The organism is Staphylococcus coagulans (assembly GCF_022557135.1).
Lineage (GTDB): Bacteria > Bacillota > Bacilli > Staphylococcales > Staphylococcaceae > Staphylococcus > Staphylococcus coagulans.
The window spans coordinates 1,464,400-1,507,717 of record NZ_CP092966.1 but is presented as its reverse complement, the minus strand read 5'-3'; the positions used below and the strand labels follow the sequence as shown (position 1 = coordinate 1,507,717).

At 36.1% G+C, this 43,318-nt stretch carries 50 protein-coding genes; 11 read left to right on the top strand and 39 right to left on the bottom strand.

Annotated elements, in window-relative coordinates:
• Nucleotides 1–33: 33 nt before the first annotated feature.
• Nucleotides 34–219, bottom strand: coding sequence for a 2-hydroxymuconate tautomerase (locus KM149_RS07280; protein WP_016425025.1), 186 nt, complete (start codon nt 217–219; stop codon nt 34–36).
• 110 nt (nt 220–329) lie between these two features.
• On the opposite strand from KM149_RS07280, the gene KM149_RS07275 reads away from it, so the two are divergent.
• From KM149_RS07275 to KM149_RS07265, 3 genes are all read left to right on the top strand, one after another.
• Complete coding sequence (locus KM149_RS07275) at nt 330–737, top strand: sporulation protein (protein ID WP_060829949.1); 408 nt, start codon at nt 330–332, stop codon at nt 735–737.
• A gap of 167 nt (nt 738–904) precedes the next feature.
• Nucleotides 905–2,167 (top strand): Y-family DNA polymerase, encoded by a 1,263-nt coding sequence (locus KM149_RS07270; RefSeq protein ID WP_241415263.1) that lies wholly within the window; start codon nt 905–907, stop codon nt 2,165–2,167.
• Nucleotides 2,168–2,346: 179 nt separating this feature from the next.
• Nucleotides 2,347–2,448 carry a type I toxin-antitoxin system Fst family toxin gene (locus KM149_RS07265; protein WP_142380855.1) on the top strand — a complete coding sequence of 34 codons (102 nt, stop codon included), beginning with the start codon at nt 2,347–2,349 and terminating at the stop codon, nt 2,446–2,448.
• A 146-nt stretch (nt 2,449–2,594) separates the two neighbouring features.
• Here KM149_RS07265 and KM149_RS07260 read toward each other — a convergent pair whose 3' ends face one another.
• The gene (locus KM149_RS07260; RefSeq protein ID WP_165544978.1) at nt 2,595–3,686 is read right to left on the bottom strand and encodes a prephenate dehydrogenase; all 1,092 of its coding nucleotides are present in this window, start codon (nt 3,684–3,686) and stop codon (nt 2,595–2,597) included.
• A gap of 140 nt (nt 3,687–3,826) precedes the next feature.
• Here KM149_RS07260 and KM149_RS07255 point away from each other — a divergent pair, with 140 nt between their 5' ends.
• The 3 genes from KM149_RS07255 (at nt 3,827) to KM149_RS07245 (ending at nt 7,632) form a co-directional block, all read left to right on the top strand.
• Entirely contained in the window at nt 3,827–4,861 is a 1,035-nt protein-coding gene (locus tag KM149_RS07255) for a M42 family metallopeptidase (RefSeq protein ID WP_215021550.1), read from the top strand.
• A gap of 212 nt (nt 4,862–5,073) precedes the next feature.
• Nucleotides 5,074–6,339 carry an aminoacyltransferase gene (locus KM149_RS07250; protein ID WP_241415262.1) on the top strand — a complete coding sequence of 422 codons (1,266 nt, stop codon included), beginning with the start codon at nt 5,074–5,076 and terminating at the stop codon, nt 6,337–6,339.
• Between the two features lie 30 nt (nt 6,340–6,369).
• Nucleotides 6,370–7,632 (top strand): aminoacyltransferase, encoded by a 1,263-nt coding sequence (locus KM149_RS07245; protein ID WP_214969777.1) that lies wholly within the window; start codon nt 6,370–6,372, stop codon nt 7,630–7,632.
• A 691-nt stretch (nt 7,633–8,323) separates the two neighbouring features.
• Here KM149_RS07245 and KM149_RS07240 read toward each other — a convergent pair.
• Entirely contained in the window at nt 8,324–8,650 is a 327-nt protein-coding gene (locus KM149_RS07240; RefSeq protein ID WP_060829945.1) for a hypothetical protein, read from the bottom strand.
• Nucleotides 8,651–8,821: 171 nt separating this feature from the next.
• On the opposite strand from KM149_RS07240, the gene pepF reads away from it, so the two are divergent.
• The 5 genes from pepF (at nt 8,822) to lacD (ending at nt 13,906) form a co-directional block, all read left to right on the top strand.
• Nucleotides 8,822–10,645 carry an oligoendopeptidase F gene (gene pepF, locus KM149_RS07235; RefSeq protein ID WP_241415261.1) on the top strand — a complete coding sequence of 608 codons (1,824 nt, stop codon included), beginning with the start codon at nt 8,822–8,824 and terminating at the stop codon, nt 10,643–10,645.
• Between the two features lie 57 nt (nt 10,646–10,702).
• Entirely contained in the window at nt 10,703–11,464 is a 762-nt protein-coding gene (locus KM149_RS07230; protein WP_060829943.1) for a DeoR/GlpR family DNA-binding transcription regulator, read from the top strand.
• A 312-nt stretch (nt 11,465–11,776) separates the two neighbouring features.
• Nucleotides 11,777–12,208, top strand: a complete 432-nt coding sequence (locus KM149_RS07225; RefSeq protein ID WP_165544981.1) for an RpiB/LacA/LacB family sugar-phosphate isomerase — start codon at nt 11,777–11,779, stop codon at nt 12,206–12,208.
• 18 nt (nt 12,209–12,226) lie between these two features.
• Nucleotides 12,227–12,742 (top strand): galactose-6-phosphate isomerase subunit LacB, encoded by a 516-nt coding sequence (gene lacB, locus KM149_RS07220; protein ID WP_165544982.1) that lies wholly within the window; start codon nt 12,227–12,229, stop codon nt 12,740–12,742.
• Nucleotides 12,743–12,934: 192 nt separating this feature from the next.
• Complete coding sequence (gene lacD / locus KM149_RS07215; RefSeq protein ID WP_241415260.1) at nt 12,935–13,906, top strand: tagatose-bisphosphate aldolase; 972 nt, start codon at nt 12,935–12,937, stop codon at nt 13,904–13,906.
• A 48-nt stretch (nt 13,907–13,954) separates the two neighbouring features.
• Here lacD and lacG read toward each other — a convergent pair whose 3' ends face one another.
• From lacG to KM149_RS07040, 36 genes are all read right to left on the bottom strand, one after another.
• Nucleotides 13,955–15,367 carry a 6-phospho-beta-galactosidase gene (lacG, locus tag KM149_RS07210; protein WP_165544983.1) on the bottom strand — a complete coding sequence of 471 codons (1,413 nt, stop codon included), beginning with the start codon at nt 15,365–15,367 and terminating at the stop codon, nt 13,955–13,957.
• 19 nt (nt 15,368–15,386) lie between these two features.
• The gene (locus KM149_RS07205) at nt 15,387–16,205 is read right to left on the bottom strand and encodes a PTS lactose transporter subunit IIBC (RefSeq protein ID WP_241415259.1); all 819 of its coding nucleotides are present in this window, start codon (nt 16,203–16,205) and stop codon (nt 15,387–15,389) included.
• A gap of 63 nt (nt 16,206–16,268) precedes the next feature.
• A complete protein-coding gene (locus tag KM149_RS07200) occupies nt 16,269–16,655 on the bottom strand; it encodes a hypothetical protein (RefSeq protein ID WP_241415258.1) in 387 nt (128 codons plus the stop codon).
• A gap of 338 nt (nt 16,656–16,993) precedes the next feature.
• A complete protein-coding gene (locus KM149_RS11960) occupies nt 16,994–17,119 on the bottom strand; it encodes a hypothetical protein (protein WP_262576306.1) in 126 nt (41 codons plus the stop codon).
• Nucleotides 17,120–17,256: 137 nt separating this feature from the next.
• Nucleotides 17,257–17,883, bottom strand: a complete 627-nt coding sequence (locus tag KM149_RS07195) for a hypothetical protein (protein ID WP_214972561.1) — start codon at nt 17,881–17,883, stop codon at nt 17,257–17,259.
• Nucleotides 17,880–18,056 (bottom strand): hypothetical protein, encoded by a 177-nt coding sequence (locus KM149_RS07190; RefSeq protein ID WP_214972558.1) that lies wholly within the window; start codon nt 18,054–18,056, stop codon nt 17,880–17,882. The genes KM149_RS07195 and KM149_RS07190 overlap by 4 nt, the downstream gene beginning before the upstream one ends.
• Before the next feature lie 254 nt (nt 18,057–18,310).
• Nucleotides 18,311–19,738 (bottom strand): N-acetylmuramoyl-L-alanine amidase, encoded by a 1,428-nt coding sequence (locus KM149_RS07185; protein ID WP_241415257.1) that lies wholly within the window; start codon nt 19,736–19,738, stop codon nt 18,311–18,313.
• A 14-nt stretch (nt 19,739–19,752) separates the two neighbouring features.
• Nucleotides 19,753–20,046 carry a phage holin gene (locus KM149_RS07180; RefSeq protein ID WP_050331002.1) on the bottom strand — a complete coding sequence of 98 codons (294 nt, stop codon included), beginning with the start codon at nt 20,044–20,046 and terminating at the stop codon, nt 19,753–19,755.
• Between the two features lie 136 nt (nt 20,047–20,182).
• Nucleotides 20,183–20,482 (bottom strand): DUF2951 family protein, encoded by a 300-nt coding sequence (locus KM149_RS07175; protein WP_126496185.1) that lies wholly within the window; start codon nt 20,480–20,482, stop codon nt 20,183–20,185.
• 8 nt (nt 20,483–20,490) lie between these two features.
• Nucleotides 20,491–20,766: a hypothetical protein gene (locus tag KM149_RS07170; protein WP_241415256.1), complete on the bottom strand. Its 276-nt coding sequence runs from the start codon at nt 20,764–20,766 to the stop codon at nt 20,491–20,493.
• Between the two features lie 46 nt (nt 20,767–20,812).
• On the bottom strand, nt 20,813–20,962 hold the full coding sequence (locus KM149_RS07165) for a hypothetical protein (RefSeq protein ID WP_241415255.1): 150 nt from the start codon (nt 20,960–20,962) through the stop codon (nt 20,813–20,815).
• Entirely contained in the window at nt 20,949–25,454 is a 4,506-nt protein-coding gene (locus KM149_RS07160) for a phage tail spike protein (protein WP_241415254.1), read from the bottom strand. The genes KM149_RS07165 and KM149_RS07160 overlap by 14 nt, the downstream gene beginning before the upstream one ends.
• 15 nt (nt 25,455–25,469) lie before the next feature.
• Nucleotides 25,470–26,960 (bottom strand): phage distal tail protein, encoded by a 1,491-nt coding sequence (locus KM149_RS07155; RefSeq protein WP_241415253.1) that lies wholly within the window; start codon nt 26,958–26,960, stop codon nt 25,470–25,472.
• Nucleotides 26,960–31,951 (bottom strand): phage tail tape measure protein, encoded by a 4,992-nt coding sequence (locus KM149_RS07150; RefSeq protein ID WP_241415252.1) that lies wholly within the window; start codon nt 31,949–31,951, stop codon nt 26,960–26,962. The genes KM149_RS07155 and KM149_RS07150 overlap by 1 nt, the downstream gene beginning before the upstream one ends.
• Nucleotides 31,952–31,966: 15 nt before the next feature.
• A complete protein-coding gene (gene gpGT, locus KM149_RS07145; RefSeq protein WP_164905402.1) occupies nt 31,967–32,110 on the bottom strand; it encodes a phage tail assembly chaperone GT in 144 nt (47 codons plus the stop codon).
• A gap of 41 nt (nt 32,111–32,151) precedes the next feature.
• Complete coding sequence (gene gpG / locus KM149_RS07140) at nt 32,152–32,598, bottom strand: phage tail assembly chaperone G (protein WP_241415251.1); 447 nt, start codon at nt 32,596–32,598, stop codon at nt 32,152–32,154.
• 67 nt (nt 32,599–32,665) lie between these two features.
• Nucleotides 32,666–33,607 carry a major tail protein gene (locus tag KM149_RS07135; protein WP_241415250.1) on the bottom strand — a complete coding sequence of 314 codons (942 nt, stop codon included), beginning with the start codon at nt 33,605–33,607 and terminating at the stop codon, nt 32,666–32,668.
• An 11-nt stretch (nt 33,608–33,618) separates the two neighbouring features.
• On the bottom strand, nt 33,619–33,981 hold the full coding sequence (locus KM149_RS07130; protein WP_241415249.1) for a hypothetical protein: 363 nt from the start codon (nt 33,979–33,981) through the stop codon (nt 33,619–33,621).
• Nucleotides 33,978–34,355, bottom strand: a complete 378-nt coding sequence (locus tag KM149_RS07125) for an HK97-gp10 family putative phage morphogenesis protein (RefSeq protein ID WP_241415248.1) — start codon at nt 34,353–34,355, stop codon at nt 33,978–33,980. The genes KM149_RS07130 and KM149_RS07125 overlap by 4 nt, the downstream gene beginning before the upstream one ends.
• The gene (locus KM149_RS07120; protein WP_241415247.1) at nt 34,355–34,687 is read right to left on the bottom strand and encodes a head-tail adaptor protein; all 333 of its coding nucleotides are present in this window, start codon (nt 34,685–34,687) and stop codon (nt 34,355–34,357) included. Before KM149_RS07120 ends, KM149_RS07125 begins: the two co-directional genes overlap by 1 nt.
• The gene (locus KM149_RS07115; protein WP_241415246.1) at nt 34,659–34,958 is read right to left on the bottom strand and encodes a head-tail connector protein; all 300 of its coding nucleotides are present in this window, start codon (nt 34,956–34,958) and stop codon (nt 34,659–34,661) included. The genes KM149_RS07120 and KM149_RS07115 overlap by 29 nt, the downstream gene beginning before the upstream one ends.
• Nucleotides 34,959–34,967: 9 nt before the next feature.
• Nucleotides 34,968–35,126 carry a hypothetical protein gene (locus KM149_RS07110; RefSeq protein ID WP_164905413.1) on the bottom strand — a complete coding sequence of 53 codons (159 nt, stop codon included), beginning with the start codon at nt 35,124–35,126 and terminating at the stop codon, nt 34,968–34,970.
• A 14-nt stretch (nt 35,127–35,140) separates the two neighbouring features.
• Nucleotides 35,141–36,367, bottom strand: a complete 1,227-nt coding sequence (locus tag KM149_RS07105; RefSeq protein WP_241415245.1) for a phage major capsid protein — start codon at nt 36,365–36,367, stop codon at nt 35,141–35,143.
• 85 nt (nt 36,368–36,452) lie between these two features.
• Nucleotides 36,453–37,025 carry an HK97 family phage prohead protease gene (locus tag KM149_RS07100; RefSeq protein ID WP_241415244.1) on the bottom strand — a complete coding sequence of 191 codons (573 nt, stop codon included), beginning with the start codon at nt 37,023–37,025 and terminating at the stop codon, nt 36,453–36,455.
• Nucleotides 37,000–38,271: a phage portal protein gene (locus KM149_RS07095; RefSeq protein WP_241415243.1), complete on the bottom strand. Its 1,272-nt coding sequence runs from the start codon at nt 38,269–38,271 to the stop codon at nt 37,000–37,002. The genes KM149_RS07100 and KM149_RS07095 overlap by 26 nt, the downstream gene beginning before the upstream one ends.
• 5 nt (nt 38,272–38,276) lie before the next feature.
• Nucleotides 38,277–38,474, bottom strand: coding sequence for a hypothetical protein (locus KM149_RS07090; RefSeq protein WP_241415242.1), 198 nt, complete (start codon nt 38,472–38,474; stop codon nt 38,277–38,279).
• Between the two features lie 10 nt (nt 38,475–38,484).
• Nucleotides 38,485–40,188: a terminase large subunit gene (locus KM149_RS07085; RefSeq protein ID WP_241415241.1), complete on the bottom strand. Its 1,704-nt coding sequence runs from the start codon at nt 40,186–40,188 to the stop codon at nt 38,485–38,487.
• Nucleotides 40,188–40,658, bottom strand: a complete 471-nt coding sequence (locus KM149_RS07080; protein WP_241415240.1) for a phage terminase small subunit P27 family — start codon at nt 40,656–40,658, stop codon at nt 40,188–40,190. Before KM149_RS07080 ends, KM149_RS07085 begins: the two co-directional genes overlap by 1 nt.
• Nucleotides 40,659–40,740: 82 nt before the next feature.
• Nucleotides 40,741–41,109, bottom strand: a complete 369-nt coding sequence (locus tag KM149_RS11980; RefSeq protein WP_342592897.1) for an HNH endonuclease — start codon at nt 41,107–41,109, stop codon at nt 40,741–40,743.
• Complete coding sequence (locus KM149_RS07070) at nt 41,100–41,468, bottom strand: hypothetical protein (protein WP_241415239.1); 369 nt, start codon at nt 41,466–41,468, stop codon at nt 41,100–41,102. The genes KM149_RS11980 and KM149_RS07070 overlap by 10 nt, the downstream gene beginning before the upstream one ends.
• A 227-nt stretch (nt 41,469–41,695) precedes the next feature.
• Nucleotides 41,696–42,118, bottom strand: coding sequence for a DUF722 domain-containing protein (locus tag KM149_RS07065; RefSeq protein WP_241415238.1), 423 nt, complete (start codon nt 42,116–42,118; stop codon nt 41,696–41,698).
• Between the two features lie 11 nt (nt 42,119–42,129).
• Nucleotides 42,130–42,306, bottom strand: a complete 177-nt coding sequence (locus tag KM149_RS07060) for a DUF1514 family protein (RefSeq protein ID WP_241415237.1) — start codon at nt 42,304–42,306, stop codon at nt 42,130–42,132.
• Nucleotides 42,307–42,523: 217 nt separating this feature from the next.
• Nucleotides 42,524–42,751: a hypothetical protein gene (locus KM149_RS07055; protein WP_241415236.1), complete on the bottom strand. Its 228-nt coding sequence runs from the start codon at nt 42,749–42,751 to the stop codon at nt 42,524–42,526.
• Nucleotides 42,751–42,894: a hypothetical protein gene (locus tag KM149_RS07050; protein ID WP_203157279.1), complete on the bottom strand. Its 144-nt coding sequence runs from the start codon at nt 42,892–42,894 to the stop codon at nt 42,751–42,753. The genes KM149_RS07055 and KM149_RS07050 overlap by 1 nt, the downstream gene beginning before the upstream one ends.
• A complete protein-coding gene (locus tag KM149_RS07045; protein ID WP_015978014.1) occupies nt 42,891–43,172 on the bottom strand; it encodes a hypothetical protein in 282 nt (93 codons plus the stop codon). The genes KM149_RS07050 and KM149_RS07045 overlap by 4 nt, the downstream gene beginning before the upstream one ends.
• 15 nt (nt 43,173–43,187) lie before the next feature.
• The coding region (locus KM149_RS07040) for a DUF1381 domain-containing protein (protein ID WP_281070344.1) at nt 43,188–43,318 on the bottom strand (131 nt) is incomplete at its 5' end.

Sequence of the window (43,318 nt, the reverse complement as noted above, 5' to 3'; positions counted from 1 at the left end):
TTTATTTTGGGGTTTATATCCCAGACTTTAGTATTATTGGTCTGATTTACGTACACCAGCAACGCCAAAGTGTTCTTTTTTCATTTCTTCAATGATAACAGAAATTGCTTCTCTCTTCGCATTTGTTGTTCTCTCTACGGCATCTGTCACTTCAGTTACTAAATTTTTAAGCTGTTCATCCGTGCGACCTTCTAATAATTTAACTGTAACAATAGGCATGATAAGACCTCCTCAATTTTTATTTCATTATAGCATTTTTGATATCGGTTGCGCGATAGAATCATTTTTGGCTATGATAAGGTTAACAACAAGAGACATGGAGGGTTTTTATGGGTTTTGATAATGTATTAACTTCTTTAGGTATCAATGGTATGAAAGTATTTATTCGTTTAAATCAGCGAGAATATGATCTTTCGGATACAATTTCGGGGTGTGTGCATCTCAAAGCGGGTCAAAGCGATCAAAAAGTCACACATATTGTATTGACGATGATTGAAAAATATCCGAATGATGATGAAACGAGTGACTTTTCATACTTAACGCATGAACTAGACCGCTTTGTGATTGATGAAGCATTTACTATCGATGTAGGTGAAGATAAAAAAATAGACTTTAGTTTTAAACCGGAGTCATTAACGTTTAAATCACTTAAAAGCCATATTTATTTGCATACTCATGTTTATATTGAGTACGGTTTGGATGAAGAGATGGAAGCTGTTATACCTTACCGACGTTAATCATTCATAAGCAGTAAGGATTCAATTGAGCGATGTTGCCTCTGATTAAAGGCGCAACATCGCTTTTTAACGCTTTATTTAGAACATATGTACTATTTGTATTGATTTAAGAACATATGTTCGTGTATGATAGAAATATAACTTCAGATAGGTAAGGGTGAATGGAGATGTATGATTATCATTTATTAGAAAACAAGGATATTTTGTGTATAGACCAAAAAAGTTTTTTTGCGAGCGTGTCGTGTATTGAAAAAGGATTAGATCCTTTAACGACAAAGTTAGCAGTGGTTGCAGATACGAAAAGACAAGGATCGGTTGTGCTTGCAGCAACGCAGCCCCTTAAAAAGTTAGGCATTCAAACAGGTTCACGTCTATTTGAAATTCCGCATCGCAACGATATTTATATTATTAATCCATGTATGCGTAAGTATTTAGATATATCACTAAAGATTTCTAAAATCGCGTTACGTTATGTGCCACCAGAAGATTTTCATCAGTACAGTATTGATGAGTTTTTTATGGATGTGACGAAGAGTTATTATCGTTTTAATACGACTTTACATTCATTTTGTGAGCGTTTAATTAAAGAAATATATGAAGAAACTAAAGTACAGTGTGCGATTGGTGTCGGTTCTAATATGTTACTCAGTAAGCTCGCATTGGATAATGAAGCTAAAAATAATCCGCGCTATATTGCTGAATGGCGTTATGAAGATGTGCCAAATAAAGTATGGGAGATTTCTCCTTTGACCTCTTTTTGGGGGATTAGTAAACAAACGGAGAAAAAATTGAATGCGCGAGGAATTTTTAAAATTGGACAATTAGCACAGTATCCATACGTTTACTTAAAAAGAGACTTTGGGATTATAGGTGTAGACCTTCATTTACATGCGAATGGGATTGATCAAAGTCGTATGAATGAAACGTATCAAATTATGAACCCTTCTATTTGTAAAAGCCAAATTTTGATGCGTGATTATACATTTCAAGAAGCAAAGGTTGTTATGCAAGAGCTCATTGAAGATGTGGCACGGCGCTTGCGAGAACGTCAACAACTCGCAAAGGCAATTCATTTTTCATTTGGTTACAAAGATGGAGGTGGTATCTCTAAACAATATACGTTACAAGTCGGTACCAACTTAGAGCAAGATATTTATAACGTTGTTGCGCGTTTGGCTGAAACGTATTGTGACCAAAATGAATTATATCGGACCTTGAGTGTGGCGTTGACGAAAATGTCGCCTGAAAGTGAAAGACAGTTAGATTTGTTTGCGGATGAATTCCAAAGGCTACGTCAAGAAAAATTGGCGAAAACGATTGATCATTTACAAGAGAAATATGGTAAAGGCATCGTTTCAAAAGCGATATCCTATACTGAAGCGGGGACTAAGTATGGAAGATTAGGCTTAATGGCAGGGCATAAAATGTAACTGTGTGATTAAAGTATCAATGATGTATGGATGTGGCTGTATGATTGCGATATCAGTGTTTATTGTTATTTTATGGATGGATAAGAAGCAAGCTAGGATTGTAAAAATGAAGATGGTATAATTAAAAAGTCGCCTATCTCTCAGGCGTCAATGACGACGCAGAGAGGAGGTGCATATGAATGACCGAAGTTCTTGTTCACATCACAACCACGGTTGTCAGTGGTTGTATTGTTGCGTTATTTGCACATTGGCTACGTGTACGCAACAATAAGAAAAAATAGGCGATATGATAAGCTAGCGCCGAAAAAATCCCCTCGCTATCGGAAGTAGCGAGGGGATTGGTGCATATCATGCACGAAGTTCTTGTTGAATTTATTATAACATGAGTCAGGAAAGAAATGCAAAATGCGTTAATATTTCCTGTTTTTTAGCTTAGGTAAGTATCAAAGTCTTTTAATGCAATGCGCGCTGCATCTCGATCTTCCGGACGTTTAAAACTAATACGTAAAGCACCGTAAATGTCTTCACGAACCTCCAAAATCCTCAAGTTTCTTATAGAAATTTGATGCGTACTTAATATTTCTGTAATTTTCGAAATCATGCCCGGTCGGTCTGGAATATCTACATATAAATCAAAAGTACTATCCATTGCCCCTTTTTGACGTATTGGCAGGGCATCGCGATAAGATTTTGCATCATTAAAAAAATCATATAGAGCGTCTTGCTGTTCGGTTTCAAGCAAATGAATGGTATTCGAAAGCTGATGTTGCAAATGTTTAAGTGACGAAATGATATGGGACTTGTTCTCGATTGAAATATCACGCCACATTTCAGGGTTACTACTTGCTACACGTGTAATGTCGCGAAAACCTCCAGCAGCAAAGTCTTGAATTAAAGAAGACTCAGAAGCGAAAAAAGCATTGAGATGAACAAGACTAGAGGCCATGAAATGGGGAACATGACTAACGATACTCATGATACGATCGTGTTCTTTAGCAGTTAAATGTATAAAGTGTGCACGCGTTGGTTCAAGTAATTGCTGAATTTCTTGACGTGCATCATTATTTTCTGCAAGGTTATGAACGAGAATATAGTAAGCATTTTCAAATAGATGCTTTTTCGCATTGAGCACACCTGATTTATGACTTCCTGCCATCGGATGCCCACCGACTAAGTGGATTTGAGAAGCTAATAATGTCGACTCAAATGCTTGAATCGTTGCTTTCGTACTTCCAGTATCAGTGACAATTAAACCGGGTTGTGTTTCGAGATGGGGCAACGCTTTTAAATATTTAACTGTCGTTTGTACGGGTGTTGCAAAAATCACGATATCTGCTTGCTTAAGTGTCGTTTCATAATCTGAAGAGGCATGGTCAATAATACCTATAGACTGTGCGCGTTCGAGTTGGTCGGGGTTTGCATCAAAAGCTGTAATGGTTACGTTTGGATGGAAATACTTCATATTACTGGCTAAACTTCCACCGATTAAACCAAGACCAACAAAAAAGATGTGAGTCATCAAAGCCCCCCTTTAGTTTATAATAAATAATGGCTAGTTTATCATTTTAACGCGTTTAATTGCAAGAGTGAGATAAGAATACGTGAGATTTTAGCATATCATCGTTACAATAGAATAAAGAGAAGAAGGGGATGAATAGTATGAATGAACGTGTTATTGAAACATTAACTGAATTAACAGCTATCAATAGTCCGTCTGGAAGTGCTGAGCGTGCCATCGATTATGTTAAAAAGCGTGTGGAATTGAGTGGCTACACGACACATATTACTAATAAAGGCGGATTACTTATAGAAGTTAAGGGCGACAATGATGAGAAGAAAAAGTGTATCACAGCCCATGTAGATACACTTGGCGCAATGGTTAAAGAGATATTAAAAGATGGTCGTTTACGTTTAGCCCTTATTGGTGGCTTTCGTTATAATGCAATTGAAGGCGAATATTGTACGATTGAAACCGCAACAGGACAAACATACCGAGGTACAATTTTAATCCATGAGACGACACCACATGTTTATCGTAATAATCATGAAATTGTGCGTGATGAGACTAATATGGAAGTTAGAATAGATGAAAAGGTGACATCTGAAGCGGAAACACGTGCTTTAGGTATTGAAGTAGGTGATTTTGTCAGTTTTGATCCTCGAACAGAAGTTACAGCTTCAGGATTTGTAAAGTCACGTCATTTAGACGACAAAGTGAGTGTAGCAGTTATTATTGAATTTTTGGAATGGTACCAAGAACAATCGAAGCGGCTCCCTTATACAATTCAATTTTATATTTCTAATAATGAAGAAATTGGTTACGGTGCAAACTCGAATATTGATCCAAAAGTTAAAGAATTTATCGCTTTTGATATGGGTGCATTAGGTGACAGTCAATCCTCAGATGAATACACAGTGTCAATATGCGCGAAAGATGCTTCGGGCCCTTACCACAAAAAGTTGCGTCATCATCTTGTGTCTTTATGTCGTGAACGCCACATTCCGTATCAAGTAGATATTTATCCATATTATAGTTCTGATGCTTCTGCCGCTTTAAGTGCAGGTGCAGATGTCAAACACGGTTTGTTTGGGGCAGGAATTGAGTCTTCACATGCATTGGAACGGACACATATAGATTCAATTAAAGCAGCTCAAGCGCTTTTAGAAGCATACTGTTTTTCAGAATTAGTTTAAATTTAATACCATCATATTGGCGAATTTGAAGGGAATAAGTTAAAATGTAGAAAGAATAAAAGGGTGAATATGGCGTAATCGCAACGGTGATAGAGATTTAAACAATCTGGGGATTTAAAACTTCACTGTTGCTTTTTCTAGGTATGCCATAAGAGGGAAAGCAGAACAAATTAAAATGGTTGGAAGATATAAAGAGAAATAGGAGTATTAAAATGAAGTTTACAAATTTAACGACGGCTGAATTTGGTGCGTTTACAGATCAAATGCCATATAGCCATTTCACGCAAATGGTAGGGAACTATGAATTAAAGGTTGCTGAAGGTGTTGAAACACATCTTGTCGGCATTAAAGATAACAACAATAACGTACTAGCAGCATGTTTACTGACAGCGGTGCCAGTAATGAAGTTTTTTAAATATTTTTATTCAAATCGCGGACCAGTTATGGATTACGAAAATAAAGCGCTCGTTCATTTCTTTTTTAATGAACTTTCAAAATATGTTAAGAAATATCATGCATTGTATTTGAGAGTAGACCCTTATTTACCAATGTTAAAGCGAAACCATGATGGTGAAGTGATTGAAAGATACGGCAGTGACTGGTTTTTTGATAAAATGGCTGAATTAAACTTTGAACATGAAGGTTTCACAACTGGGTTCGATACAATAAGACAAATTCGTTTTCATTCTGTGCTCGATGTTGAAAATAAAACATCAAAAGACATCTTAAATCAAATGGATAATTTAAGGAAAAGAAATACGAAAAAAGTACAGAAAAACGGTGTTAAAGTCCGCTATCTAAACGAAGATGAATTACATATTTTCCGTTCGTTTATGGAAGATACGTCTGAAACAAAAGATTTTGTAGATAGAGATGACGATTTTTATTATCATCGTATGAAATACTATAAAGATCGTGTACGCGTGCCACTAGCGTATATTGATTTTAACGCATATTTAGCAGAGCTCAACGCTGAAGCGCAAGACTTTAAAAAAGAAATTGCAAAAGCAGACAAAGACATCAACAAGCGCCCTGAAAATCAGAAAGCCATAAATAAAAAGAAAAACTTAGAGCAACAACTGGAAGCGAATCAAGCTAAAATAAAAGAAGCAGAAACATTGCAACTTAAACACGGTGATACATTACCGATTTCGGCTGGATTCTTTATTATAAATCCGTTTGAAGTTGTTTATTACGCAGGTGGTACGGCAAACGAATTTCGTCATTTTGCTGGAAGCTACGCAATTCAATGGGAAATGATTAATTATGCGATTGATTATCAAATTCCAAGATATAATTTTTATGGCATTAGTGGTGATTTTTCAGAAGAGGCAGAAGATGCAGGTGTGATAAAGTTTAAAAAAGGCTATAATGCAGAAGTAATAGAATATGTCGGTGATTTTATTAAGCCTATACACAAACCTGCCTATACAGTCTACTTAAAATTAAAGCAATTAAAAGACAAGATAAAAAGATAAGATATAGCAAAGAGAAGGGGATTTATTGGTATGAAATTTACAGAGTTAACAGTTGAAGAATACGACCAATTTGTTCAAAATCCTGTTTTAGAAAGCCACTATTTTCAAGTAAAAGAAAATATTGCAACAAGAGAAGCGGACGGATTTCAAGTTGTGTTGCTTGGCGTGAAAGATGACAATAATCAAATCCTTGCAGCCAGCTTATTTTCAAAAATTCCTACAGCAGGTAGTTATGTTTATTACTCAAATCGTGGTCCGGTCATGGATTATAGTGATTTAGGATTAGTAGACTTCTATTTAAAAGAATTAGAACAATATTTAACGAAAAATAAATGCCTTTATGTCAAAATAGATCCATATTGGATTTACCAAATATACGATAAAGATATCCAACCGTTTCCAAATCGAGAGCGTAATGATAAACTGGTACAACTTTTCAAATCACACGGTTACCGTCATCATGGTTTTACAACTACATACGATACATCAAGTCAAGTGAGATGGATGGGCGTACTTGATTTAAAAGATCAAACGCCACAAACATTAAAAAAATCGTTTGATAGTCAGCGTAAAAGAAATATCAATAAAGCGAACAATTTTGGTGTGAAAGTTAGATTTTTAGAAAAAGAGGAAATTAATCTCTTTTTAGAGCTTTATAGAGAAACTGAAGAACGTGCAGGCTTTGTGTCAAAAACAGACGATTATTTCAAAAACTTTATTGATCATTATGGCCATAAAGTGTTGATTCCATTAGCATACATCGATCTTGATGAGTATATAACGACCTTACAGGAGAGCTTGAATGATAAAGAATCAAGACGTGATCAAATGATGTCTAAAGAGAATAAAACAGACAAGCAAATTAAGAAAATTTCAGAGTTAGATACGCAAATTGATCATGACCAAAAAGAATTGTTAAGAGCAAGCGAATTACGTCAAACAGATGGTGCAGTTCTTCATCTTGCTTCGGGTGTATATTTTGCAAATGCTTACGAAATCAATTATTTTTCAGGCGGCTCAAGTGAGAAATATAATCAATTTATGGGACCGTATGCGATGCATTGGTTTATGATTAACTATTGCTTTGAACATGGATATGAGCGTTACAACTTCTACGGATTGTCCGGTGATTTTACCGAAAACAGTGAAGATTATGGTGTATACCGCTTTAAAAGAGGATTCAATGTGCAAATTGAAGAACTCATTGGCGACTTTTACAAACCTATCCATAAAGTAAAATACTTTGTATTCAATACATTAAATAAAGTACGTACAAAAATTAAAAAACAATAACAATTGATTCGCGCTTTGAGCTAAAAAGCGCGAATTTTTTACAAAAATAGGATTAACCATATTTATGTTATGTAAACCTATTGATTAGTTTGATTTTTAAAAACCGCAAATAAGGACCTTTGACAGCGCTTTCATTTTAGGGTCTATTTAAATAATGTATGGCTCTGTTATATATAGTGCAAATTAGAAGTCTATAGCAATAGTTTTTTAGCTGTTATTATGATAATTCAGTGATTGTCTGATGTAACATACATTTGCAAGCTTTTATCGGTGTTTAAACATCGTTCTTGTACATGGTTATGCTACTATGGATGGTTTTAGCTTCAAATTTGTCTCATTATCTTTAAGCATGAATTGATATATACCATGCATTCATAGCAAATTCATTTGCTGTATCGATCTTTAAGTGATAGATAAGCTGATAAAGCTGCATGTGAAAAACGCTATAACATAATACTAGCGGTTAAATCATAATAAACGTTGGCAAATGATGTATTTGATATGTAAATACGCAAATCAATATAGATATGTATAGAAAGACCGCTGTATTTCAAGAATCTTTTTTTAGTTTACATAATATATATTATAGGAAGTTATGCATTAAAAGGGATTGAGCCCTTTTCCTTATAAAAAATAAAAATATCCTTAAACAAGTTGATATATAACATCAGCGGTTTAAGGATATTAGATATTACTTCGGATAATGTTTTCTTTCGAAGCGTGCACGTTCTTTTTCATATTTTTTAAGCTGACGCTGTTTTCGCCAATTGCGTGTAAAATACCATAACAATGCGCTAATGATTAAACTTAGAATTGCGACAAATGCTGCATATCCTAATAACGGTTCATACGTGATGTCATAAAAATTGGGTATGATAAATGCCAATACACCAAGAACAACAAACATGGTTATTGCTGCAAAAAACCACTTATTAAGCACTAAAGTACAAAATAATGTGAGGACGACCATAATGAGTAAAGTCACCCACAAATAGTTCGGCATTTCTAGTATCGTCATATGGGTTAGTCTCCTTCAATTGCTTTGATTTAGATTTCATTATACTAAAATTACTGTACTTTATCAGTTTTAAAAGTCAAATTAAGTTATCGAAATCTTTAGACATGCGTTTATGCATATAAAAACGTTATAATATAGTTACATACATATTTAAAGGAGGAATGATGACATATGTCTCAAAAATTACCACATAGAACGGAAGTCCCTACAGCTGAAACTTGGGATTTAAGTGATTTATACGCTGATTCAGCGGCTTACGAAAAAGCGATTCACGCATTATATCAAGATGCCCAATCCTTTAAAGCGCAGTATGAAGGGCAATTGAACCAATTAGATACCATTAAAAAAGGATTAGAAGCCTTTTCTCAAATATTAATAGAATTAGATCGCGCAGGGAATTATGCAGAACTATTGTTAAGTGTCGATACTACAGACGCAGAACGACAACGGTTAAGCGCCCTATTTTCAACGAATTATGGTAAGATTATAAGCCAACTGTCTTTTGTTGAATCTGAGTTGCTATCTTTAGATAAAGAAACGATGGATGTTGCGATTAATGAGTTGCCTTATGGTTATTATTTAAAGCAATTGCAAAAAAGACAACCCCATCAATTACATGCCAAAGCTGAAGAAGCTTTGGCGAGTATGGCACCCGCATTTTCATCAGCAAGTGAAATTTATGGAATCACAAAGATGCTTGATATTGATTTTGGAAGTTTTGAAGTGAATGGACAGCAATATGATATGGACTACATAACATTTGAAGGTTACTATGAAGATCATGAAGACACGGATTTACGTCGCAAGAGCTTCCGTCACTTTAGTGACACGATTAAAAAATATGAACATACAACGGCTGCAGTTTACAATGCTCAGGTCCAAAGAGAAAAATTAGAAGCTGATTTGAGAGGTTACGATTCAGTCATTGAGTACCTACTAGAAGAACAAGATGTTACTTTAGAGATGTATCATCGCCAAATTGATACGATTATGTCTGATTTAGCGCCTATTATGCGTAAATATGCGAAAATCATTCAAAGAACAAATCAATTAGACGAGCTTCGATTTGAAGATTTAAAGATTTCGGTTGATCCTAAATATGAACCTGAAATTACAATTGAAGAATCTAAAAAATATATTTTTGGTGCACTAGATGTCTTAGGTGCTGATTATGTTAAAATGTTAAATCAAGCTTATGATGATAGATGGATAGATTTCCCACAAAACAAAGGTAAACAAACGGGTGCTTATTGTGCGAGCCCTTATGCGTCACATAGTTATATTTTTATTTCGTGGACAGGTAAAATGACTGAGGCATTTGTGCTAGCTCATGAATTAGGTCATGCAGGCCATTTTACCTTTGCACAAGCGCATCAAAATTACTTACAATCTGAAGCATCTATGTATTTTGTCGAAGCACCATCAACAATGAACGAAATGTTAATGCTTAATTACTTATTTAAAAATAGTCATAACCCACGTTTTAAACGTTGGGCAATTGGCTCCATCTTAGCACGCACATATTATCATAATATGGTTACGCATTTACTAGAAGCAGCTTATCAACGAGAAGTCTATCAACGTGTCGATAAAGGTGAATCATTGAATGCACCTGCGTTAAATGAAATAAAGTTAGATGTGATTAAATCGTTCTGGGGAGACGTAGTCACGTATACACCAGGCGCAGAGTTAACTTGGATGCGTCAACCTCACTATTATATGGGGCTATACTCATACACTTATTCAGCTGGTTTAACAATTGGAACAATTATGGCACAACGTATTAAAAATGAAGGTCAACCTGCTGTAGATGATTGGTTAACTGCCTTAAAAGCTGGTGGCAGTGTTTCTCCAACAAAGATTGCGAAGATAGCCGGTATCGATATTACGACGGATCAACCGCTTAAAGAAACGATACAATATATCGGTCAATTAGTTGATGAATTAGAAGCATTAACGAATGAAATTGAGGCTACAACTGATAGCGAAAAGTAAAAGAATATTAAAATAAACTTTAAGAAGAATGTTTAAAGAAATGCGGAGGATATAGAGATGAAATTGAAAGATGAACGTCATCAGTATATACTTGATCAAATCGAACAAAAAAGAATCGCACGTGTGTTAGATTTGTCGAAAGATTTAAATGTAGCCGAAATGACGATACGTCGCGATTTAAAAGAACTTGAGTCACAAGGTTATTTGCAACGTATACATGGTGGCGCTAAAGCTTTATCCTCCCCTAACCCAACGATTTATAAAGAACAATCAAGGCAAGATAAGAAAGCAATGAATACAGCAGCTAAAAAAATTATCGCGCAAAAGTGTAGTACACTGATTCATGATGTTGTTGATGATAATGAGGAAGTTGTATTTATTGGTTCAGGCACGACGAATGAAGCCATTTTTGATTATATCAAGGATAAAAGATTAACGATTGTAACGAACTCTATGGATATATTTATGCAATATAAAGGCTTGGCCCATATTGATACGTATTTAGTTGGTGGTCGATATCGAGAAAAAACAGGCACTTTTGTAGGCCAATATGCTGAAAATATGATACATCAATTTGAAATTACAAAGGCATTCATCGGCGCAAATGGTATCGTAAACCAAGAAATAACGACAGCAAATGAAGCTGAAGGTGCTTGCCATCAAGTCGTTATAGAAACTGCTGAGCAAGTCTATATTAATGCAGATCGAACAAAATTTGATGTCAAAGCTTTATTTACATTCGCTACATTGAATCAAGTTACAGCTGTCATCACAGATGATGTTGCGAGAATCGAACAAAATCCTACGCTTTTTATTTGATAAAAAGTGGCTATATGCAAACATTACGTTAACTCGAACTGGAGTATAAGAGAAAGCAAAATGATTTCTCTTATACTCTTTTTTTCTTTTGAGTGCTTATTTTCATCATCATTTTTATAAAAACAATGATTAACCCCCTATTTTATCGCACTTTTACCACAAAATAATTTTTAATATTGTCCCTCTACTTAAAATGTAACAGTATTGCATAATAAATATTGTAAAAAATACTTTGTTGTGTATAATATAACTATAAACAAACATTTTAGAACATAATTAGACTTTATCGAACATTTTTAAGGAGTGAGGGATATGAAATTGTACCTTAATGCGACAACAAAAGGACAAGCATTAAAAGAAAAATTGCTTTCTTTTTTGATAGCTAAAGGTCATGACGTCGTGGATTTAACAAGTTCAGAGGATGGGAACGATGTTTTCAAAGTAACCCAACAGACTGTTATGAAGATTCAGAGTGATTTAGAAAGTAAAGCGATTATTATTGATGACTATGGCATTGCCCCTTTTATCATTGCAAACAAATATAAACACATTATTTGTGCAAGTGTGTCCGACGAGCAATCTTCTAAAATGACAAGACGTCATAATAATACGAACATCATCGTTTTAGGTTCAGAAATTATAGGTGCAACACTTGCGCAAAATTGTGCGGACGCCTTTTTTAAAGCTGATTACGATGCAGGCCGTCATCAAATCAGAATCGATATGCTCAATCATATGTGTTAAAAACTGGGAGGTAAAATTATGAAAATAGCGATTGGCTGTGATCACATTGTTACAGATGTAAAAATGAGAATTTCTGAACATTTAAAGGATTTAGGGCATGAAATCATTGACTTTGGCACTTATGATAAACATCGCACGCACTACCCTATTTTTGGAAAATTGACGGCAGAAAGTGTCGTTAAACAAGAAGCAGATTTAGGTGTTGTTTTATGTGGAACGGGTGTTGGCATTAGTGTTTCTGCAAATAAAACACCTGGTGCACGTGTTGCACTTGTTCGTGATACTACAAGTGCACGAATTGCAAAGCAACAATATAACTGTAACCTTATAGCGGTTGGAGGTGCAGTGACGGGGATAGACCTAATCAAAAATATTGTCGAAACATTTATTAACACCGCATATACGCAAACAGATGAAAACGAAGCATTGATTCGTCAAATTGATCATGTGTTAGAGTCAGAAGATGTTCATTACACTGACGATATGTTTGATTTGTATTTAGAAAAATGGAATGAAGGGGCTTACCAAGATTAAAGATTATAGCGGTTAAAATAAGCACTGTTACTAAATGATATCTCTGGGGATGTGGAGATACATTATTGACGACTATGACATTTAAGTTGAAAAAGTAAAAATAATATCACTAGGTGCGCGTGTAATGATTAGGAGGTACCTGCGAGATAAACGAGCATCACTATACAATAGTCAACATGAGAAGATTTGTATATGTTTTATCCGCAGGCGAATAAAATGGTAAAAGACTTATCTCATTTAGTGAATGATAAAGGCTTTATTGCAGCGTTGGCGATTGATCAACGTGGTGCATTAAAGCGAATGTTAGGAAATGATATTTCAGATGAAGCCATCGAGCAATTTAAAGTGATCGTTTCTGAATCTTTGACACCTTATGCATCTAGCATTTTATTAGATCCTGAATATGGCCTTCCAGCTGCCGCAAGCAGAGAGGCATCGTGTGGTTTAATGTTAGCTTATGAAAAAACGGGCTATGATAAAACCGAACCAGGTCGACTTCCAGATTTACTTGATAATTGGTCTGTTAAGCGTCTAAAAGAGGCTGGCGCAAATGCTATTAAGCTACTGATTTATGTTGACGTAGATGAATCAGAAGCCATAAATATTAAAAAGGAAGCATTTGTTGAACGTGTGGGCGCAGAGTGTCATTCTGAAAATATACCTTTCTTCTTAGAAATATTGACTTATGATGCGACTATTGAAGACAACCAAAGTATTGAATACGCAAAATTAAAGCCACATAAAGTTAATCGAGCGATGGAAATATACAGTCAACCACGTTTTCAAGTTGATGTTTTAAAAGTAGAAATTCCTGTTAACATGGCTTATGTTGAAGGATTTAGTGAAAAAGAAGTCGTTTATACACAATCTGAGGCAGCGCAACATTTTAAAGCACAGGCGGATCATACGCCTCTACCATATATTTTCTTAAGTGCAGGTGTATCTGCTCAGTTGTTCCAAGAAACATTGATTTTTGCTCATAAATCTGGCTCAACATTTAATGGCGTGCTTTGTGGAAGAGCGACATGGGCAGGCGCAACACAATGGTATCGTGATGGAAACATGAGCCAAGCGCAATCGTGGCTTACAAACGAAGGGGTTAAAAATATAGAAGCTTTAAATAAAGTATTAGAGACGACAGCCACACCTATTCAATCATTATAGTATAAGAGAAGGGATATCACGTGATATCCCTTCTCTTATTTACGTATGTTAAGATTGTTGTGCAATCGCTTTTGCTAATTCACGATACCATAATGCACTTTTTTTGACATATCTTTTTTGCGTTTCAAAATCAATATAGAATAGTCCATACCGTTTATTATAACCATTTGACCAACTAAACATGTCTTGTAGTGACCATACAAAATAACCGTCGACACGTGCACCTTCTTTGATCGCTTTACTAATTGCTTCTAAATGAGTTGCTATATAGTCAATACGTACTTGATCATTGATAGGTGTTTCTTCATCAATCCACTGATCTTTGTAACCAAGTCCATTTTCTGTTACGAGCATTTTCTTATAATTTGGATAATCATTTTGAATCCGTTGAATCATATCGTAGAGACCTTCTGGATAAATATACCAATCCCAGTCGGTCGTTGGAATTTTATCATTCTTGACGACTTCACCAATGCCCGCGATGCGATACACAGAAGTCCCCTTATCACCTGTTCCATTATGAAAAATATAGCTTTCATCCTGATGGTATTGAATCCAATTGCTTTGATAATAATTTATACCAATAAAATCAAGTTGCGGTGCTGCAATTTTAAGGGTATCCAACTCCTCTTTTCGAATATCTAATTGCTCAAATTCATCTGCTAATATAGTTTTTATTGTTGTTAGTTTTTCATCCGTATAATATCCTAAAAATGTTGCGTCTAACATGAACCCATTCATGAAAATATCATGTTTACGTGTTGCTTCAATATTTTGAGGTTGTTGATCAATACTATAAAATTGTGTTAATGCATGTACGAGTCCAATTTCACCTTGATAGCCTTTCTCTTTAAACAAATTGACAACACGACTATGTGCAACGAGTTGATTGTGTTGAGATTGGACACATTTTAGTCGCTCATACTTTTCACCTGGCGGAAACGCACCAGAAAGATACTGTCCTTGTGCATAGGCAATAGGTTCATTTATCGTTATCCAATGTTTAATGATATCATGATATGCTTCAAAAACAAAAGCGGCATAATCCTCAAATGCTGAAATTTGATTTTTATTGAGCCAGTCTCCTTGTAAAAACAATGTTTCAGGCGTATCAAAATGATGCAAAGTAACGTAAGGCTCTATATTGTATCGAAGACATGTTTCAAATACTTTACGATAGTATTCGACTCCTTTAGCATTCGGCTCGCCACTTCCATGTGGAAATATGCGTGACCATGCAATCGAAATCCGCAGCGCTGTAATGCCATGTTCATGAGCTAAACGGATGTCTTCTTCGTAACGATGATAAAAATCACTCGCTGGATCAGGACTAAATCGCCCTTCTTTTTCTAGAAATGCATCCCATAAAACGCGACCTTTCCCATCTTCTTTGCTTGCACCTTCAACTTGATATGCTGCCGTTGCGGCACCTAAGATAAAAGTTTTAGGTAATGCTATCATTTAAATCGCTCCTTTATATTTATTTTGTTTGATTTTTCTGACGAATCAAATTAGCTATTTTTGTTAATGCCGCATCTCCGTCACGTGTTAAGGCAATGTATTCACGTCCAGTTGTAGTCATTAGTTGCGCATCATATTGATCCGTTATTTTCTTCATTTCATCTTTCATTGAATCCATTTGTGGTGCAAGGATTACAACATCCATGTCACGAATCAAATCCATGTCTTGACCATATGCACGAGCGGTTGCTTCTAACTGAACGCCTTTTTCTTTTGCTGTTTTGTTAAGTGCGTTAGCTAGGATACCACTTGTTCCGCCACCTGCACAGACGACTAAAACATTGGCGCTAAAGGTGTGAATCTGTTGGTCATGTGAGGATTCATTTTCTTGTTCAGTCATTGTATCAGAGACAGATTTCATATCACTGCTTAATTCAGCAGTTACAGTACTGTGTTCTTCATCAAGCTTGATTTTGTCGTATGCACGTACAAATGGATACCAAATAATAAAATCTACTATCAATAATACGGCAATTAAGACAAGAGAAAGCATCGCAAAGTTGCTAGCCATGAATATACCAATCGGTGCAGGTGTAGGCCATGGAAGTAAGTGCATAAAACCGTTCATCCCTAATTGTTCAACAAAGAATTTTAAAATCCATGAATTAATAATAGGCGTAATGATAAAAGGAATCATAAATACTGGATTTAAGATAATCGGTGCACCGAAGAGTAAAGGTTCGTTTACTGCAAAAGTAGTTGGAACGACGGATGCTTTTCCAACAGCTTTTAATTCTTTTGATTTACAAAGAAATATAAATAAATAAGGAACGAGCAAAGTGGATATTGTTACAAACCATACATAAAAAAAGAGAGGGGCTAATAACCCCTCTTTACTTTATTATTTAATCACGCCAATCGCTTCCGCTGCTTCTTTAAATGTGCTATAACCTTTCAGAACTAATTTGATATATTCTCTCGCATCTTCTTCTTTTTCGAAAAAGACGCTTTCGATATAATTCTCTCCCGATTGATCTACTTCGAGCCATTTAGACTCTAAAGCTTCGATATTATCTTCAGTAACCTCTTCGCCAAACGGAACTTCTTCAGTTCTGTTCGATTCTACTTCATAATATACGCTTCCGTTGTCATGTTCTACTTCATTAAGAAGAACATATTCCACATTAAAACGACCGTTATTGTCGTTTTCAATGTCAGTAAAGAATTGTCCTAAACTGTCAATTAATACTATGTTATTTTGGTCTTTAATTTCGATTGATTTTTTCATTACTTCCAACCCCTTTTGATAATTATATAGTGCAACTCCCTTTTCAAAACTTAACTTCTCTACAGTTCTTTCGCCACGTCTTATTCTTCTGATGGACGAAGCATCAACACTTGTGTTCTTTTCAATTGTGGTTGCATCAATATTTGAGTTAATTAATTTTTTTACTGTTTGAATTTCCATATTTAACATGGATAGGCTTTAAATTTATTTAAAGAGAATTATATAGATAGCAAGTAACAAAACAACAATACCGATTGTATAATTTAAAAGTGTTCTAATTCTAATTTTCGTTAAATTTGTCATATCTTTCACCTCGTTTTATACTATGAGGGAGGGGATTAAATCCCCCACCAGTATTTAATGATTGAAGCAATGGTTGCTATGCCTAAGCAGTAGTTTCGGAATGTTCTGCTTTTGGTTTCTGCAATTATTGCTTCTTTTTCTTTTCTTTCCAGCCTATCCATGTTGTCACCTCCTTACTACACTTATTATTATACAGGACAATTGTCCTTTTAACAACCTTTTTCGTAAACTTTTTTTGATTTTTCGTATAAAAAAATACCACACCGATTAGGGTGTGGTGGGTTATAATATTGAAAACTTATATTTTCATAATTGCCATTTTCAAGCCATTCTGGCTCGTATGATTCTCTATTTCAGTAAATCCAAAACCTTTATAGTATTTCTTTAATTTTTCATTATCTTCGTACTCAACCCAAATATATGAACCGCCAAAAATTTTGGAACCACTTTCAACCATTTCATAGGCTAACGTAAGTAAATCTTTACCGTTTAACGATTTAGTTGCCAATGCTTTCTTAGAATAATTCTTTCCTATTTGAGCAATCAAGTAACCTTGAATAATAAGGTTATCGTTAGCACTATGAGTCTCACCTTTTTGTTGTAGTTTCTTTTTTAATGTTTTGCTACATTTATCTAGCATTCGTTTTGTGAAAACTAAAGGTTTATTACTAATAGTGAAGTAGCCAACTAAAACACTTTCCCCTTTATAACTAGAAAAAACCAAATGAGTTCTAGACAAACCTTGTCTATCAAATAAAACAGATTTATTTTTCAGAAAGTTATCAACGTCATGTGCTGATTTACTACCCGTTATAGAAATTGTTTCAAATGTGTTCAACATATTCTGAATTGCAGGGATTTTATCATTAACTTCTTGCTTAGTACCTGTTAACAACTCAGAAAGAGATAATACTTTTAAACTCAATTATCTTGAAAGCCTTTCAAAATGTCGTTTATTTCATCTTTTGATTTAATTTTCGTTGCGTTCACATTTGTTTTATTGACTCTTTTATTCTCGTTAATATCCATCGCATTTAAAAGTTTTTGAGCTGATTTTTGTGTAAATTTGTAATCTGTAGTAATACTTATTGTAGCCATACTACTCACATCTTTCTTTTGGTATAATTGCTTTCCTCTTAATCATGATAATACTTTCTGTTGTCTATACGCAATAGTTATGACTAATTTTTTCGCATTTTGTTAAATTTAGTTGGTTTTCGCTGACTTTAGTTAGATACAAAAACACCACCCTTAACTAGTATAGGTGGTGGTAAATAAAGCCGGATTGGTTACCGGTAATCTATTTGTATTATAGCATAAAAAATAGGCTACCCATATAGGATAGCCCCTCTTTACGCCTTGCTAAATCTACCATAATAATCAACACGATTTCCTTTTGCATCAGCTTTACCTGTTGCAATATAGCGTCTACCATTATTTGATACATAAGTAATCCAACGATAGCCATTAAAAACATAAGCCCCGTCATAAGTGATCCTTTGTCCGTTTGCCAACACGCCTGTTATTTCTGACGTTAGGGAATACCCTTTACGTACATTATTACCTTTTATTGTTGTTGGTGTGTATACGCCTTTTTCTTTTTTATATGGCACACCGTTTTTATCGAGTTTATATCCTGTTGGTACGGGTGGTTTTTTATCTTGCTTTGATTTCGCTTTTTTAGCTCCTCCTGCCGTACCACCGATTGGCTTACCATGTATAGCCCCTGCAATATCTTTAGCATATTTATCGTAATTCTTTTTAATGTAATCCATATCTTTACCACTTGTTATAAAACCTAGTTCAGCCAATCTGTAATTGACGTTAATTTGTGCTGATACATTTACATTTAAGAGGTCATTACGTGGTGTCACACCTCTGATTTGACCCACATTAGACTTAATAACGGACTGTATTTTATTGTCTATACTATCAGCTTTAAATTGACTTGATATAATAACGTGCCCACCACTCGCTTGTGGTCCTGCTGCGTCTAAATGGAACTCTACAATTGCATCTGGCTTTTGATTATTTTTTAACCAGTACAAACCATAGTCTTTATAATTACCTACACTTTGCCCGTATGCAGTATCTTGATACATATCTTGATTCATTGTAGAACCGCCATATAAGTACACATCATGGTTTGCAGTACGTAAATGTTTGGCAATATTTGGCACAATATTCTTGCGTATAAAATCACGCTCGTTAGTGCCGTTACCAACAGCGCCTGGGTCGTTATATCCATGACCAGCAACAAGTGCTATCTTCATTTTTTTAGTTTCATTCGATTTAGAAGGCAGTACAGACGCGACCATGTTTTTGATAGATTTTTTAGATGCATAATGTAATCTAATAAAGTACATTGGGTTATCGTAATAATGCCATCTACGTGTTGCTGTCTCCCAACCGGGTCTGTTGTTTACCCAACCACCCTCTAACCAGTTTTGCTCGATGACTTCGAAAGATTGTAATGTAGCTTGATTAACCACAGCAGTGTGACCACAACCGCCACCGTATCTCCCGTTAAAAATAACAATATCGCCTTTTTGTGGTAGAAAGTGTTCTGTATTTTCATAAACTGTCGCGATAGGTGCAAGTGTGGCTTTATTATCTGTGTGGATATTTTTTGCAAACATACCGTATAAGACTTTGCCTGTCATATAGTTAAAATAAGCATTGGTATAATCATAGCATTGGTACCCGTATGCTTTATCAAAATCAAATTGTTTGCCAACTGAATTATCTAACCATTTTACTGCCTCATCATAAGTTCTCATCGTTAGCCACTTCCTTAAATGTTATGATCTTGATTTGTAGGTTCAACAACAGTTTTTGTCGGCGCTTGTCCTGTTGCTTTAATATATTTCTTTTCGGCTTTGTATTTTTTTAACTTTTGATTTGCCCACTTGCCTTCTCTAGATACGGGATTATCTTTGTACCATGTCCATAGTGCTGCACCTGTTAAGATAAGTGTGTTGATGTCATCTTCTGTGGTCGGAAGTGGCGACATATTATGATTAGCTAGCCATTGATTAATTAAAGCTAAAAGTAAAACAGCAGTTCTTAAAATCATATTTTTATCCATATTGTTATCTCCTTTTTTAGCAAAATAAAAAGCCGACACATAAGTGCCGACTTAATACGCTTTAGTTATCGTTTACATCTGCCGAACCAAAAACAACTCCAAAAACTGTACGCAAATTTCATAACAATCACCTCCTTTAAATGCCAAAAAATGTACGCAGGATAGCAATAACGATCGTACTTGCAATCGTGCCTATAACACCCAGCATCCACATTTTTAAATCTTTAATGTTTTTGGCGTTTTCTTTCTTATTCTGCTCATCTTTTAATCTATCGCGTTTTAATTCTTCAAAAGTCCTATCAAGCTTGTCGTAAACTTTTTCTTGTGTTCTAAGACTATGTTCAATATTATCTAGTTTTTTAAACATGTCTTTATCATTTTCTTCCAATCGCAAAATGCGCCATTCGTGTTCTCGTCGTTTGATAAAACCAAACATCATGCCACCTACTCTTTTTCAGCTGTATATGGTTCGCCTTTTTCATCAAAACTGTTACGTGTAATGTCTTGCTTCACATAGTACGTTTTAGTACCGTTGTTAAAGATGCTAGCAAGCATGTTTTGCATACTACATACTTTTTTAACCTGTTCCTCATCTTTAAATTTGTATGCGCTATTTGGTGACGCACCACGTACAAAACTGTTTGAATAGTTTTGCATTAAACAACTTTCTTCCCCTTGCGAATTAACCTCAACTAAATAAAATTCTGTAATTTGTTCCATGATAATTCCTCCTAATTTTTTTATTTATAATAAAAACGCCTAACGTTTATTCGTCAGACGTTTTACTATCGTTATTTTGTTCTTGAATAATTGCTTTTAACATTGCATTCTCTTGCGAAAGCCTTGCCACTTCCTGTGTCAAATTGTTGATCACGAGATGAGGGTCTGCTTGCAACCCTTGACTATTTTGATTCATTTTGTTTTTCCTCCAATACTTTAATTTTGTCTTTTAACTCTTTAATGACTGGCAACAAATGTATCCACAGTCTATCGTATTCGATGCCTTCAATTTCTCCGTCATAACCATACACAACATGTTCAGTTAAGCCTGCCTCTGCTAAGTCCTCAGCAATTAAACCAACGTGCCGTGATATTTTGTATTTATCTTCGTCTAATTTTTCTCCCTCAACAATTTCTCTAGCATAATTTTCCACTTCATGCTTATCAAACCATGATTTAACATCTAAATCTAAAATGTGTTGAGAGTGTTCGAGTTGCCTTTTATTGTCATCAAACTGCTTTTCAATTAACGCTTTGTATTTCATAGCAGACGTTGAACGACCTAAAGTCCCTTCGCCCGTAATGTGTAAATTTGGCGAACCAGAATATGTTCTATTGTAGATAAATTTTGATGCTATACGATTCCCTGCGTTATCACGTCCGACAAGTAAACCATCATCACTTATGATTCTTACATAGTTGTTGCCGTCTCTTTTAGAAATAGTGTTAAAACTACCATATCCGGCCTCGATTGTTGTGTCGCCACCGGTTGAATAATTACCGTCTACAACTTGAACTGTCTTTCCATTTTGAGATTTACTGAACCGTAGGCCTGCACCGTAATTATAGTTTGTGTCTGACCCATACATGATGTAACCATCTGTATTTGATGAGTGATCTGCATTTGATACAGTAAATGCGAATCTATTGTTACCCGGCCGTGTATCTTTGTGCGGGTGAATATATACTGCAGCTGTTTTACTTTCGACATTCGATGACGCATAAGCATCTAAAACAATTCTGTTAGTATCACTCGATAATGCCACCACACCACCATAACTATTAATAGTAATTCCGTTTGCGTTTGATTGAGAATATGTTGTGTCCCACCATTGGATTGTACCTGAGGAACCTTGCCCTTCTCCTTCTCCGTCTATATATGTGGATATTCCAAATTCGGACATATATAGAGAACGGTCAAGAGCATTGTTTCTGAACCGTAAATGACCATCTTTTAATCGTGTGAATATGCTGTGTCTTGTCGAACGACCTCTCCAAGTTCTTCTAAAGCCGCCACCTAACTCTATCTGGTCATTCCTAATTTCCACATAGGATTGTCCTGAACCGCCACGTATACCGATATTTTGAGTATTAATATCTACACGTTCGGGTGATGCGTTAATCGATGATATAACTGCATTCTTATCAACTTTGCTATCCATGTTAGATACAAGTAAATTAAACTGTCTGCTTGCATTTAGATTAATTTTATCGCCGTTAAGTTGTATACCTTGAGGACCTACATTCAACGATTGCGCTGTACCATTATCATCAAATCGGATTGTTGCACCTGTGGTTACGTTCTGCACGATTTCGGACATGACACGAGAGAGAGTGCGGTTTGTAGCATTGAATTCATTCTTAGTCGTACGTAAGGCAATTTCTCTACCATTTTGAGATATGCGTGAATCGTATTGTGTAAGAATTTGGTCACGTTCTCTATTTGCGTTACGGATTTGACCGTCAGTGTAAGAATTAGATAAGCGTTGTGCCTCGTTCGCTTTATCCTCTGCATGTCGTTTAGCTTCTGCTAACTTTTGACGTGCTTCTTCAATCGCACGCTGTTCCTCTGCCGATATTTGACCGTCGATATAAGCCTGTGATTCTTGTTGCTTGAGTGCATCCTGCGTATTAATATACTGTCTTAACGATTCTTGTGCCTCTTTGTTCGCTTGCGCGATGCCCTCACGGATGCCAGGTGCATTGGCAACGTCTTTTAGTTGTTCATCTGCATATTCCTTAGCTTCTTGTATACCTGCTTGATACTGGCGTATAGAAACGGTATCGTTGATTTGATTAGCCAACGTTTCTCGCTTTGATTCTTCTGCCTCTAATCGTTTTACAAGCCCGCTAATTGTAGTCTCATAAATTTGTTGAGATACCTGTTCAGTGAGCTTATTTGGTAGTAATTCAATATTAGCGTTTTGTTGTTGCACTTCGTTTTTGATAGGTTGAAGTTTTTCGTCGAGCGTTTGAGCGACTTCTGATTTATCTGCTTTGAGGTTGATTCTATCTTCAAAAGCACTGATTTTTGCTGAGTTCTCTATAATTTTATTGGTTATACCTGTTTGGTCGTCACCATTCATTTTTTGTGGTGTTGCTTTATCGCCTTTTTCAAGTTGAAAATCTTTAATCCAAACTTTGTTTGGTGCTTTATTGAATTTGATTGCTATGCCTCGTTCAATCGGGTTTTTGTTTGGTTTAAAGGTAATAGACTTACGTACCCATTCCCCTTGTGGAATTGGTAGCGTTAGGTTTACAGTGCCAGTTTCATGGATTAGCAATCGGACGCTTGCATCTGGAGTATCAGTTTTTATTGTAAAACTCATTGTATAATTTTCTTTTAATTCCCAACTATAATAATCAAGTGGTCCAAAATAAACACTCTCTTGATTATCGTATTCTATCGCTTTCTCATCGCCTTCAGTAATCGACGTAGCCTCGTAATACTCCGCATCCTTAAAGGCGGGAGGGCTAGAGTATCGATAGATATTACCGCTACCGTTGTTGTACTCTTTGATTTTTTTATCTATCGTTAATTCCATACCATTCTCGTAATTTTTCACTTCTTTTTGAATAGATTCGATTCTGTCGTTAATCGGTTCCAATGATTCAATTAACTTTAATCTCATCTGTTCTAAATCATCTTTATTTGGTATATCACTCGTCAATTGCTTAGTATCGGGGTCCCAGTGTCCGTTAGGTAGAACGTTAGCAATCTCGGTCATTGCATCGTTAAACTTTTCATCGGTGTACTGTGACTGCAGTAACTTAAAGCGTTTTTCGATTGCAAGTTTTGCTTTTTCCACAGAATTATATAAGTCCTGTAACTTCTGACGATACGTTAAGAATAATGCTTGTGTATCGATGAGTTTGCCGATTGTTGCTGTATCTTCTGTCATATTTTCTAAATTAGCTTTAATTTGGTTGTAAACTTCAATCGTTGCGTCTAATTTAGTGTTAACTTCAGTTTTTAAATCTTCGTCGACTAGGTACTCGCTAGAAAGTATCTCGTACATCTCTTTAAGCAATTTAGAGTGCTGTATGGATAGATTAATAAACGTGTTTTTCAACTCACTAAATAACGCTTTCTCACGTGTGATACCACCTATTTTTTCAACATCATCAACAGACGCGAGTATCCATTGACCGTTCCAGTAACGTTTTAATACGGGTACATCAGGATTACTAATATCTAACCACAGCATATCGTTGACGGGGTTCTCTGGTGGGGTCGCACTTTTGATAATCTTTCTTTCAAAGTATTCTAATTGTCCGTCCACACTGTCTTTTACAATCGTATTAATATTACTAATACTATCGTTTAATTTACTTCTGATATCATCGAGTTTTTTTGTAAACTCATCACGTAAATCTTTTTCTCGGTACTCTACATACTCGCCAAAACCATATACCACATCTTCGGCAATCATATCGTACTCTTCAGATATAACTTCTGCTTCCACATACAACGGTGGTGTAAAATCGCGGTTCTTAATACGTACCATATCGCCGAGGTTCACGACTTCATGGATATAAGCTTTTTGAATATCAAGTGCGGTCACTTCATAGCTAATAGCCTCTTTTTTACGTTTGTTGAGTTCTGTTGTCCCTAACGTACGTAAACGTTTTTCGTCCATGTTCTCATCATCGGTTTCTGGTTCATATATACCCCAATTATATCTGCCAGGCAAACCAATTCGTGCTTGCGCATCGTCATCTTTAACGATGAGCTCTATACGTTTACCACCTTCTTTTTCGGGCCCAACACATAGTAACGCGGTTTTAACTTCCGAATAATCCACAGTACGTTTCAAACCGGTTAAGTCCTTACCGTATGTGATTTCTTTTCCGTTAAACAATGGTTGGCGTTTACGTAACACTACATAACGTTTTTCAACACTGTTGCTACCAATTTCGATATAAAAATCGACCATCATCTTATATGTTGTACATAGCTGTAATAGCACTTCGTAACGGGTTTGATAAGACGTCCATGATGTTGTACGGATACCACCATATTCAGTAGCGTCTGACACCAACCAACCTGTATCCTTTAACACATCAGATAGTGCTTGTCTTGTTGTCATCTTTTCGAATTTATGTGGTGCATAGGGCTTAGCCTTTGCAATATCTTCTAAGTATGACGCTACTGTTTCGATTTCAGTGTATCCATCGATGTCTTGTGAGATGTGGTCGATGATAAACTCTCTATACTGCCCGTTTTTATCCTGTATAATGATACGATTACGTTCCTGCATGTTTATCGTACGTTCAGATAAGATTGTAAAATCAAAAGTTTCTGTCCGATCGTTAATATTTCTGTGGTGTACCGCTTTGACTAACGCGTTATCATCTCTAGATATATAATCAATGATTTCGCCTTTAAAGTTCATTACGTGTATCAATTTTTAACCTCCTTTCTATAAGTATCTGTCTTGCCATTTAACTGTGGTATCAAATACACCAGCAGGATAGATAATTAGTTCGGTATGTCCTCTATCGACAGTAAAAAAGTCACTACCGAATGTCTTTTCTGAAAGCATAGGTTCTTCGTTGACAAAAACGTTTTTATTTGCCATATCGATACTGATTAAATCGCCTTTTTTAATAATCATATCCCTAGCCCCAACGGGTTTAGGTAATAATTCACGTGTATAAGTACCAAAAATATATAATGGCATTACGTTGTTATTGCCATTCTTTGCAATATATAAAGACGCTGCAACGACGGGACGTTTGTAAAAATCGCCGCTGTCTGTAAAAGATTTTTCATCTTCGTCAAACGCTTTTTTACGTTCAGGGTATGGGAATTCTTTATATTTCCAACTTTTTACAGTAAACACATTACCTTTACGTGTAAGTTTGATATAGATTACAAAGTCATCCATCTTGTATAGCTTAGGATTGTTTTTGTAGTTATATATTACTTGTTGGTCGCCTGATTGATTAAATAACGTCACAATGATACGACCAATGGCTTGATTGGCATTTGGGTTAGTGTATCCGATTGATGCAATCACACGGTTGTCTGAATCATAAACGTACTGTGCAAACCGTATAGCACCTTTTTTACGTTGTCCGACACCTATCTTTACAGTTGTGGTAAAGTCTTGTGCCTGCTTACTAAATTGACGTTTATACATTGCACCATTCCAACCGCTACCACTTACAGAGCCTGTGTTTAATACAAAGCTTTCTTTAGTAGATGATTGGCTGAAACTACCACCTACTGCGCCACCTGTGTGGTTATCAGTAAAGTTGATATTTGATTGCTTATTCCAACCACTCAATGTACGTGATTCATCACTTAAAATACTTGGCGAGTAGTCTTTCAACTCTTTGTTAACATCATCATCGCCAATCATAAAGTAATCTTCATCTTTTTTTGTAATCATATAATAGTTTGCGTTATTTAATGCTCTTGCCTCCACAAGAATAGGAGTGTCTGCTGTTCCAGTATTAACTAAACTTACTTGATCACTGATAGCTGTGTTTTTACTACCGTCAATCGCATACTTATATGGGTCTGTTAAAACAACTTTTACAGTAACCACATTAATACTGTTTTCAGTTTTGCTATTTATTTCTAACGGTCCCTCAAAATAAGCGTTCCAGTACCATTTCTTTGATTTCAGTTGTAACTTAACTGGTTCATCATAATTAAAGAACTTAACAAGTTCTTCTAAAATGTAGTCGTGATTTTTAACGCCACCACTCGATAATCTATCATTGTGGACGACTAAAGGTAAATCAAATCGATATTCGTTCAATCCTTTACGTTTAAAAACAGAACCTGGTCTACCTTCCACTTTCTCTGTACTTATTTCAAAATTAAAAGAGGGTATTTTAAACCCTCTTTGCACAAATAGCCACGGAAGTGACTTATTATTAACTAAAATTGTGTCGTTCATTAAATTAAAGCACCTCCCGGCTTGAATCTTGATTTGCGTGAATTGTTACGTTCACGTTTATCTACTGTTGAATTGATAAAATCACTTAATCCAAAGTTGTCGATAACTGGACTAAAATCTTTGTCAGCGATTTCTTCGTTACTGCCGACTAACTTGATAAGTAAACCTATCATTGTGTCTAACTTACTTTCTAATTTACTATTACGGGTATCATCGTTGCCGATACTACCACTGTTAAAGTTTTTAGGACGTTTATTCTTGCTAATATCCTTACTTGCCAATGCTAATAATTTTGCTGCGTCACTTGCACGCGATGGATCAGTTGGGATAATCCATTCTGGATAACCCTCTTCTCCCAAATGGTACAAGCCGTTATAGACTTTACCGCCAGTTGCGTAAGCATAGTCTGCAGCACGTTTAAATGCTCCATTAAAACCATAAATACCACCGTATTTCCTTGCGATATTACGCATAGATGATAAAGCTTGGTGTAACGGATTGTTAAAGTTGGTATATCCTGGCTTAGCGTAGTAATCGAAAGTCGGTTTAATCATTTGGAATAAACCTCTTGACGGTGTACCTCGTTGCGCATTGATGTCCCAATTATTTACAGCGTTAGGTTGGTAATTTGATTCACGTTTTACAAGACGCATCATTTGTTGATGTACCCAGTCTGATTTATAGCGACCACCTAATATACGTTGAGCTTGACTGATTACTCGACTTGCGTATGCTGCGCCCGAACCACTTGGATAATTACCACTTTTACCACCACCAATAGATAAACGACCATTCTTTTTCGCTCTTCTCAAATATGGTTCAGGGTCAAAATGTCTACCATTCCGTCTCATTTCAAAATGTAAATGTGGTCCTGTACTAAAGCCAGTATTACCTGTCAACCCTACTACGTCACCTGGTTTAACTGTTGAGCCGGAAGGTGGTGACTTACTAAAGTTTTTAAGGTGGGCAAATAACATATCTATTGCACCGCTCGTTATTTTTACATAGTTACCATAACCGCCCGCCATAAATGGCATACGCGTCAAACGTCCGCCCATAGGGGTACGAACTGTTTGATAGATGAATGGAAAGTCGACACCTTCGTGGAAAGGACGCCCAGTCGCTGCTGTATATGCAGCAGTATGACCATAATGGTAATTAATTTTATCAGGGTCTAAAATACCACCAACCAATTCTCCTCCAAGAGAATCAAATCCACCCTTCATCCAATCAATAGCGCCTTTTTTAATTTTTTCGAATGCCGCTCGTGTAATTTGACCGACAATTCCCATACCTTTAGTTATAGAATCAAAATTTATTCCTAAATTTGATAAAAGTTTATTAAATAATTTGGCAGGATTATCGATATAATCCATTACATCGCCGATTTTATCAGTGAGCCATTCACCAGCACCTTTAACTTTATTTCCAACCCAAGATTTAGCGTTATTAAACCATGTACCTACACTTAAACGTGGCATCATCTGTTGTCGCATACCACCACTTATTACACGTGATCCTTTTGGTAACCATGTTGTTGTATCTTTTGCAGGAGTCAACGCTGTGCGTCCGTTAGGGTACTGTATTAACTCACGACGTCCATCTAGACCTTTACCATTACCTGGTCCTTTGTCCCCCACAACAGCCATAGTACCTTGTTTTAATCGTCCATCTTGAGTCGTTTTGATATGTCGATTAATACGTTGCGTTCCTGTTGATAATCTAGGTATCTCTGGTAATCCTAATTTAGAACCGACCCAGTTTAACCCTTTAATTAAACCATTTAACCCTTTCTTAATAGCATCAACCATTCCTGTAATGTGGTTTTTAATACGACCGATTATACTCTTTAATCCATCAGCCATATTATTAAAAGTACGACGTACCACATTCCATAAACTTGATGCAATTCCTGTTACACTACGTTTAATAGAATTCCAAATATTGACTATTATCGATTTAACACGATTAAATATACTGCGCGTTCCATTAAACAAATTAGTAAATATACGTTTAACATTCGACCATAAACTTGATGCAATATTAACTACTCGATTTTTAAGGCTCGACCACAAACTGATTAACCATGATTTCAAACGGTTAAAAATGCTACGTGAGCCGTTAAATAAATTTGTGAATATACGTTTGACGTTAGACCATAAGGCTGATGCATAACGCGTTACCGTATTTTTAATACTCCGCCATATATTAGATAGCCAATTTTTTAAACTGCTAAAAATGCTACGAGTAAATCTGTACAAGGAAGTAAATACACCTTTTATGTTGTTGAATAATCCTTTGGCGTGGTTGGTAATGACGTTTTTAATACTCCGCCATATCGAACTGACAAACTCTCTTAAAACAGTAAAGATGCCTTTTGTAAAGGTAAGTATCCTTTTAAAAATGGTGCTGATTATCGACCATATAAATTTTAATGATGTTCCTATAATACCTTTGACGCCATTAAAGGATTTGCTGATAATACCTTTAAAAAATCCACCAAATATTTTAACGACTTTGAGTATTTTACCCATAAACCATAATTGAATAAGGTTCCAAATTAATACAACTGCGCCTTTAAATATCTGTTTGACACCTTCCCAAACTTTGCCCCATTGTCCTGTAAATACACCGCTAAATACTTTGACAATGCCTAGTATGACATCTAAAGCACCTTTAATAATACTTTTAATATTCTCCCACGTATCTACAATCAACACTTTAATAAGCGGCCATGTAAATTTCATAATTTGCCATATCACTTTCATGGCAACCTTAATGGTTGGAACAATTACGCCGTTAAAAATAGTTTTTATTAAGTCGCCAAACTCTTTTAGATTAGGCCCTATTTGGTTTCTAGCCTCAATAAAAAACCCTTTAAAAAACTCTCCTATATTTTTGAACGCTTGGATAACGTCCTCGCCATTGTCTTTCCAAAAGCGAGTGAGCTTGTTACCTATCTCTTGAGCAAAACTCCAAATGGCACCAAACGCATCTTTAAAAGTTTGTCTAATTTGGAGTAATGTTAATGCGACTTTCTTAGCGCTTGCTTTAGGCATTATTTTAGAGAGTAAATCGACAGTTGGTAGTGTATTGCCAGATAGTAAACTTTTTAATGAATTAAATACCGATTGTGCAACGCCCCAAAGTTTTTTGAAACCATTTACAACTGGATTAATTACTTTGTTTACGATATTTCTAAAAGTTTCTGATTTTTTATAGGCTATCACAAATGCTGTACCGATTGCCGCTACTGCTGCAATAGCTAATCCAATTGGTCCTAACATAAATTTAAATGCAGTACCAACCAAAGTTAAACCTTTAGCTGCTAATGGTGCTTTTGTACCTAAAAAGCCCATTAAACCACCTGCTGTTTTGATGCTTATCATTAAAGGTCCTAAGGTACCTATAATACTACCAATTGATGCTGTAAATGCCCCCATTGTTAGTATTAATGGACCTAATGCTGCAGCAAAAACACCAATACCCACAACGGCCGTCTTTGCCCAACCTGGCATACTTGTAAATTTATCTGCTAAAGATGCAAGTAAATCTGCCGCTCTACGTATATGGGGTGCTAAAACATCGCCTATGCTTATGGCCATTGATTCAATAGCCGATTTCATTCGGCGAATAGAGCCGCCGATACCGCCTTCCATCTCTTTAGACATGCGTTCGGATGCACCAGTTGAATTATCAATAGACTTAGTTAGTTTTTTATAATCTTCGTCGGACGCGTTGATGATTGGTAAAATACCACTCATAGCCTCTTGACCGAATAACGTTTTTACTGCAGCTGATTGTTGTGCCTCAGACAATCCACCGATACTTTTCCTTAACTGGTCCATAATATCCCTGAAAGGTAGCATTTGACCTTTGCTATCAGTGATTGTAATGCCTAGTTTTTCCATTGTCTTTTTGGCCTCGCCACTCGTTCCTGTCAGCCTAGTCATCATAGTTTTTAGTGCTGTACCTGCTTGTGATGCTTTGACACCAGAGTTGGCCATTAATCCTAATGCGATGGATGTATCTTCCACAGAGAACCCGAACGAACCTGCAACTGGTGCAACATATTTAAATGCCTCACCTAAGCCGTGAACGTCAGTATTGGCTTTCGAACTTGTTTGGGCTAACACATCGGCAAAATGTGTACTATCTTTTGCTTTTAAACCAAATGCACTTAAACCGTCTGTAACGATGTCACTAACTTCGGCTAAATCTTCGCCAGATGCAGCTGCTAATTGCATGACGCCATCGATACCGTTAAGCATATCTTTGGTATCCCACCCGGCTAAGGCCATGTAATTCAAAGCTTCTGCTGATTGACTGGCACTAAATTTAGTTTTAGCCCCCATTTCAAGCGCTTTATCGCGAAGTTGTTGGAATTCTCCGCTTGTTGCACCTGATGTGGCTTTAACTTTACGCATAGAGTCGTCAAAGTCTATACTTTTTTTAGCGGCTAAACCAAAACCTGCTACTACTGGGGCAGTAACGTGTAGAGTCATTGATTTACCCACAGCTTGCATCTTTTTACCGATGTCTTGTAGTTTAGGTCCCCACTGACTGAATTTAGAACCGATTTTACCCATAGTTGTGTTTAAAGCGCGTTGTTGCGTTTCTAAACGTTTCATTTCCGACGTCGCTTCATTTAGTTCACGTTCGTATTTATTTAATTCGGCATATGCTTGGTTATACTTAGCGGCAGCCGCTTGTGTTTTTGCACTGTTTTCTCCTGTTTCTTTTGACAACTGATCGTAATTGTTTTTTAACTCTCTAACTTTTTGAGCTTGCACTTGTTGGCGTTTGGTTAAACCGTCAACTCTTACCTTAGATTTTTCTAAAGAGTTGTCATAACGGCTAAATTTTGATAAGTTGGCGCTCATTTCTTTAGAAACGGCCCTCATTTGTCGATTCAAACCTGCAATACCTTTATTAAAGCCACTACCGTCTAAATCAACACGTATAACCATATTGCCAATAGGTCCTGCCATAGCGTAACCTCCTTTCTAGCCAAAGATTTCTGCAAAACTTTTGGCTTTTTTCTTTGTTTCTACTTCAGAAGCCACAATATTTAAAAAGAAGTGAATAGGCATGTTTGCGACTTTATCGGGGTCCATGCCTTCTTCAATCAACTTTTTTGCTAGTTTCATGTAATTTTTATATTGTCCCTCTGGCGTAAGGTCTTCTGGGTCTATTTCGTTTTCTCGTTCACGAACTTTTTTGTTTCGTCCACATCTCCTGCAATTAGGGTGCCTAGAACTTCAGAAAGTTTTTCAAAACCCTTCTCTCCGCTTTCTAAACCTTTTTGCAATTCTTCTGATGTAAACTGATTACCGAACATTTCAGCAATAAAAGTCGTAATTTCTTCGATTGCATCAAACATTTCGAGCGTAACCTTCTCTTGTTCTAACAACTTGTCGTTGTATTCCGCTTTTTCTGTTTCTGATAACTGTGCATATTCTTCTTCTGTTAATTCTTTAAAATCAGAATTTGCATAAAGATTCTGCATTTTTTTTGCTAATTTAGTGCCTTGAATTGTGTCAAATAGTGTGATGATAGGTTTTGCTAAGTATTTTTTTGTCTGTGGTTTACCTGCTTTTGTATATCCTGTAATTAATTCAATTGATGGTCTTGCCATAATAGATTCCTACTTTCGTTTTTTTATTTTTGCGCAAAAATAAAAGAGGGGATTACCCCCTCTTGAATTAGATAGATTGTAATTCGTCTTGTACTTCGATGCTGATCGTGTCGCTTTGCTCGCCAGATGTAGCTGTAACCACACCGTTACCTACTGCATTAGCTGTAACTAAACCACTACCGTTAACGCTGATGTACTCATCGCCTTCAGTAACACGATAAGTAACTGGTTTACCTTGCGGGTCAGTAGTCGCTGACAACTGTTCTGTCATACCTTTTTTGATTACTGTAGATTCTTTGGAAAGCGTTACACTTTTAACGCTCTCCTCAGATTTCTTTCCCGGCATTTCTTTTGCAACCTCGTCAATCATTAAGTTTCCATTAACGTCTTCCATAAACTTGTCATAGCTTTTACCGAATGTTTCCATAAATACGTAATCGCGTCCATCATTCGCACCTTTTTTATCGAAACCAGTGACGTGTGAACATTCATCGTATAAACGGTCAATAAATGACCCTTCAACCTCGTCATTTTGGAACTCGATTTTATCTTGTTTTGTTTGACCGCTAATATCTGGGCGAGTGAATTTACCTTTAAAAATACCTACCCATTCAGATGACCCGTCATGATTAGTACGTTCAAATACAACTGCTACATCTGGCGGAATGTCTTTCGCACCGTATTTAAAACCGCCTTTACCTTTTTTAGCACCTGCTAAGAATGCTTTTTGTTCGGCAGGGATAGTTACGAATGTCGTTTTAACTGATAATTTACCGTTAGACACTGCTGTTGCAGCAACGATGTTATCGCCATATTCTTCTTCTGTTTCCTGAGGTCTGTCTACAGAGATTTCTTTTAAAAATCGTGTACGGTGTCCGCTTTTTACTTTCCACTCTTTATCTGTATCAGTTTCGATTGGTGCCCAATAAAAGTTAGTTACACCAATAGCGATACCAGATACGCCAGTTGATTCTGCAAAATGTTGTAAGTTTAATTTTAATTTTTCCATTAATCTTCCTCCTAAATAAAAAGAGAACCGTTCGCACGAATGATTTCTCTAAAAGTTAGAGTCTCGATTTCGTACAAGGGTTCTCTGTAATAAACTTTAAAATTTAATTGTTTTAATGCTTTCACAATACTTTCTGCTTGCTGATCAGGTTCGTTTTCAGACCACCAAACATCGATTTGATAGTCATACTCACGCGTTAATTCTTCATCATCCGCATAATCATTAGGATTATATGGCAATGGAGTAATTCTTACGATTGGCTGATTTGTACGCGTGTGGAAGTTTTCAGGTACAACGTACTTAAAAATATTATCTTCCACAGTGACACTTTTATCGCTGACGATTGCATCATAAATTTTATCGGTTACATTCATTTTAATGACCTCTTCATCGCGGTTAACATGGCACTATACACTAACTGCCTATTACTTTTTTCAGTTTTAGTAATCCACAATTGCGGTCTTTGATACATCGTTCCGAATTCTGTCGCATGTATACGGTGCGCATAACCTTTTGTATATCCAATGTCTACGTATTTTTCTCCCGAACCTCTGTCGGTTTTTACATTAGATATAGCAATATGGTCGCGTGCATGTCCTCGTCTATCACTTTTTGGCGTGTTTTTTACGAGTATTGGTATTAAAGCACGCGCACCTGCTTTCAAAATTCGACTTTGATTTGCGCTAAACTCAACCTTTTTACGTAACAAACCTTCTTCAACATTATTCTTTTCAATTTTTGCAGGCATTATAGCACCACCTCACAATAAACACGTAAGTAAGATTTGTCTTGGTAATCCTTTTTAACGTATTTTATCGGGTATTTTTCGCCACCGTGAATAATATAGTGCTTATTATTCGGCTGATAATCGCCACGTGGATCACGTATGATAACTGTTTTAATGAATTGAGTACCTGTTGTTAAACTTGTTTGTGTATCTGATTCTTTTGAATCTTGAATACAAGCAAAACAACTGTACAACTCTTTTGTAATAGGTCGTTGAGGTAACCCTCTAATTGATTGGCTGACATCTTCACAAAACGTTACGCGCTCATTTAATCTGTTCGGATTGAACCGCATAGGCGTCCCTCAATTTATGCACAACACTTAAAACCATGTGCGGTGCATAGTTAAGATTACGTTCTGTGTAAGCAAGGCGGTTTTCAAAGTAATATGCAGTGAGTGGAAAAACCGCTGCTCTATACAATGTCTGTTCCTCGAGCCAATCTAAATCATCAGTAACCGCGTCTGCAATGTCTTGTTTTGCCCAATCGTAATACATTATCAACAAATCATCTTCGTAAGAATGGTCGATTTTACAATGTTTTTTTAACAACTCTAAATCACTCACTGCAACCACCTACTTATTATCGATACGTTCTAAAATGCCATTTTTAGGCTTTAGATTCTCATTAACTTCTTTTGCACGTTTAACCGTCATCTCGACCTCGTCATTAACGTTTAAAACACGAGAGAGTGCTTTATCCTTATAGCTAGTCAATACTTTGTATTTAGCCATTACTTAGCCCCTCCTTAGATTGATTGAAGTTCTTCTGTTTCAGGTTTAGGGTCTTTGTAGTCGATAACGATTGCAGATTTGTAATCTAAGATACGTACATCTTGACGTACAGCAACCATTAAACATTCCCCGAAATGCATGTAGTCTGTCCATGATGCTTGATATTGTGAACGGTCGAATAAAACTAAAGAGTCTTTTAAGTTACCAAAGATAAGTTTTTCATTGCCTTTGTCGCCTAACATTTCATCAGGTAAAATCTCAATTTTAGCGCCTAATAAGCGTTGTTGAGACTTCTCTTTCACATCAGGTTGGATTAAGTAGTTGCCATTTTTGTCTTTTAATTTGTCCAATTTAGCAAGCATTGTTTGTGATACGATTGCAACGTTATGCTCGTAATTAGGCTTGATGTGTAAGTTCACAGCATCTTTTAATCCATCGATACCTGTAGCAGGGATTGTTTCTAATTTAGTTTGTTCGCCTTTTTCACCTGGTCCACCTTTTTGAATTACATCGATAATCGCTTTGTTACGTGTTGCTGCGATTGTACGTGCTAACCACAATTTTAATTCTTGCAATACGTTGATTTTGCTGTCTTCGATTGCCTCGCGTGAGATTCGGAAATATCCACGACGTGTTTTAATGTCGTACGCTAATTCAAAGAAAGGTTTTACAGCAAGTTCAGGGTTTTCTGCTAACTCTTCAACTTCAGGAAGCGCAGCGACTTCTGACTGGCGTACAACTGGGTATTTACCAGAACCGTTGTTAACTTTTTTGATAGTTACGTATTTATCTAAGTTAAACTCAACTTCTTTTAACTTTAAAATGTCAGTAACGATTTCTTCAGGAATCACAACAAAACCCGAGTCAGTTTTAAGCGACCCACCTTTAATATCTTGGTCGCGTGATTCAAGGTAAGCCGTAAAGTCACGAACCTCTTGTGATGTAACTTTTGTTTCTGGCACAACGCCTAGATCAAAAGCATTAAAGTTTTGTGAGCGAACAGCACGTTCGTCAACAGTCGGTACATCCTCAGCCCCTGCGCCATCTTCCTCATCTTTTAATTTAGCAAGCTCATCTTCTTTTGCTTTTAATTCTGAGCGTAAGTTAGAGATTTCTTCCTCCAATTGTTCAGCTTTCTCCAATTCATCGTTATCAAGTGCACGTGTTGCAAATTTAACTTTTAAATCAATTTGACGCTTGGTATCTTCAATTTTCCCAAGCAAAATTTGAATTTTGTCCATTTGTTTTCCTCCTAAATTTTTGCATAAAAAATAGACGTCGCATTATATGCACGTCTTGTGGTTGTATTTTTTATGGTGTTCAACTTCACCGAGTTTTTAATTTTTCGATTCTTTGCCTAATTTCATTTTTGCGTTTCTCATGTTTAAAGTTCTCGATACTTCTTAATGCTGGTTGCACATCTGTATCTTTGTAAGCAGGGTAAGTTACCACTGATACATCAGTTAGTTCACGGATTGATTTTAAAGTACGTTTGTAGATACCTTCGTTTTCATCAAAACGCATATCGTCGCCTTTCTCATCGAGCATAAAGCCGAATGAGCATTGATTAATGTTACCCACACGCATATTCTCGTAAAGGTCACGCGCAAATGTCGTATTCGGTAATTTACAACGATATTTTAGTCCTACATCGTCCACAGTTAAGTCAAGCGTGCCTGCTGTTGTGCGTCCAATGATTTGTGAAGGTAAGTGGTCGACTAAGCAACGCACATCTGATAAGTCAGTGTTTTGCAATGCTCTTTTCGATATTGTTTCTTTAAACCCACCTAAGTTTTCAGACCATGTATCAAATTTTAAAGCATAACCCTCGATAAACATATCATTATCGTCATTAGAACGTACCTCAGTAATATTACCTGCTCTTGTTTCCTTTTCCATCTTCATCACCACCTTTCAGTTTGTTGTCTGTGCCTCGTGATTTATTCATCTGATAGTCATCAACCATTTCAATGTTGACGTGATTCAAATCAACACGGTGTATGCTGCCATAACCGCCCGGCACCGGTGGTAATCCGTCACGTTTACGGACTTCATCGATGTTTGTTTTACCGCTATCAAGATTGATTTTGTCAATCTCGGCTTGTGTTTTCTCATCAACCACACGTATTTCAGTCGTATCAAACTTAAACTCGCGTGCGACATCGGTTCTTTCATCATTAAACTTGAAGTTCAACTCCGCACATACACACGTTGTATAAGGCTTTAAAGTCGATAAGTAATCAAGATTTGCGTCTGTAATACTCATATTCGTTGTTTCAATACCGAATTTATGCAACGGTATGCCGAAAACACCTGCAATCTCACGTGTGGATGATTTATTCTCACGGATCAGTTTTAAAACTTCCGTGTCAACTTCCAATTGGTCATACGTCATCGACTCATCTAGTACAACGACTTTACCTGCTTGCTTTGTACCGCTAAATGCTTTGTGGAATTCTGTTCTTGCTCTCTCGCGTGCTTTTTTATCATTAAGTACACCTTTCATCTTAAGTATTCCGCCTGCATGTGTACCGTTTCTTAAAAAGTTGTTTAGAAAGTCTTTACCGTTGTTGTCTGAATCGATAGTTTTGCTCAATGTATCAAGTAGCGATAGTCCGTTAATACCATCTAATGAGTAAAATTTAATGTCGAGCATATCTTCAAACTTAATTTTGCGTGATGTCGATTTGCCGTTATCGTCTATTTTTTTGAATTCGTAAAAATAACGGCCAGATGGGCTTAATTTCATCTCGATTTCAGAAGTCTTACGAAACGCAAGGTTAACCGGATTGCCGTTGTTATCTCTCGATATTTCAACGTAACCATGCGATGTGAGTAGAGAGTTAGCAAACACGACTAACTTAAAAATATAGCCGTTATAAAAAGGATTAGGGCGTATATTCAAAAGTTTTGTAATCTTGTTATTAAAATCAATCTCGCCGTTGTTTGTTAACCGAATAGGCATACGTGCTAAGTCGGATGCAATCATCATGACAGCTGTAAAAATATCACTGTGCTTAATAGCCTCCACATCTGTATACTTCCTCAATGGTTGACCTTGAAAGCCTGGTAAAGTTTGTACCATCATTTGTAAATCATCTTCGTTATACTGTAATTCACGTTTTTCTCTGTAAAAAATACCCAATCAATTTACCTCCTTTCTTTAGATTCACGGTCAATAATCAGTGCGATTAAAATCAGGAATGAGCCTGATACAATCAATCCAAGCACAAGCCCATAGCCAAAGAAAACTGCAATATTAACCGTGATTAATCCCAATAAAAAAAGGATACTAACAATATTAGCAACCAATAATTTCAAAAATATGAATATTTTATCTAAATTCATGACACACCTCCTAAAAGCCAAATTCATCACTTTCGTAAATTGACGACCAATCTATCTCGAATTCGTGCATGCGAGCTTCACTAAAAGCTGTTATGACCGATATGATAGGGTCAATCTTTTGTCTGTTTATTTTCTTATTGATTTTTACATTATCCTCACCGTCATAAATCAACATCGCGTTATTTACAGCAATCGTGAGTAGATCGTTACCAAAATGTTTAATCTTCTTTTCAGCGACCCACATTCTAAACTGTTTGATAGGTTGTGATAAACTTCTGAAGTTTTGACCTACTTCAATTAAAGGCCAATCTAGCATCATCGTTTCAATTGTTGTAACAAAAGATTGTGCGTTCCACGGGTCATAACACACCGCTAATACGTTTAGGTCATACTCTTCCACAACCTCTAGGATGTAATCAATGACACGCTTGTAATTAATCATGCCACTTTCTGATGTGGTGACCTCCGCCTCTCCTTTTTGAACAAGGTATTCGTAATTTATCTTATTGCGTTTAGTCTTTTGTTCTAAATCAGTTCTTAATCCTATGAACGAATGACTATCAATTAAGACGTCTTCATTTTCAGTCGGAAATATAAATCCGACCGAAGTCAAGTCATCTAATCGTGATAAATCGACACCAATGTAAACATCACGACCGTAAAGGTTATAGTCATCTTTATTAACTTCAATAGATTCCCATTCTTTAACGTTAATCAAGCTATCTTCTTTGTTCGCCTGCCATAAATTAAAGTTTTTAATCAGAATCTTATGAAACGACGTACCTTTTTCGAGCTCGTCTTGAATATCCGATTTAATATTCCGTAATATCGTATCCCTATGCTCATCAGATTCAAGTAACGGCATCGCTTTAACCCATAGTGATTCATCGTTAACCTCTTCCTCCGAGTCCATTTCAGCGCAATATACAAAATAGTTATCTGCTTTAACTTCGCCAGACAATATTTTAGTGATGTATTTATATTCTTGATACATTTGACTGTTTAAATTGTCGCCCGCTGTCGAAATCAGTAGAGTGAGAGGGTTCTTTTGCAGCGTCATACCTGTTTTAAAGCGTGAATACATCTCATCGTCTGGCATACTCGCCAACTCGTCCAAGATTGCGACAGTGGGGTCTTTACCATCCACAGCATCAGGATTGTTTGACAGTGGTTCAAACACGCTTGTTGAATCAATATGTGCTAGATCTGTTTTACGAACGTCTGTCGATTTACGAATGTAATCACTTTTTGAACGTAGCAATTTGATTTGTTGACTTGCCATCTTAAATATCGTTTGCGCTTGTTTGTATGTGGATGATGACACATATATTTGACGATTGTATTTAGGATATTGTCCAAAAAGTAATTCGTTTAGTGACATACCCGATACAATCAGTGATTTACCTTGCTTTCTTGCCATACTGATATAGGCTTTCGTATATCTTCTAAAACCGCCTGTTCGACGCCAACCATAAATACTACCTACAATAAATTTTTGGAATAGCATTAACGGCATCGGTTCGTTTGTTTTAGGGTCTGGCAACATTTCAATGAACTTTATTGCCTTATTTGCCTGTTTAACATCCCAGTAGCAATTCTCTGGCGGGTTCTGCAAATCTTTTAAATGTCGTTTAGCGACACCTATATTCTTTTCACTCGCTAGAATATCGCCACTTACGACCTTTTGAGCGTAGAGTGTTGTGTAATCAATCATTAGTCATCACTCACAAACTCTTTAAACGGGTCGTCATCCTCTTTATCTTCTGGTACAACGATACGCAAACGACTATCAATCGTTAATCCTAATGTGTTTGCTGCTTGTTGCATTCGGGTCCCTGCTTTTTCTTTTGCTGTAAATGCAGGATTGACCTTTGGACCTTTATCCGTATCAATAACCACACCGCCAGTTCTAGTGATTAGCTCGCTTGCCTGAACAAAATCACTGTAAAAACTACAATATTGTGCAAGTTGCGCTTGATCTAAATTAGAAATAGGCAATTCCTGCATATAAGGAATCACACGTCGATACTCTTCTTTAGCAATATCATCTAAAAAGTCGGGTGGTTCAGAGTCTATTTTTGAAAACTTACTTAATTCAGCTTCTTGTTTTTCTTTTTCTAAAATTTCTTCTTTCGTGTTGTTCCTAGTCGAATTATTAAGCAGTTTTTTAGGTCTACCGGCCATAAATTAGCACCTCCTACTAAAAATTAAATAATATTGGGAAATCTTTGAAAAGAAAACTCTGCGCCGTTCTCTAGCCCTTTGCTCATCGCGCCCGTCTTTTGTTGTGGGGGGCTTCGTTTTTCGTTTTTCTGTTGTGGCATTCGTTGCATAATGGTTGCAAATTATTTTTGTCCAATCGTTTTGACCAATCTACTTTTGTCGGGATAATATGGTCAACGACATTTGCTTGTCTTCCACACGATTGACAAATATAATCGTTCTCCATCATCACGATTTCCCTCAAATTCTGCCACTGTTTTGATTTATAGAACCTTAGGTATTCTGGGTCATTCCTTTGCCTTACATCGTTGTATTTAGCGTTTGTGTACGTCTTATGCTTATCGCAATAGCTTTCGTTAAAGGTAATTAGTTTGTTGCATGTTGGATGACTACAACGTCGCATTACTGGCATAAGCTCACATCGTTTATATCAATCACCATATCCCTTGTTTGATTAGCCACAAGTAATTGATTACCAATCACATCATGCACAATGTATTTATCTTTTCGATAGATAATCGTATCGCCTTTGTTAATCATCTTATGCAAGTTAGGTTGATAGGAATTAGCATTGATACCTGCAACAGTATCAAGTGTAATGTTGTTGAGTGTAGCAATAGATGTAATATGTTCTAATGCATCACCAAGCAATACAGTTAACGTATCGATGTCATTGTTGTGTGTGAGTTGTCCTACCACATTCATAAGCGACAGTAGATGTGTCTGCTGATCAGTTGGTTGCTTTAGTGATTGATACTTATTTAATTCCATTGTCTACCTCCTTGCATAATAAAAGACACTGCGGTTAACAGTGTCAGTGATTTTGTTTTGATATTTATTTGAGTTGTACACTCATATCAACCACATATTATGTGACTCATATCAATATACAAAGCGCTTAGGCTAAGGGGTGAACCTAAACGCTCTATAATATAGTACCTGATAATATCATAATATCATTAAATAATACGCTCTATGCACACGCTATGCACACACCATTATTTCATTCCTACTTCCAACGCGACAGCCTTTACAAAGTTCTTACGAATCTTGCCTGCAGTATTACGGTGCATGTGGCACTCATCAGCAATGTGTTCCATCTTCAAATGATTAGACGACCAGTACTTAAGTTGTATAACCTTCTTATGTTCGACAGGTAGTTTGCTATACGTACGTTCGATTGCTTGAACCATTTCTTCTTGATTCCGCAGCATCTTATTTGTCATTAACCGCGTGGCCATAATCTCTGTTGTTCTTGCAGGTTCTCCTGACTGAAGCGGACCATAGATGATATTATTATCGGTGGGTTGAGTTGGATTAAGTATCTCTAATCTTAATCGTTGTATGTCTTTTTTTGTATTATCAAGATTGTATATTTCTGATTCTATATATCTAAAAGTACCAGGTTTAATATCAGTCATGTTTACCTCCGTTATTTATATCTTTCAATAAAACTTTCAAAATCTTTAGCATCAACATCGTCTTTAAACTTAAAGCTTAAATAGATATTGGTATACTTTAGGGCCTCGTTCTCTTTACGTAAGAGGCTATTGTCTGCCAATAGTATTAATACTATTAATCCGAGTATTACCGAGATGATAATCCACATTAGTCGTTCACCTCTAATAACTATCAATTAAATTATTAATTCTCTCTAATAAATCATTATTAACATTGTCCTGTAGTATACATTCAAGATAAGTTAATACATAGGTTTCACTAAAAGATATATATTTTTTATCGTGAATTTTTAGACTTATTTCATCGATTAGTATTTTAATTGCGTACGCTACAGGAAATTCCTCTTTATTAAAATCCTTTCTCAATTAACTGTTCACCTCTGCACGCTTTTTAAAATTATTAAGTGCATCTTTACTAGCATCAACTTCGACATTTTCAATTACAGATGTTTGTAGAAAGTTTTTATGTCCATTAGAATCAATGACTTTTATGAATTTTTCATTATTCAAATCATTCAACACAATATATTCGTACCGCACATTATAAAACGCATAGTATGTTTTATTGTTTATTGTTGTTATAGTTAACATCATTAGTCTGTTACCTCCGCGCGTATATTATTTAAATGTATATGATCGTACTCGTTAAACATGTCTATGTCGTCGTTAGCGGTTAAACGAATGTAATAGTCGTACGCAATGTATAAAATCATTGCTGTTGTAATGATGTATTTCATTTCTTTTCACCTCTATCTAATTTATGATTCTCAAACCATTTTTGACGTCGCTTTAAATATTCTTCATGTTTATTACGTGTTCGTTTAGCTGCGCGTTCGTATTTACTCATGAATATTTTGTTCTGCATTCTTGCATAGACAACGGTGATAATAAACAATACAGTATAAATCAAGATTGCTATAATCTCAGGCAGAAGTACTAACCACCACGACCAATCAATAACCCCAGTTAGTTTTAAAACGACAAATACAATTGTTAATAATTCAGCTAATCCCATTCTGTTTCCTCCTTATTAAGCCCAATCCGGCATATTGCATGTAATAACTTGCTGTTTAACTTTAGGGCTCTCATACTTCTTAATCGCTTCTTCCTTACTATCTGCTTCCACAACAGCAAACGACTGATTCTCACGTGCTTTCGTTG

What these genes read in the sequence shown, in the direction of transcription:
- KM149_RS07280 (WP_016425025.1), bottom strand. Translation starts at nt 219, where the DNA reads ATGCCTATTGTTACAGTTAAATTATTAGAAGGTCGCACGGATGAACAG.
- KM149_RS07275 (WP_060829949.1), top strand. Translation starts at nt 330, where the DNA reads ATGGGTTTTGATAATGTATTAACTTCTTTAGGTATCAATGGTATGAAA.
- KM149_RS07270 (WP_241415263.1), top strand. Translation starts at nt 905, where the DNA reads ATGTATGATTATCATTTATTAGAAAACAAGGATATTTTGTGTATAGAC.
- KM149_RS07265 (WP_142380855.1), top strand. Translation starts at nt 2,347, where the DNA reads ATGACCGAAGTTCTTGTTCACATCACAACCACGGTTGTCAGTGGTTGT.
- KM149_RS07260 (WP_165544978.1), bottom strand. Translation starts at nt 3,686, where the DNA reads ATGACTCACATCTTTTTTGTTGGTCTTGGTTTAATCGGTGGAAGTTTA.
- KM149_RS07255 (WP_215021550.1), top strand. Translation starts at nt 3,827, where the DNA reads ATGAATGAACGTGTTATTGAAACATTAACTGAATTAACAGCTATCAAT.
- KM149_RS07250 (WP_241415262.1), top strand. Translation starts at nt 5,074, where the DNA reads ATGAAGTTTACAAATTTAACGACGGCTGAATTTGGTGCGTTTACAGAT.
- KM149_RS07245 (WP_214969777.1), top strand. Translation starts at nt 6,370, where the DNA reads ATGAAATTTACAGAGTTAACAGTTGAAGAATACGACCAATTTGTTCAA.
- KM149_RS07240 (WP_060829945.1), bottom strand. Translation starts at nt 8,650, where the DNA reads ATGACGATACTAGAAATGCCGAACTATTTGTGGGTGACTTTACTCATT.
- pepF (WP_241415261.1), top strand. Translation starts at nt 8,822, where the DNA reads ATGTCTCAAAAATTACCACATAGAACGGAAGTCCCTACAGCTGAAACT.
- KM149_RS07230 (WP_060829943.1), top strand. Translation starts at nt 10,703, where the DNA reads ATGAAATTGAAAGATGAACGTCATCAGTATATACTTGATCAAATCGAA.
- KM149_RS07225 (WP_165544981.1), top strand. Translation starts at nt 11,777, where the DNA reads ATGAAATTGTACCTTAATGCGACAACAAAAGGACAAGCATTAAAAGAA.
- lacB (WP_165544982.1), top strand. Translation starts at nt 12,227, where the DNA reads ATGAAAATAGCGATTGGCTGTGATCACATTGTTACAGATGTAAAAATG.
- lacD (WP_241415260.1), top strand. Translation starts at nt 12,935, where the DNA reads ATGTTTTATCCGCAGGCGAATAAAATGGTAAAAGACTTATCTCATTTA.
- lacG (WP_165544983.1), bottom strand. Translation starts at nt 15,367, where the DNA reads ATGATAGCATTACCTAAAACTTTTATCTTAGGTGCCGCAACGGCAGCA.
- KM149_RS07200 (WP_241415258.1), bottom strand. Translation starts at nt 16,655, where the DNA reads ATGAAAAAATCAATCGAAATTAAAGACCAAAATAACATAGTATTAATT.
- KM149_RS11960 (WP_262576306.1), bottom strand. Translation starts at nt 17,119, where the DNA reads ATGGATAGGCTGGAAAGAAAAGAAAAAGAAGCAATAATTGCAGAAACC.
- KM149_RS07190 (WP_214972558.1), bottom strand. Translation starts at nt 18,056, where the DNA reads ATGGCTACAATAAGTATTACTACAGATTACAAATTTACACAAAAATCA.
- KM149_RS07185 (WP_241415257.1), bottom strand. Translation starts at nt 19,738, where the DNA reads ATGAGAACTTATGATGAGGCAGTAAAATGGTTAGATAATTCAGTTGGC.
- KM149_RS07180 (WP_050331002.1), bottom strand. Translation starts at nt 20,046, where the DNA reads ATGGATAAAAATATGATTTTAAGAACTGCTGTTTTACTTTTAGCTTTA.
- KM149_RS07175 (WP_126496185.1), bottom strand. Translation starts at nt 20,482, where the DNA reads ATGTTTGGTTTTATCAAACGACGAGAACACGAATGGCGCATTTTGCGA.
- KM149_RS07170 (WP_241415256.1), bottom strand. Translation starts at nt 20,766, where the DNA reads ATGGAACAAATTACAGAATTTTATTTAGTTGAGGTTAATTCGCAAGGG.
- KM149_RS07165 (WP_241415255.1), bottom strand. Translation starts at nt 20,962, where the DNA reads ATGAATCAAAATAGTCAAGGGTTGCAAGCAGACCCTCATCTCGTGATC.
- KM149_RS07155 (WP_241415253.1), bottom strand. Translation starts at nt 26,960, where the DNA reads ATGAACGACACAATTTTAGTTAATAATAAGTCACTTCCGTGGCTATTT.
- KM149_RS07150 (WP_241415252.1), bottom strand. Translation starts at nt 31,951, where the DNA reads ATGGCAGGACCTATTGGCAATATGGTTATACGTGTTGATTTAGACGGT.
- gpGT (WP_164905402.1), bottom strand. Translation starts at nt 32,110, where the DNA reads ATGAAACTAGCAAAAAAGTTGATTGAAGAAGGCATGGACCCCGATAAA.
- gpG (WP_241415251.1), bottom strand. Translation starts at nt 32,598, where the DNA reads ATGGCAAGACCATCAATTGAATTAATTACAGGATATACAAAAGCAGGT.
- KM149_RS07135 (WP_241415250.1), bottom strand. Translation starts at nt 33,607, where the DNA reads ATGGAAAAATTAAAATTAAACTTACAACATTTTGCAGAATCAACTGGC.
- KM149_RS07130 (WP_241415249.1), bottom strand. Translation starts at nt 33,981, where the DNA reads ATGAATGTAACCGATAAAATTTATGATGCAATCGTCAGCGATAAAAGT.
- KM149_RS07125 (WP_241415248.1), bottom strand. Translation starts at nt 34,355, where the DNA reads ATGCCTGCAAAAATTGAAAAGAATAATGTTGAAGAAGGTTTGTTACGT.
- KM149_RS07120 (WP_241415247.1), bottom strand. Translation starts at nt 34,687, where the DNA reads ATGCGGTTCAATCCGAACAGATTAAATGAGCGCGTAACGTTTTGTGAA.
- KM149_RS07110 (WP_164905413.1), bottom strand. Translation starts at nt 35,126, where the DNA reads ATGGCTAAATACAAAGTATTGACTAGCTATAAGGATAAAGCACTCTCT.
- KM149_RS07105 (WP_241415245.1), bottom strand. Translation starts at nt 36,367, where the DNA reads ATGGACAAAATTCAAATTTTGCTTGGGAAAATTGAAGATACCAAGCGT.
- KM149_RS07100 (WP_241415244.1), bottom strand. Translation starts at nt 37,025, where the DNA reads ATGGAAAAGGAAACAAGAGCAGGTAATATTACTGAGGTACGTTCTAAT.
- KM149_RS07090 (WP_241415242.1), bottom strand. Translation starts at nt 38,474, where the DNA reads ATGAATTTAGATAAAATATTCATATTTTTGAAATTATTGGTTGCTAAT.
- KM149_RS07085 (WP_241415241.1), bottom strand. Translation starts at nt 40,188, where the DNA reads ATGATTGATTACACAACACTCTACGCTCAAAAGGTCGTAAGTGGCGAT.
- KM149_RS07080 (WP_241415240.1), bottom strand. Translation starts at nt 40,658, where the DNA reads ATGGCCGGTAGACCTAAAAAACTGCTTAATAATTCGACTAGGAACAAC.
- KM149_RS11980 (WP_342592897.1), bottom strand. Translation starts at nt 41,109, where the DNA reads ATGCCAGTAATGCGACGTTGTAGTCATCCAACATGCAACAAACTAATT.
- KM149_RS07070 (WP_241415239.1), bottom strand. Translation starts at nt 41,468, where the DNA reads ATGGAATTAAATAAGTATCAATCACTAAAGCAACCAACTGATCAGCAG.
- KM149_RS07065 (WP_241415238.1), bottom strand. Translation starts at nt 42,118, where the DNA reads ATGACTGATATTAAACCTGGTACTTTTAGATATATAGAATCAGAAATA.
- KM149_RS07060 (WP_241415237.1), bottom strand. Translation starts at nt 42,306, where the DNA reads ATGTGGATTATCATCTCGGTAATACTCGGATTAATAGTATTAATACTA.
- KM149_RS07055 (WP_241415236.1), bottom strand. Translation starts at nt 42,751, where the DNA reads ATGATGTTAACTATAACAACAATAAACAATAAAACATACTATGCGTTT.
- KM149_RS07050 (WP_203157279.1), bottom strand. Translation starts at nt 42,894, where the DNA reads ATGAAATACATCATTACAACAGCAATGATTTTATACATTGCGTACGAC.
- KM149_RS07045 (WP_015978014.1), bottom strand. Translation starts at nt 43,172, where the DNA reads ATGGGATTAGCTGAATTATTAACAATTGTATTTGTCGTTTTAAAACTA.